At 68.4% G+C, this 56,881-nt stretch carries 47 protein-coding genes and 6 pseudogenes (1 of these 53 cut by a window edge); 26 read left to right on the plus strand and 27 right to left on the minus strand.

Going from position 1 to position 56,881, the window contains the following annotated elements:
* From DI526_RS07560 to DI526_RS07605, 10 genes and pseudogenes are all read right to left on the minus strand, one after another.
* Positions 1-753: CHASE3 domain-containing protein (locus DI526_RS07560; protein ID WP_304276182.1), on the minus strand; the 753-nt coding region annotated here is incomplete at its 3' end.
* A gap of 94 nt (positions 754-847) precedes the next feature.
* On the minus strand, positions 848-1,900 hold the full coding sequence (gene leuB / locus DI526_RS07565) for a 3-isopropylmalate dehydrogenase (RefSeq protein ID WP_304276184.1): 1,053 nt from the start codon (positions 1,898-1,900) through the stop codon (positions 848-850).
* An 11-nt stretch (positions 1,901-1,911) separates the two neighbouring features.
* Entirely contained in the window at positions 1,912-2,214 is a 303-nt protein-coding gene (locus DI526_RS07570; RefSeq protein ID WP_304276187.1) for a putative quinol monooxygenase, read from the minus strand.
* Positions 2,215-2,230: 16 nt separating this feature from the next.
* Positions 2,231-2,344, minus strand: a pseudogene (locus DI526_RS07575) (hypothetical protein); the annotation flags it as partial.
* Positions 2,345-2,351: 7 nt separating this feature from the next.
* On the minus strand, positions 2,352-2,960 hold the full coding sequence (gene leuD / locus DI526_RS07580) for a 3-isopropylmalate dehydratase small subunit (protein ID WP_304276189.1): 609 nt from the start codon (positions 2,958-2,960) through the stop codon (positions 2,352-2,354).
* Positions 2,957-4,396: a 3-isopropylmalate dehydratase large subunit gene (leuC, locus tag DI526_RS07585; RefSeq protein WP_304276191.1), complete on the minus strand. Its 1,440-nt coding sequence runs from the start codon at positions 4,394-4,396 to the stop codon at positions 2,957-2,959. Before leuC ends, leuD begins: the two co-directional genes overlap by 4 nt.
* Positions 4,397-4,696: 300 nt before the next feature.
* Complete coding sequence (locus DI526_RS07590) at positions 4,697-5,662, minus strand: LysR substrate-binding domain-containing protein (RefSeq protein ID WP_304276193.1); 966 nt, start codon at positions 5,660-5,662, stop codon at positions 4,697-4,699.
* A gap of 302 nt (positions 5,663-5,964) precedes the next feature.
* On the minus strand, positions 5,965-6,357 hold the full coding sequence (gene rplS, locus DI526_RS07595) for a 50S ribosomal protein L19 (protein ID WP_304276194.1): 393 nt from the start codon (positions 6,355-6,357) through the stop codon (positions 5,965-5,967).
* A gap of 5 nt (positions 6,358-6,362) precedes the next feature.
* Positions 6,363-7,097, minus strand: a complete 735-nt coding sequence (gene trmD, locus DI526_RS07600) for a tRNA (guanosine(37)-N1)-methyltransferase TrmD (RefSeq protein WP_304276196.1) — start codon at positions 7,095-7,097, stop codon at positions 6,363-6,365.
* A gap of 79 nt (positions 7,098-7,176) precedes the next feature.
* Positions 7,177-8,112, minus strand: coding sequence for an isopenicillin N synthase family oxygenase (locus DI526_RS07605; RefSeq protein ID WP_304276197.1), 936 nt, complete (start codon positions 8,110-8,112; stop codon positions 7,177-7,179).
* Between the two features lie 174 nt (positions 8,113-8,286).
* Between DI526_RS07605 and DI526_RS07610 the strand changes: the two genes are divergently transcribed.
* On the plus strand, positions 8,287-8,961 hold the full coding sequence (locus DI526_RS07610) for an OmpA family protein (protein ID WP_304276199.1): 675 nt from the start codon (positions 8,287-8,289) through the stop codon (positions 8,959-8,961).
* Positions 8,962-9,053: 92 nt separating this feature from the next.
* Complete coding sequence (locus DI526_RS07615) at positions 9,054-10,118, plus strand: fatty acid desaturase (protein ID WP_304276201.1); 1,065 nt, start codon at positions 9,054-9,056, stop codon at positions 10,116-10,118.
* Between the two features lie 12 nt (positions 10,119-10,130).
* On the opposite strand, the gene DI526_RS07620 is transcribed toward DI526_RS07615, so the two are convergent.
* Positions 10,131-12,035 carry a monovalent cation:proton antiporter-2 (CPA2) family protein gene (locus tag DI526_RS07620; protein ID WP_304276203.1) on the minus strand — a complete coding sequence of 635 codons (1,905 nt, stop codon included), beginning with the start codon at positions 12,033-12,035 and terminating at the stop codon, positions 10,131-10,133.
* The gene (locus DI526_RS07625) at positions 12,036-12,623 is read right to left on the minus strand and encodes an NAD(P)H-dependent oxidoreductase (RefSeq protein WP_304276205.1); all 588 of its coding nucleotides are present in this window, start codon (positions 12,621-12,623) and stop codon (positions 12,036-12,038) included.
* 108 nt (positions 12,624-12,731) lie between these two features.
* Here DI526_RS07625 and DI526_RS07630 point away from each other — a divergent pair, with 108 nt between their 5' ends.
* Together DI526_RS07630 and DI526_RS07635 are read left to right on the plus strand one after the other, a co-directional pair.
* The gene (locus DI526_RS07630) at positions 12,732-13,442 is read left to right on the plus strand and encodes a CoA transferase subunit A (protein ID WP_304276206.1); all 711 of its coding nucleotides are present in this window, start codon (positions 12,732-12,734) and stop codon (positions 13,440-13,442) included.
* Positions 13,442-14,083, plus strand: a complete 642-nt coding sequence (locus tag DI526_RS07635) for a 3-oxoacid CoA-transferase subunit B (protein ID WP_304276208.1) — start codon at positions 13,442-13,444, stop codon at positions 14,081-14,083. Before DI526_RS07630 ends, DI526_RS07635 begins: the two co-directional genes overlap by 1 nt.
* A gap of 16 nt (positions 14,084-14,099) precedes the next feature.
* Here the strand turns inward: DI526_RS07635 and DI526_RS07640 are convergent, their stop codons facing one another.
* A complete protein-coding gene (locus DI526_RS07640) occupies positions 14,100-15,668 on the minus strand; it encodes a glycosyltransferase family 39 protein (protein WP_304276209.1) in 1,569 nt (522 codons plus the stop codon).
* 181 nt (positions 15,669-15,849) lie between these two features.
* Here DI526_RS07640 and DI526_RS07645 point away from each other — a divergent pair, with 181 nt between their 5' ends.
* The 4 genes from DI526_RS07645 to DI526_RS07660 all read left to right on the plus strand — a co-directional run bounded on the left by DI526_RS07645 (position 15,850) and on the right by DI526_RS07660 (position 21,826).
* Entirely contained in the window at positions 15,850-19,254 is a 3,405-nt protein-coding gene (locus tag DI526_RS07645) for a TonB-dependent receptor (protein WP_304276211.1), read from the plus strand.
* 162 nt (positions 19,255-19,416) lie between these two features.
* The gene (locus DI526_RS07650) at positions 19,417-20,424 is read left to right on the plus strand and encodes an agmatine deiminase family protein (protein ID WP_304276213.1); all 1,008 of its coding nucleotides are present in this window, start codon (positions 19,417-19,419) and stop codon (positions 20,422-20,424) included.
* Complete coding sequence (gene aguB / locus DI526_RS07655) at positions 20,424-21,302, plus strand: N-carbamoylputrescine amidase (RefSeq protein ID WP_304276214.1); 879 nt, start codon at positions 20,424-20,426, stop codon at positions 21,300-21,302. The genes DI526_RS07650 and aguB overlap by 1 nt, the downstream gene beginning before the upstream one ends.
* Positions 21,299-21,826: a GNAT family N-acetyltransferase gene (locus DI526_RS07660; protein ID WP_304276216.1), complete on the plus strand. Its 528-nt coding sequence runs from the start codon at positions 21,299-21,301 to the stop codon at positions 21,824-21,826. The genes aguB and DI526_RS07660 overlap by 4 nt, the downstream gene beginning before the upstream one ends.
* On the opposite strand, the gene DI526_RS07665 is transcribed toward DI526_RS07660, so the two are convergent.
* Complete coding sequence (locus tag DI526_RS07665; protein WP_304276218.1) at positions 21,823-22,608, minus strand: phosphatase PAP2 family protein; 786 nt, start codon at positions 22,606-22,608, stop codon at positions 21,823-21,825. The two genes, DI526_RS07660 and DI526_RS07665, sit on opposite strands and share 4 nt — an antisense overlap.
* Positions 22,609-22,768: 160 nt before the next feature.
* On the opposite strand from DI526_RS07665, the gene DI526_RS07670 reads away from it, so the two are divergent.
* Positions 22,769-24,805 (plus strand): TonB-dependent receptor, encoded by a 2,037-nt coding sequence (locus DI526_RS07670; RefSeq protein WP_304276220.1) that lies wholly within the window; start codon positions 22,769-22,771, stop codon positions 24,803-24,805.
* Between the two features lie 204 nt (positions 24,806-25,009).
* Complete coding sequence (locus tag DI526_RS07675) at positions 25,010-25,798, plus strand: SapC family protein (protein ID WP_304276222.1); 789 nt, start codon at positions 25,010-25,012, stop codon at positions 25,796-25,798.
* A 58-nt stretch (positions 25,799-25,856) separates the two neighbouring features.
* Here DI526_RS07675 and DI526_RS07680 read toward each other — a convergent pair whose 3' ends face one another.
* Complete coding sequence (locus tag DI526_RS07680) at positions 25,857-26,249, minus strand: acyl dehydratase (protein ID WP_304276224.1); 393 nt, start codon at positions 26,247-26,249, stop codon at positions 25,857-25,859.
* 113 nt (positions 26,250-26,362) lie between these two features.
* Here DI526_RS07680 and DI526_RS07685 point away from each other — a divergent pair, with 113 nt between their 5' ends.
* Positions 26,363-28,519, plus strand: coding sequence for a protein-disulfide reductase DsbD (locus tag DI526_RS07685; protein ID WP_304276226.1), 2,157 nt, complete (start codon positions 26,363-26,365; stop codon positions 28,517-28,519).
* Between the two features lie 2 nt (positions 28,520-28,521).
* Here the strand turns inward: DI526_RS07685 and DI526_RS07690 are convergent, their stop codons facing one another.
* Positions 28,522-29,256 carry a DUF1353 domain-containing protein gene (locus tag DI526_RS07690; RefSeq protein ID WP_304276229.1) on the minus strand — a complete coding sequence of 245 codons (735 nt, stop codon included), beginning with the start codon at positions 29,254-29,256 and terminating at the stop codon, positions 28,522-28,524.
* Positions 29,257-29,429: 173 nt separating this feature from the next.
* Here DI526_RS07690 and DI526_RS07695 point away from each other — a divergent pair, with 173 nt between their 5' ends.
* From DI526_RS07695 to DI526_RS07705, 3 genes are all read left to right on the plus strand, one after another.
* Complete coding sequence (locus DI526_RS07695; RefSeq protein ID WP_304276231.1) at positions 29,430-30,035, plus strand: thioredoxin family protein; 606 nt, start codon at positions 29,430-29,432, stop codon at positions 30,033-30,035.
* A 127-nt stretch (positions 30,036-30,162) separates the two neighbouring features.
* On the plus strand, positions 30,163-31,782 hold the full coding sequence (pgi, locus tag DI526_RS07700; RefSeq protein ID WP_304276232.1) for a glucose-6-phosphate isomerase: 1,620 nt from the start codon (positions 30,163-30,165) through the stop codon (positions 31,780-31,782).
* Positions 31,783-32,562: an alpha/beta fold hydrolase gene (locus DI526_RS07705; RefSeq protein WP_304276234.1), complete on the plus strand. Its 780-nt coding sequence runs from the start codon at positions 31,783-31,785 to the stop codon at positions 32,560-32,562.
* Here DI526_RS07705 and DI526_RS07710 read toward each other — a convergent pair.
* Together DI526_RS07710 and DI526_RS07715 are read right to left on the minus strand one after the other, a co-directional pair.
* Positions 32,559-34,676: a TonB-dependent siderophore receptor gene (locus DI526_RS07710; RefSeq protein WP_304276236.1), complete on the minus strand. Its 2,118-nt coding sequence runs from the start codon at positions 34,674-34,676 to the stop codon at positions 32,559-32,561. The two genes, DI526_RS07705 and DI526_RS07710, sit on opposite strands and share 4 nt — an antisense overlap.
* A gap of 182 nt (positions 34,677-34,858) precedes the next feature.
* The gene (locus tag DI526_RS07715) at positions 34,859-35,074 is read right to left on the minus strand and encodes a hypothetical protein (protein WP_304276238.1); all 216 of its coding nucleotides are present in this window, start codon (positions 35,072-35,074) and stop codon (positions 34,859-34,861) included.
* 728 nt (positions 35,075-35,802) lie between these two features.
* Between DI526_RS07715 and DI526_RS07720 the strand changes: the two are divergent.
* The 4 pseudogenes from DI526_RS07720 to DI526_RS07735 all read left to right on the plus strand — a co-directional run.
* A pseudogene (locus DI526_RS07720) lies at positions 35,803-36,324 on the plus strand (DoxX family protein); the annotation flags it as partial.
* Positions 36,290-36,447 (plus strand): annotated as a pseudogene (locus DI526_RS07725) (hypothetical protein). The pseudogenes DI526_RS07720 and DI526_RS07725, both read left to right, overlap by 35 nt.
* Positions 36,440-36,817, plus strand: a pseudogene (locus DI526_RS07730) (DUF559 domain-containing protein); the annotation flags it as partial. The pseudogenes DI526_RS07725 and DI526_RS07730, both read left to right, overlap by 8 nt.
* Positions 36,801-36,967, plus strand: a pseudogene (locus DI526_RS07735) (hypothetical protein). The pseudogenes DI526_RS07730 and DI526_RS07735, both read left to right, overlap by 17 nt.
* Positions 36,968-37,082: 115 nt before the next feature.
* On the opposite strand, the gene DI526_RS07740 reads toward DI526_RS07735, so the two are convergent.
* A complete protein-coding gene (locus DI526_RS07740; RefSeq protein WP_304276280.1) occupies positions 37,083-37,175 on the minus strand; it encodes a hypothetical protein in 93 nt (30 codons plus the stop codon).
* An 86-nt stretch (positions 37,176-37,261) separates the two neighbouring features.
* On the opposite strand from DI526_RS07740, the gene DI526_RS07745 reads away from it, so the two are divergent.
* The 5 genes from DI526_RS07745 to hisG all read left to right on the plus strand — a co-directional run bounded on the left by DI526_RS07745 (position 37,262) and on the right by hisG (position 42,547).
* On the plus strand, positions 37,262-38,134 hold the full coding sequence (locus tag DI526_RS07745; RefSeq protein ID WP_304276240.1) for a hypothetical protein: 873 nt from the start codon (positions 37,262-37,264) through the stop codon (positions 38,132-38,134).
* Between the two features lie 38 nt (positions 38,135-38,172).
* Positions 38,173-38,736, plus strand: coding sequence for an alpha-ketoglutarate-dependent dioxygenase AlkB (locus DI526_RS23390; RefSeq protein ID WP_369691927.1), 564 nt, complete (start codon positions 38,173-38,175; stop codon positions 38,734-38,736).
* Between the two features lie 219 nt (positions 38,737-38,955).
* Positions 38,956-40,446, plus strand: a complete 1,491-nt coding sequence (gene hisS / locus DI526_RS07750; protein ID WP_304276242.1) for a histidine--tRNA ligase — start codon at positions 38,956-38,958, stop codon at positions 40,444-40,446.
* Between the two features lie 2 nt (positions 40,447-40,448).
* Positions 40,449-41,591, plus strand: a complete 1,143-nt coding sequence (locus DI526_RS07755) for an ATP phosphoribosyltransferase regulatory subunit (RefSeq protein ID WP_304276243.1) — start codon at positions 40,449-40,451, stop codon at positions 41,589-41,591.
* Positions 41,588-42,547 carry an ATP phosphoribosyltransferase gene (gene hisG / locus DI526_RS07760; RefSeq protein WP_304276244.1) on the plus strand — a complete coding sequence of 320 codons (960 nt, stop codon included), beginning with the start codon at positions 41,588-41,590 and terminating at the stop codon, positions 42,545-42,547. Before DI526_RS07755 ends, hisG begins: the two co-directional genes overlap by 4 nt.
* A 349-nt stretch (positions 42,548-42,896) precedes the next feature.
* Here hisG and DI526_RS07765 read toward each other — a convergent pair whose 3' ends face one another.
* Together DI526_RS07765 and DI526_RS07770 are read right to left on the minus strand one after the other, a co-directional pair.
* Positions 42,897-43,682, minus strand: a complete 786-nt coding sequence (locus DI526_RS07765; protein WP_304276246.1) for a hypothetical protein — start codon at positions 43,680-43,682, stop codon at positions 42,897-42,899.
* A gap of 88 nt (positions 43,683-43,770) precedes the next feature.
* Entirely contained in the window at positions 43,771-46,728 is a 2,958-nt protein-coding gene (locus DI526_RS07770) for a TonB-dependent siderophore receptor (RefSeq protein ID WP_304276248.1), read from the minus strand.
* A gap of 298 nt (positions 46,729-47,026) precedes the next feature.
* On the opposite strand from DI526_RS07770, the gene DI526_RS07775 reads away from it, so the two are divergent.
* The gene (locus DI526_RS07775; protein WP_304276249.1) at positions 47,027-47,182 is read left to right on the plus strand and encodes a hypothetical protein; all 156 of its coding nucleotides are present in this window, start codon (positions 47,027-47,029) and stop codon (positions 47,180-47,182) included.
* 3 nt (positions 47,183-47,185) lie between these two features.
* Here the strand turns inward: DI526_RS07775 and DI526_RS07780 are convergent, their stop codons facing one another.
* The 5 genes from DI526_RS07780 to DI526_RS07800 all read right to left on the minus strand — a co-directional run bounded on the left by DI526_RS07780 (position 47,186) and on the right by DI526_RS07800 (position 53,099).
* Positions 47,186-48,565: an efflux transporter outer membrane subunit gene (locus DI526_RS07780; protein ID WP_304276250.1), complete on the minus strand. Its 1,380-nt coding sequence runs from the start codon at positions 48,563-48,565 to the stop codon at positions 47,186-47,188.
* Positions 48,565-49,695: an HlyD family secretion protein gene (locus tag DI526_RS07785; RefSeq protein ID WP_304276252.1), complete on the minus strand. Its 1,131-nt coding sequence runs from the start codon at positions 49,693-49,695 to the stop codon at positions 48,565-48,567. Before DI526_RS07785 ends, DI526_RS07780 begins: the two co-directional genes overlap by 1 nt.
* Positions 49,692-51,377 carry an MFS transporter gene (locus tag DI526_RS07790; protein ID WP_304276254.1) on the minus strand — a complete coding sequence of 562 codons (1,686 nt, stop codon included), beginning with the start codon at positions 51,375-51,377 and terminating at the stop codon, positions 49,692-49,694. Before DI526_RS07790 ends, DI526_RS07785 begins: the two co-directional genes overlap by 4 nt.
* A gap of 154 nt (positions 51,378-51,531) precedes the next feature.
* Positions 51,532-52,740: a TonB family protein gene (locus DI526_RS07795; RefSeq protein WP_304276256.1), complete on the minus strand. Its 1,209-nt coding sequence runs from the start codon at positions 52,738-52,740 to the stop codon at positions 51,532-51,534.
* Positions 52,737-53,099, minus strand: a complete 363-nt coding sequence (locus tag DI526_RS07800) for a BlaI/MecI/CopY family transcriptional regulator (RefSeq protein ID WP_304276258.1) — start codon at positions 53,097-53,099, stop codon at positions 52,737-52,739. Before DI526_RS07800 ends, DI526_RS07795 begins: the two co-directional genes overlap by 4 nt.
* Positions 53,100-53,247: 148 nt before the next feature.
* Here DI526_RS07800 and DI526_RS07805 point away from each other — a divergent pair, with 148 nt between their 5' ends.
* Both DI526_RS07805 and DI526_RS07810 read left to right on the plus strand, forming a co-directional pair.
* A complete protein-coding gene (locus tag DI526_RS07805; RefSeq protein WP_304276261.1) occupies positions 53,248-54,075 on the plus strand; it encodes a helix-turn-helix domain-containing protein in 828 nt (275 codons plus the stop codon).
* A gap of 142 nt (positions 54,076-54,217) precedes the next feature.
* A pseudogene (locus DI526_RS07810) lies at positions 54,218-54,937 on the plus strand (hypothetical protein); the annotation flags it as partial.
* Positions 54,938-55,022: 85 nt separating this feature from the next.
* Here the strand turns inward: DI526_RS07810 and DI526_RS07815 are convergent.
* On the minus strand, positions 55,023-56,881 hold the 3' portion of the coding sequence (locus DI526_RS07815; RefSeq protein WP_304276263.1) for a M13 family metallopeptidase. Its footprint extends 262 nt past the window's final position; the window shows 1,859 of its 2,121 coding nt (coding positions 263-2,121); its start codon lies off the right edge, out of view; its stop codon occupies positions 55,023-55,025.

Here is a 56,881-nt window from a genome sequence, read left to right on the forward strand (position 1 = left end):
CTTGAAGTAGGCGACGGCGGCGGCCATTTCGCCGACCTCGTCCTTGCGGCCGAGGGCGGGAATCTCGACGCTGCTGTCACCCGCCGCCAGGCGTCGCATGACGTTGGTGATCACGGTGACGGGCGAGCCGATCGTGGCGGACAGCAACCAGCCCATCAGACCGGCGAAGGCGAGCGACACCAGGCCGCCGACAATCATCGACGTCTTGGCCAAGAGCAGGGAGCCGGCCTGTTCCTTGGTGCGGATCGCGACGCGGGCCACGGCGGCGGCGCGCATGTCTTCTTGCAGAGCGCGCAGCTTGGTCAGGGAAGGCTGGCCGATAATGCCAGCGGCCTGTTCTCGGCCCGCGGGGGCGCTCATGGCGGCGAGCGTGGGCTCGACGACGTCGCGGCGCCATTCGGCCATGGCCGCCCGGATCTTCTGGGCGCGCTTCTTCTGTGGGGCTTGGGTCGTCTTGGCTTCGAAAGCGTCGAGCGCCGCGTCAAAGTCCGAAGCCTGCTTCTTGTAAGTTTGCAGCGCGCCGGGATCGTTGCGAAGGACGTAGGCGCGCAACGAATTCTGCTGCTCTTCCGCCAAGGTGGCCATGGCCTCGGCCTTGGCGGCCAGCGTCAGGGCGCGCTGGCTGGAGGTGGAGGCGTCGTCGATCTTGTTAAGGCTAACCAAGACCACGATGGCCGACGCCACGAAAACAAGGATCAGCGTTCCGAACGCGAGCGTCAGCTTTGCGGATATCTTCAGGTTTTGGAACTTCATGGCCTAGCCCCACCGACAACACTGAGTGTCGTCGTTAGGGGCTAAGCCTTAACTTTACGTGGCGGTAAGGGCCTGTCGGGTCGTTCGCCGGCGCCTAGAGGTGCGACAGGATGACGCTGCCCATTTCGGCCGTCCCGAGGCTGCCGCCGAGGTCGCGCGTTCGGGCGCCCTGGTCGAGCGTCGCCTTGACGGCGGCCAGGAGGGCGTCGGCGGCCTCGACCTGTTTCAGCGACCAGCGCAACGCCATTTCGAAAGACAGGATGGCCGCCAGCGGATTGGCGACGCCCTTGCCGGCGATATCGGGCGCCGAGCCGTGGATCGGCTCGTAGAGGCCGGGCGTGTTCGGATCGCCGATCGCCGCCGACGGCAGCATGCCCAGCGAGCCCGTGAGCATCGCGGCCGCGTCCGACAGGATGTCGCCGAACAGATTGTCGGTGACGATGACGTCGAACTGCTTGGGCGCGCGCACCAGCTGCATGGCGCAGTTGTCGGCCAGGATGTGCTCGAGCTGGACGTCCGGATATTCGCGAGCGTGCAGCTCGGTGATCACCTGCTTCCACAGCAGGCCCGACTCCATGACATTCGACTTCTCGGCCGAGTGGACCTTGTTGGTCCGGCCGCGGGCCAGTTCGAAGGCCACGCGCCCGACGCGCTCGATCTCGCTGGTCGTGTAGACGGCCGTGTCGAAGCCCTTCTTCTGGCCGTCGGCCAGGGTCTCGATCCCGCGCGGCTGGCCGAAATAGACGCCGCCGACCAGTTCGCGGACGAACATGATGTCCAGGCCCGAGACCAGCTCCGGCTTCAGGCTGGACGCGCCGGCCAGGGCTTCGAAGCAGTAGGCCGGGCGCAGGTTCGCATAGACGTTCATGGCCTTGCGCAGGTTCAGGAGGCCGGCTTCGGGACGCAGGTGACGCGGCGCCTCGGCCCACTTGGGGCCGCCCACCGCGCCCATCAGCACCGCGTCGCTGGCGATGGCCTGGTCGCGCACCTCGTCCAGCAGCGGCGTGCCGTGGGCGTCATAGCTCATGCCGCCATAGGGCGCTTCCTCGACCTTGAGGTCCGGGGTGAGGGCGGCCGCCACGCGGCGCACCTCGGCGCAGACTTCCGGGCCGATGCCGTCGCCGGGCAGGAGCAGCAGGGTGGACATGAGCTTCTCTCTTAGATCTTGCGGTAGGCGGAAACGTCGAAGGACTGCAGGTCGCGGCCGTGCACGCCCAGCGCGGCGCAGGCGGCGCGCCACGCGGCCATGTGCGGCGTGGCGCGATGGAATTCCAAGGCGGCCTCGCTCTCGAAATGCTCGTAGACCCGGATCAGGCCGGGGTCGAGCGGGTCCTCGGTCAGGGCGTAGTCCAGACAGCCCGGTTCGGCGCGCGTACCCTCGACCTGGGCGCGGAGATGCGGGCGCAGATCGGCGAGGCGCTCGGGGGCGATACGGATCGTGCCGGCGAGGATCAGGGTCATGAACTGGATCAAAGCCCCAAAAATCCGTGTCATCCCGGACGCGCAGCGATCCGGGGCCCAGGGGCGGCGGCTGTGCGTTCGCCCCTGGGTCCCGGCTCTCCGCTGCGCTGCGGCCGGGATGACACGCTATTGTTAGATCAAGCCTCCAGCCAGGGCTGGCTGATGGCGCGCTTGCTCTCGAACACGTCGATGTCGGTCGCGTGCTGCATCGTCTCGCCGATCGCGTCGAGACCTTTCAGCATCTTCTCCTTGCGGACCGGATCGATCTGGAAGCTGAAGGTCTTGCCCGACGGCGAGACCACGGTCTGGGCTTCCAGATCGACGCTGACCATGTGGTTGCCGCCCTTGGCCTCGTCCATCAGGACCGCCAACTCTTCCGGCGTCACGACGACCGGAAGCAGGCCGTTATTGAAGCAGTTGTTGAAGAAGATGTCGGCGAAGCTGGTCGAGATCACGCACATGATCCCGTAGTCCATCAGGGCCCATGGCGCATGCTCGCGCGAGCTGCCGCAGCCGAAGTTGTCGCCGGCGATCAGGACGCTCGCGCCTTTGTACTCGGGCCTGTTCAGCACGAAGTCGGCGATCTCGTTGCCGTCGGCGTCAAAGCGGAAGTCGTAGAACAGGCCCTTGGCCAGGCCTTCGCGCTCCACGGTCTTGAGGAACTGCTTCGGGATGATCTGGTCGGTGTCGATATTGGCCAGCTCCAGCGGCGCGGCGCGGCCATCGAGGCGGGTGAAGGCCTTCATTGGGCGGTCTCCGAGAGCAGGGTGCGAACGTCGACAAGGTGGCCCGCGATCGCCGCCGCGGCGGCCATGGCCGGCGAGACCAGGTGCGTGCGGCCCCCGCGGCCCTGGCGGCCCTCGAAGTTGCGGTTGCTGGTGGCGGCGCAGCGCTCGCCGGGCTGCAGCTTGTCGGGGTTCATGGCCAGGCACATCGAGCAGCCCGGCTCGCGCCAGTCGAAGCCGGCGGCCTTGAAGATGGCGTCGAGGCCCTCGGCTTCCGCTTGCTCCTTCACCAGGCCCGAGCCCGGCACGACCATCGCCTTGACGTGGGGCGCGACGAGGCGGCCGTGCAGGAAGGCTTCCTGCACCACGGCGGCGGCGGCGCGCATGTCCTCGATGCGGCTGTTGGTGCACGAGCCGATGAAGACGCGGTCGATCTTCGCCTCGGTGATCGGCTGGCCGGCGGTCAGGCCCATATAGTCCAGGGCCCGGTGGGCGGCGGCGCGCTTGTCAGGCGTGGCGAAGCTTTCCGGATCCGGAACCGTGCCGGTGACCGGGATCACGTCCTCGGGGCTGGTGCCCCAGGTGACCATCGGGACCAGGGCCGAGCCGTCGATCACGACGGTGCGGTCGAAGACGGCGTCCTCGTCGGTGAAGAAGCTCTTCCAATGGCTCACGGCCATATCCCACGCCGCGCCCTTCGGCGCCGCCGGCTTGCCCTGGATGTAGGCGAAGGTCTTCTCGTCCGGCGCCACCAGGCCCGCCTTGGCGCCGCCCTCGATGGTCAGGTTGCAGAGGGTCATGCGGCCCTCCATCGACAGGCCGCGAATGGCCTCGCCGGCGAACTCGATGACGTAGCCGGTGCCGCCGGCGGTGCCGATCTCGCCGATCACGGCCAGGGCGACGTCCTTGCCGGTCACGCCCGGCGCCAGCTGGCCGTCGACGCGGACCAGCATGTTCTTGGCCTTCTTCTGGCGCAGGGTCTGGGTCGCCAGGACGTGCTCGACCTCAGATGTGCCGATGCCGTGGGCCAGGGCCCCGAAGGCGCCGTGGGTCGAGGTGTGGCTGTCGCCGCAGACGATGGTCATGCCCGGCTGGGTGCGGCCCTGCTCGGGGCCCACCACGTGGACGATGCCGTTGCGGATATCGCCCATCGGGAAGAACTCGATGCCGTTGTCGGCGACGTTCCGCGCAAGGGTCTTGAGCTGCAGGCGCGCTTCCTCGTCCTTCACGGCGTCCACGCCGAGCGCCTGGCCCTCGGTCGGGATGTTGTGGTCCGCCACGGCGAGCGTGCGGTCGGGACGGCGCACCTTGCGGCCGGCCGCGCGAAGGCCGGCGAAGGCCTGCGGCGTGGTCACCTCGTGGATCAGGTGCAGGTCGATATAGAGGATCGCCTCGCCGTCGGCTTCGCTGACGACGTGAGCGTCCCAGATCTTGTCGTAAAGGGTTTTACCGGACATGGCGGGGATATAGGGCGGATCGTGCGCCAAAATCCAGTGGCCCCGGCTCGACGCGACAAATTCTTGCGTTCGATCGTCGCTGGGCGGCCAGAAAGCCAAAGGGCGCGCCCGTCTTGCGACCTGCCGGCGCGCCCTAGCATCATTTTCAGCCTTCGGGGGCCGATGGGCTCCGCCCGAAGAGGGCCGTCCGCTAGAAAGAAGACGGTCTGGAAGCCCGGGCGACAGGCGCCGGGGGTAGTACGATCATCTCACGGAACGCGGGTTTGTCAATCTTTGTGCGAACGCACGCAAGCTTGACCTCTATTCGCTCGCGCGGGCCAGGGGAGACGCCCTCGGCGTTTCCAGCGGCGCCATGGCGGCGTATCGCGCGATCAGGGGATCGGCCGCCGCCTGCGCCAAGACCCAGTCGCGGAAGGCGGCGATCTTGTGTCCGCGCGCCCGCTCGGTCGGGTAGGCCAGCCAGTAGCCTCCGCTATACCGGGCGACCACGTCGAAAGGCATGAGGAGGCGTCCCTCCGCCAGTTCGCGCGCGAAGAAGATCGGCGAGCCCAAGGCCGCGCCCTGATCGGCCAGGGCGCTGGCGACTTCAAGCGTCTGGGCGTCGGAAGTGAGGCGTGGCGCCAGGCGGTCGTCGATCGCAGTGACGCCGGCGGCTTGGAACCATTCCTCCCATTCGCGCGCCACGCCAACACGCGGAACGTCCAGCAGGTCCTCCGGGCGTGACAAGCCGCCGATCCGCTCCAGGAAGCGGGGCGAGACCAGCGGCGTCTGCACCGCGGGAATGAGGAAATGCGCGGTCATGCCGGGCCATCGGCCCTGGCCGCCGCGGAGGGCGATGTCGAGGCCCTCGCGCGCGAGATCGACCACCCGGCTCGAGGCCTCGAGCCGCACGGCGATGCGGGGATGCGCGATCTGGAACGCGCCGAGCCTTGGCGCCAGCCATTGGCCGCCGAGGCTCTGGACGGTCGTGATCGACAGCACGCCCTCCTCGGTCTCGACGAGGTCGGAGATCGCCGAGCGCAGCAGGGACATCGCTTCCGTCGCCGCCCGCGACAGCCGCTCGCCGGCCGGCGTCAAGGCGACCTCGCGCGGCAGGCGGTTGAACAGGGGCTGGTCGAGCCGTTGCTCCAGCGCCTTCACCTGCCAGCTGACGGCGGCCTGGGTCATGCCCAATTCGCCGGCGGCGCGGGTGAAGCTCTTGAGGCGAGCGGCCGCCTCGAACACGCGAATGGCGCTGAGGGGCAGTCGGGCGAGGATGTCTGACATAAGCGCAGCCTATGGATAGCCAAGGAGGTCGCGTTTGTCATCTGTTCGCCGAACAGCGAATTTCCGATGCGGTTCAGGCAAAGGAAGTCGGCGATGATGGACACCGCTCTCCAGACCCATAAGGAAAGTTCTTTCGGTTGGCTCGCGGCGCTGCAGGCGTTCTGGCGCGCCCTCCGCACGCCTTGTCCGGCCCGCAAATATCCTCGCCTGATCGCGCCGCGATGAGGCGGCGGCTGCGCAGCCAAAGAAAAAGGCCCCGGCGTTTCCGCCAGGGCCTCGATCTTTCGCGATGACGACGAAGATTACTCTTCGGTCGCGGCGGCCTTCGGGCCACCGGCGCGTTCGGCGATACGGGCCGACTTACCGCGACGGTCGCGCAGGTAGTAGAGCTTGGCGCGACGGACGACGCCGCGACGCTTGACTTCGATGCTTTCGATGCTCGGCGACAGCAGCGGGAACAGACGCTCCACGCCTTCGCCGAACGAAATCTTGCGGACCGTGAAGCTCTCGTGGACGCCCGTGCCGGCGCGGGCGATGCAGACGCCTTCGTAGGCCTGGACGCGCTCGCGCTCGCCTTCCTTGATCTTCACGTTGACGCGCAGGGTGTCGCCGGGACGGAATTCCGGGATCGCGCGGGCGGCCAGCAGACGGGCCGATTCTTCTTGCTCGAGCTGAGCGATGATGTTCGCAGCCATGATCTTTACTCCTTGGGCTTACCCGTTTTCGGGTCGCCTTTTGCCTGTTGATTGGCGAGGTGGGCCTCCCAGAGATCCGGGCGCCGCTCGCGGGTCGTCTCTTCACGCATACGCTTGCGCCATTGGTCGATCCGCTTGTGATCGCCCGACAGCAGCACCTCGGGGATGTCGAGCCCTTCGAACGTCCGCGGCCTGGTGTACTGCGGATGCTCGAGGAGTCCGTCCTCGAAGCTTTCTTCCAGCGTGCTCTCGATATTCCCCAGAACCCCCGGGGCCAGTCGAACGCACGCCTCGATCACGACCATCGCCGCCGCTTCGCCACCGGCGAGCACGGCGTCTCCGACCGAGACCTCCTCGAACCCGCGGGCGTCGAGCACCCGCTGATCCACCCCCTCGAAGCGGCCGCACAGCACCACGATACCGGGCGCCTTGGACCACTCCCGCACGCGCGCCTGGGTCAGGGGCCTGCCCCGGGCGCTCATGTACAAAAGCGGCCGCCCATCGAGCTCCACACTGTCGAGCGCAGAGGCGATGACGTCCGCTTTGAGCACGGCTCCCGCGCCGCCACCCGCGGGGGTGTCGTCGAGGAAGCCGCGCTTATCCTTGGAAAAGGCTCGAATGTCCAGCGTTTCCAAGCGCCACAGGTCCTGTTCCTTCCAGGCGGTCCCGATCATCGAGACGCCGAGCGGGCCAGGGAAGGCCTCGGGGAACATGGTCAGGACGGTGGCGGTGAACGGCATGGGCGCTGTTTAGCCGCAGCGGGCCCGAGAGTCGAAGGGCCGTGGGCGCGACCGCTTCGACGACCTCGGTCGCTGTGTCTTAGGCCAGCTTGATCTCGCGCAGGCGCTGCTGGAGGAATTCGTCGGCGGTGATCGACTCCGGATAGCGATCCGGGTTCTCGGCCGTCACGCAGTTCGGCAGCGTCTTGATCTCGTAGTCCGAGGCGAAGTGCAGGAAGAACGGCGTCGAATAGCGCGCGAAGCCCCGACGCTCCGGCGGCGGGTTGACCACACGGTGGACGGTCGACGGCAGCACGTGGTTGGTCAGGCGCTCGAGCATGTCGCCGATATTGACGACCAGGCAGCCGGGCGGCGGGTTGATCGGCAGCCACTGGCCGTCGCGGTCTAGCACCTCCAGCCCGCCTTCCTCGGCGCCGAGCAGCAGGGTGATGGTGTTGATGTCGCCGTGGGCGCCGGCGCGCACGCCCGTGGCGTCCAGCGGGATCGGCGGATAGTGCAGCAGGCGCAACACGCTGTTGCCGTCCCTGACGGTCGGCGCGAAGAAGTTCCGGTCCAGCTTCAGATAGGTGGCGATGGCTTCCAGCACCTTGCCGCCCATGCCGTCGAGCGCGTTGTAGAGCCAGCTGACGTCGTGCTTGAAGGCCGGGATCTCGGCGGGCCAGACATTGTCGGCCATGTGGGCGCGGAACCGGTGGCCGGGCGGCAGGTCGCGGCCCATGTGCCAGAATTCCTTGAGGTCGTAGTGGTCGGCGCCCTTGGCGGTCTCGACCCCGAACGGGATGTAGCCGCGCGCGCCGCCCTTCACGCCGGCATATTGCTTCTTGGTCTCGACGGGCAGGGCGAAGAAGGCCTTGGCGGCGTCGACGGCGGCGTCGATGCGCGCTTGATCCAGGTCATAGTCCGAGAGAACCGCGAAGCCGTAGCGTTCGAAGGACGCCCCCAGCTCCTGGGAGAAGCGCGTGAAGTCCTTCGCATAGAGCGAGAAGGAAACCGGAGCGATGGCGGAGTTGGACACGTCGACGGGCCTTGGATCTGCGAGCTTCTGAATGAGTAAGTCCCTTCTTACTACACCGCGCAAAGACTGACGCGAAGGGCGTTCGTCTCACGGGCGGCCTGGGAGCGGAACTTGACCATAAGTCGGGCGTTTGCCCGTCTGACCTTGATCTACAACAAACGCACGAGGGTTGCGATGACGCGCAAGTTTGCTCTGGCCGCCGTCCTGGTGGGCGCGAGCGCCCTGGTCGCCTGCACGACCACCGATCCCTATACCGGCATGCCGGTCCGGAACAATACGGGCACGGGCGCCCTGGCCGGCGCGGCCGGCGGGGCCTTGCTCGGCTATCTGACCAACACCAACAAGGGCGAGCAGGGCCGCAAGAACGCGCTGATCGGCGCGGGCATCGGCGCCTTGGCCGGCGGCGCCGTCGGCAACTACATGGACCGCCAGCAGGCCGACTTCCGTCGCAGCCTGGAGGGCTCGGGCGTGATGATCCGGCGCAATGGCGACCAGATCGTCCTGGTCATGCCCAGCGACGTGACCTTCGCCGTCGACCGCTCGGACGTGCAGCCGCAGTTCACCCGGGTGTTGGACGACGTCGCCCGCACCCTCAACGCCTATTCCCAGACCACGATCGATGTGGTCGGCCACGCGGACTCCAGTGGACCCGACGAGTACAATCAGGTCCTGTCGGAGCGCCGGGCCAGCGCCGTCGCGGCCTATCTGACGAACCAGGGTCGGGTGCTGCCGGATCGGATCTTCGTCGCCGGCATGGGCGAGCGCCAGCCGATCGCCGATAATGCGACGCCCGCGGGCCGGGCTCAGAACCGCCGCGTCGAGATCGTCCTGCGTCCGCTGACCCGCTGAGTTCGGCCGCTTCGGGCCCTTACGAGCACGAAGCGGTTGCTTTTCGCCCTCGTCGTCGCCAAGTCGTCACGTTCGAACAGCGCGAGGACGACGTGGCCAAGACTGCAAGCGATAGCGTCAGCCTGACGCGGCAGGCCTACGCCCTGACCGACGATCTGATGACGCCCAAAGCGGCGATCTACTGGATCGACCTGCTGGTCTCGGCGGGCCTGATGTGGGGCGGCTTCCTTCTGGCCGCCAGCACCTCGAGCTTGGCGCTCGGCCTCGTCGCCGGTCTCGTCAGCGTGCTGGCGCTCTATCGCGCGCTGAGCTTTATCCATGAGCTGACCCATATCCGCGACGACGAGGCGCCGGGCTTCCGCCTGGGATGGAACGTCCTGGTCGGCGTGCCCCTGATGACGCCGTCGCTGATGTACGAGGGCGTGCACAACGTCCACCACGTGAAGGACCGCTTCGGCACGGCGCTGGATCCGGAGTACCTGCCGCTCTCGCGCTATACGCCGCTGTCTCTGGCGGGCTTCCTGTTCGTCGCGCTGCTGGCGCCGCTCGGCGTGCTGATCCGCTCGGCGATCCTGACGCCGCTCTCGTTCCTGATCCCGCCGCTGCGCCGCTTCGTTCAGCAACGCCTGTCGGCGCTGGTCATCAATCCCGACTTCGTCCGCGAGGACATGACGAAGCTCCGGCCCGCCTGGTTGATCCAGGATATCGCCTGCTGGCTGTGGTCCTGGACGATCATCGCCGCGACGCTGCTCGGCGTTCTGCCGGTGCGGTTCGTGCTGACGGGCCTGGCGATCTTCTCCATCGCCACCTTCGTCAACCAGGCGCGCACCCTGGTCGCCCACCACTGGGACAACGACGGCGGCAAGATGACCCTGGACGAGCAGTTCCTCGACTCGGTCAACGTCCCGCCGCCGAATCTGGCGTCGGAGCTCTGGGCGCCCGTGGGCTTGCGCTATCACGCCTTGCACCACCTGCTGCCGCGCCTGCCCTACCACAACCTTGGCAAGGCCCACGCACGGTTGGCGAAGGCCCTGGCCCCGGATTCTCTCTATCACCGCGCGTCGCAGAAAGGCCTCTTCGAGGCGCTCGCGGCGCTCTTCCAGCGGGTCGCGCGCAAGCCCGCGCTGGCGTCGCAAGGACCGCACGCGGCCGAATAGGCCGCGCCTCGGCTACTCGGCGCCCTCCTGCTGGGCGCGCTCGCGCAGTTCTTCGTCCAGGCTGGCCGTGTCCCACGCCCCGCCGGCGTCGCCAGGCCGCATGCGGTGCAGGTCCGCGTCGAGCAGTCGGTCCATGGTCTTGGCGGCGTCGCGCGAGGCCAGGATGTAGGCCTCCTCCTGTCCCCACATCGGGCGAAGCTCCTCGAACACCCGACGGTCGTGACGGCGGAAGAAGGCCGCGGCGCGGTGGGCGCGGTGGGCGCGGAAGCCCAGCTTCTGCAGCGCCGTGGCGCCGAGGGCGAGGGCGGACTCGAAGGTCTCGCGCTCCACCGCGTCCGCGCCGTTGGCCAGCAGGTCGTAGGCGTGGCGACGATCCCAGGCTCGCGCCAGGATGACGAGGTTGGGGAACGCCTTGCGCGCCGTCTCGACCAGCTCGACCGTCTTCTCGCGATCATCCAGGGCGACGATCAGCATCCGCGCGCGATCGGCGCCGGCCTGGCGCAGCAGGTCGAGCCGCGTGGCGTCGCCATAGTGAACGCGGCGGCCAAAGCGGCGCAGCAGCTCGATCTGTTCGATGTCGCTGTCCAGCACCGTCGACTTGAAGCCATTGGCCGACAGCAGGCGGCCGGTGATCTGCCCGAAGCGGCCGAAGCCGGCGATGATGATGTCCGGCTCGCCCTCGTCGAAGTCGCCGGTGTCGGGCGTCACGTCGGGGATCGCTGCGTCCATCAGGGCGGCCACGCGCTCGTAGAGGATCATGGCCACTGGCGTCAGGGCCATCGAGACGGCCACGGCGGCGGTCAGCAGCGCCGCCAGCGGCGCCCCGATCACCCCGGCCCCGACCGTGAAGCTGAGCAGTACAAAGGCGAACTCGCCGCCTTGGGCGAGGGCGGTGGCCACGGCCATGGCCCCGCGCTTGGGGGCGCCGAACAGGCGGGCGAGGCCATACATGACCAGGAACTTCAGGATCATCAGGCCGAGCACAAGCCCGGCCAGGATCAGGGGCTGCCGCGCCACGAGCGGCAGGTCGACGCCCGCGCCGACCGTGATGAAGAAGAGACCGAGCAGCAGGCCCCGGAACGGCTCGATGTCGGTCTCCAGCTCACGGCGGAACTCGCTTTCGGCCAGCACCACCCCCGCCAGGAAGGCCCCGAGGGCGGGCGACAGGCCCACGATCTGCATCAGGCTGGCCACCGCGACGACGATCAGCAGCGCCGAGGCGGTGAAGATCTCGCGCAGGCGCGCCTTGGCGATGAAGCGGAACACCGGGCGCACCAGATAGCGGCCTCCGCCGACCACGGCCGCGACCGCGGCGAACACCGACAGGCCTTGGGCCCAGACGGGCAGGTGAGCGACGAGGTTCCCGCCGCCGTGACCGCCGGCCTCGGTGTGAGAGGCCGGGGCCACCGTGGCCAGCAAGGGCAGGAGGGCGAACAGCGGAATGACCGCCAGGTCCTGCAGCAGCAGCACCCCGAACGCCGCCCGGCCGACGGGTCCCTGCCTCAGGCCCTTCTCGTCGAGGGTCTGCAGCACGATCGCGGTGGAGGACATCGCCAGCACGAGGCCGACGGCGAGCGCCGTCTGCCAGGGCAGGCCCAGGGCGAGCGAAGCGGCGGCGATGGCCAGCGCCGTTCCGACCACCTGCGCGCCGCCCAGGCCGAAGATGGCCTTGCGCATGTCCCACAGCATCGACGGCCTGACCTCGAGGCCGATCAGGAAAAGCAGGATGACCACGCCGAACTCGGCGAACTTCATGACGTCGGCCTGGGCGCCGACCAGCGACAGGGCGTAGGGGCCGATGACGACGCCGGCGATCAGGTAGCCGAGCACCGAGCCCAGCCCGAGCCGCTTGGCGATCGGCACCGAGACGACGGCCGCGCCCAGATAGACGAGCGTCTGGGTCAGGAAGTTTTCCATTTAGCCCTTGGCCTCCGCGCGGGTCGGCAGCAGCGAGGCCACGCGGGCCTTGTAGCGTTCAGCCTCGGCCTTCAGGGCGGCGTCGTCTTTCACCGATGCGCCGTGAACCACGAACGGCGTCTCCCAGTCCATGCCGCACAGGTGGGCGGTCTGTTCCAGGGGGCGCAGGAATTCGTCCATGCTGAAGCGATTGTAGCCGTGGGCGTGATAGGCCTTGGCGGTGCCGCCGGTGGTGCAGGCCACGAACAGCTTCTTGCCTTTCAGCGCCTCGGCGCCGTCGCCATAGGCGAAGCCGTGCAGCCACACGATGTCCAGCCATTCCTTCAGCAGCGACGGCGTCGAGTACCAGAACAGCGGGAACTGCAGGGCGACCACGTCATGCGCCACCAGGGCGGCCTGCTCGGTCTCGATGTCTACCACGAAGTCCGGATAGGTCTCATAGAGGTCCTTGAACGTGACGCCGGAAAGGCTCTTGGCCGCCTTGGCCAGCGTCCGATTGGCGCGCGAGCGTTCAAGCGCTGGATGCGCCAGCACCAGAAGCACCCCGGAGGTGGCGGGTGTCACCGAGCCGGTGTTAGCGTCGGACATCAGGCGGCCCTTCTGGAAAAACAATTCATCAAGGGTTGAATTTCTTCTTGGCTCGGGCGACACGCTTCGCCCAACACCCGACTAGCAGGTCGGGACAAGGGAGACACCATGGTCGACAAGGTGAAGACAGACGCCGTCGAGGCCCTGGCCGGGCTGCTGAAGGACGGCATGACCATCATGGCCGGGGGATTTGGCCTCTGCGGCATTCCGGAGAACCTGATCGCGGCGATCCGCGAGGCGGGAACGAAGGACCTCACGGTCGTCTCCAACAATTGCGGTGTCGACGGCTTCGGCCTGGGCATCCTGCTGGAAAACCGCCAGATCAAGAAGATGGTCTCGTCCTATGTGGGTGAGAACAAGCTGTTCGAACAGCTCTACCTGTCCGGCGAACTGGAGCTCGAGTTCAATCCGCAAGGCACCCTGGCCGAGCGCATTCGTGCGGGCGGCGCGGGCATCCCCGCCTTCTTCACGCGCACCGGCTACGGCACGTTGGTGGCCGAGGGCAAGGAAGTCCGCGAATTCGACGGCGAGATGTACGTGATGGAGCGGGGCCTCACCGCCGACCTCGCGATCGTCAAGGCCTGGAAGGGCGACGCCGAGGGCAACCTGATCTACCGGAAGACCGCGCGGAACTTCAATCCGATGATGGCCACGGCCGGCCGCGCCACGGTGGTCGAGGTCGAGGAGCTGGTCGAGATCGGCGCCCTCGACAAGGACGCCATCCACACCCCCGGCATCTATGTCGACCGCATCATCAAGGGCGCGAAGTTCGAGAAGCGCATCGAGCGGGTCACCACTCGCCAGAAGGAGACCGCGTAATGGCCTGGACCCGCGACGAGATGGCGGCCCGCGCCGCCAAGGAGCTGCAGGATGGCTTCTACGTGAACCTCGGCATCGGCATCCCGACCCTGGTCGCCAACTACATTCCCGAAGGCATGCACGTGACGCTGCAGAGCGAGAACGGCATGCTGGGCATGGGGCCGTTCCCCTATGAGGGCGAGGCTGATCCCGACCTTATAAACGCCGGCAAGCAGACGATCACCGAGCTGGACTCGAGCTCCTATTTCAGCTCGGCCGACAGTTTCGCCATGATCCGCGGCGGTCACATCGCGCTGTCGATCCTGGGCGGCATGCAGGTGGCGGAGAACGGGGATCTGGCCAACTGGATGGTGCCGGGCAAGATGGTCAAGGGCATGGGCGGCGCCATGGATCTCGTCGCGGGCGTCAAGCGCGTGGTGGTGGTCATGGACCACTGCGAGAAGTCGGGCGCGCCCAAGTTCCTGAAAGCCTGCACCCTGCCGCTGACCGGCGCCGGGGTTGTCGACCTCTTGATCACCGAGCTCGGCGTGTTCGAGATCAATCGCGGCAAGACGCCGGTCCGGCTGATCGAGTTGGCCCCCGGCGTTTCGGTCGAGGACATCACGGCCAAGACCGAGGCGGCGTTCGAGACGGCGCTCTAGCGTCGTCTCTTTCGGACTATCGCCGCTTCGGCTCCGGCGGCAGCCCGGTGACGGGATCGCGGGGCAGGGGGGCGAAGCCCTCGGCGACGAACAGGTCGATCCGGCGCGAGCGCTTCTTGTCGAGGCGCACGCGGGAGATCTGCAGGCCGGACGTCGCCTTGAAGTCCTGCTCGATCTCCGGGCGATAGCCGCCCTCGAGGCTGACGATCAGGGCGCGGCGGCCATAGGCGGCGTTCAGCGGCACCTCGGTCTCGGCCTGGTTTTGGGGCGAGGCCTCGTGCACCCACATCCGTAGCGGCGGCGCGCCGGGCCGCCCGAAGTAGTCGCGGCCGTAATAGGCGGCGGCGTTGTAGAGGAAGCGGTCGTCCATCGCGACGGCGGTGACCCCGCCGCGCAGCGCCTGCTCCTCGCGGGTTCGCTCGATGACGGCCTGGATGGTCTGGTCCCAGCCGCGCACGCGCTTGAAGCCGTTCGACAGGCCCACGGCGTCGGCGGCGCGCGGATTGACCATGCAGACGACGAAGAACGCGGCGAACACCGCTTGCAGCGCCAGGCCGCCGACCAGCCAGCGGCGGGCGTTCCAGCGCAGCAGCCATCCCGCGGCCAGCACCGAGCCGGCGACGAAGGACGCGCCGGCCCAGTTGGCGTTGGCGCGCGAGACGAAGGCCTCGCCCGCGACGATGACCAGCGGCGGGGCGCTGAAGCACAGCAGCAGAAGATCCGGCGATTGCACCTTGCGCTTGATCCCCAGCCAGATCGCGCCGCCCAGCAGAACGCCAAAGGGGATTGGTCCGAACACCCCGAACTGGGAGATCACGAACTCGCCCAGCTCGCGGACATTGAACAGGTGCGCGCCCCAATTGGCGTTCGAGGCGGTGTGCTTGACCGTCGAGAAGTGGTGGCTGGCGTTCCAGGCGAAGTTCGGCGCCAGGGTCAGGACGAAGGCCAGGGCGAACAGCACGATCGCCGCCGCGCACCAGCGATGGCGCGCTTCCTTCGAGATCAGGGCGTGCAGGACGATGCTGCCGAGCGCATAGATCGCCGCGTATTTAGAGAGGAAGGCCAGGCCCAGCGTCACGCCCATTCCCGCCGCTACGAAGTAGCGACGTGGCGCATAGGCCTCGGCCAGGTCGACATAGGCCCAGATCGTCAGGGATAGGAAGAACAGCAGAGGCGCGTCGGTGGCGATCAGGCCCGAGGACAGCACCACGCCCGGCATCAGGCTGTAGATGGCCGCTGCGACCAGTCCGGACCATCCGCCGTACAGGCGCCAGGCGATCCTGTGGACGACGAGGGCCGTCGCGCCATGCAGCAGCGGCGCCGACAGCCGCACCCACGCCTCGGCGTCGCCGCCGATCTTGGTCGTCAGCCAGATCAGCCAGGCGATCATCGGCGGCTTGGAGAAATAGCCGAACGCCAGCTCGCGCGACCACAGCCAGTACTGGGCCTCGTCCGGATAGAGCTCCAGCGGCGTCGCGAACAGCGCCGCAAGACGCACGAGCGTCAGCCCCGCCACCATCAGCAGGGTCAGCCGCCAGGCGCGGCCTTCGGCAGTTTGCGGGGCGGGAACGAGCGTGGGGGTCATGACGCCTGATTAAACAAGTAAGAAAAATCTGACCAATTGTTCCGCGTTTCCGGGGCATTGTGACAGTTTCTGGGCGGGCGTGGCCTTTCCGTCACCAAACCTTTGAATAAGCCGCGTAAAGACCGCCTAGATCGCGCCGCATTTCCGATCATGCGGCGTCCGGAATAACGAGGGGTTTAACATGAATTCGATCCAGCGGCTCGCCGGTGGCGCTGCTCTGGGCGTGCTTGCCCTGGCCGCCGCCAGCGCGGCCTATGCTCAAGAAACGACCTCGGCCGTTCGCGGCGTCGTCACGGCTGACGGCGCGCCTCTGGCCGGCGCCACGGTCACCATTCTGCACACGCCCTCGGGCACGCGCTCGACCACCGTCACGGACGCGAGCGGCGCCTACGACGCCCGCGGCCTGCGCGTCGGCGGCCCTTACGACATCACCGTGCAGTCGGGCAGCTACGAGCCCAAGAAGCTCACCGGCGTCTATCTGAGCCTGGCCGAAACGGCCCGCGTGGACGTCGAGCTGGCCAGCACCGCGGTCGAGGAAGTCCTCATCACCGCCAGCGGCACGCGCGACAACGAGTCGGGCCCCAAGACGGTCCTGAACCGCGACGCCATCGAAGGCGTCGTTTCGGTGGCTCGCGACGTTCGTGACCTGGCTCGCCGCGACCTGCTGGTCTCGCAAAACATCCGGAACGACGGCGGCATCTCGATCGCCGGTTCGAACCCCCGCACCAACCGCATCACGATCGACGGTGTCTCGGCCCAGGACCCCTACGGCCTCGAAACCGGTGGTCTGCCCACCGCGCGCGGCCCGATCTCGCTGGACGCGATCGAACAGTTCAGCGTGGCCGCCGTCCCGACCGATGTCGAGAACGGCTCGTTCACCGGCGGCGCCCTGAACATCGTCCTGCGTTCGGGCGGCAACAAGTTCCACGGCTCGGCCTTCTACAACTACCTGAACGAAGGCCTGGTTGGTAAGCACATCGGCACGACCCGCGTCGCGCAGATGATCAGCCAGAAGAACTTCGGCGGCTTCCTGTCGGGCCCGATCTGGCGCGACAAGCTGTTCTTCGCCGTGTCGTACGAAAAGTACCAGACGCAGGACACGACCAATACGGGTCCCGCCGGCGCTGGCTTCGCCAACAGCTTCACGAACAACGTGACGCAGGCGGCCATCGACCAGATCGTGGGCATCTATAACACCAACTACGCCAGCGATTACGAAGTCGGCACGATCCTTCGCACCACCCCGGTCGTCGACAAGAAGTACTCGGCGAAGATCGACTGGAACATCAACGACAACCACCGCGCCAGCCTGACCTACCGTCGCGCTGACTCGGTTTTCACGTCGCGGACGGACCTCGGCTCGACGACGGCGGCGCTGGATTCGCACTGGTATGACGCCAGCTACCGCGATGAAGGCACCACGCTGGAAATCAACTCCGACTGGACCAAGCGCCTGTCGACCACCCTGCGCGCGACCTACCGCGACTGGGTGAAGGGCCAGATGCCCAAGAGCGGTCAGAACTTCTCGGACATCACTGTCTGCGTCGCGCCGAACGCCGACACCAGCCCGACCAACTCGACGATCCAGAGCTGCGCGACCGGCTTCGGCACCGTTCGTTTCGGTCCGGACCTGAACCGTCACGCCAACCGCCTGGACATCCAGGAAGCGGTGTTCCAGGGCACGGCCACCTATTCGCTGAACGAGCACGTCTTCAAGCTGGGCTATCAAGGCTCGAAGAAGGAAGTGTTCAACGTGTTCGTGCCGAACTCGCGCGGCACCTACTACTTCGACTCGATCGCCGACTTCCAGGCCGGCCGCGCCAGCTCGCTGACCTACAGCAACTCGGTGACCGGTAACGCCGACGACGCGGCGGCCGACTTCAAGTACTGGCTGCACTCGGTCTACGCGCAGGATGCGATCGACGTCACCGACGACATCAAGGTCACGGCGGGCTTCCGCTATGACTGGATCAAGATGGACGATAAGCCCGGCGAAAACCCGAACTTCGTCTCGCGCACCAAATTCACCAACACCAAGACGCTCGACGGCCTGGGCATCCTGATGCCGCGGGTCTCGGCCAACTGGAAGGTGAACGACCGTATCAAGGTGAGCGCGGGCCTGGGCCTGTTCTCGGGCGGTCAGCCCGAAGTGCTGTTCGCGACGCCGTTCTACAACAACGGCTACCAGATCGCCGGCGCCACGATCCGCCGCTGCATCACCGCCGCCGCCAACTGCACGGGCGCCAATGGCTATCTGGAAGCGTCGACGTCGTCCGCGGTCACGCCGGGCTTCAACGCCTCCGTCGGCTCGGCCGCCTTGGACAACCTGAACAGCTTCGCGAAGTTCGGCTACGAGATCCCGACCCTGGTTCGTCAGTTCCAGGAAGGCAAGCTCGCGGGCACGCCGGGCATCAACCCGAACAACGAAGTCATCGCGCTTTCGCCGGCCTTCCGCCTCCCGGCCGAATGGAAGCTCTACTTCAACGGTTCGTGGGACGTGTGGAACGGTTGGCGTCTGGACGCCCAATATGTGGCGACCCAGGCTCAGAACGCCGTGACCTTCGTCGACTATCGCGCCCAGCCGCTGACCGTGAATGGCCAGCAGCAGTACACGCCGGACGGTCGTCCGCGTTACGACGGCCTGACGCTCACGGCGCAGCAGCGCGCCCAACAGGGTATCACCTCGACCAATCCAGGCGACAACCGCGACCTGATCGCGGTCAACACCGACAAGGGCGAGGCGTTCACCGCCGCCGTCGGCTTGTCGAAGTCGTTCCGCTCGGGCGTCGACTTCGCCGTGGGTTACGCGCGTCAGAACATCGACGAGTCGAACGCCGGCCTGCGCTTCGGCACCACCGCCGGCTCGCTGTACAATAGCGTCCCGGCCGGCATGGACCCGGCGCGTGACGCCTACGGTCGCGGCCTGGAAGAGATCAAGAACCGCTACAAGCTGGAACTCGGCTATCGCAAGAAGTTCTTCGGCGACAACGAGACCCGCATCAGCCTGTTCGGCGAGCGCACCACGGGCCGTCCGTTCGGCTTCACGATGCAGGACGCCGCTTCGGGCCGCAGCCAGGTGTTCGGCGTGAACCGCGCCGCGCAGCTGCTGTACGTTCCGGATCTGTCGGCCGCTTCGGCGACCAACCCGCTGCAGTACGGCAACGTGTTCTTCAGCGACGCCGCGAACCGCGACCGCTTCATCGCCTATGTGAACCAGTTCGGCCTGAAGCAGGGCGTGCTTGAGAAGTATTCGAACCGCAACAAGGACCTGAGCCGCCTCGACCTGCAGCTCAGCCAGGAACTGCCGACCTTGGTCGACGGCCACAAGCTGAAGGTCCAGGTCGATATCCGGAACCTGCTGAACCTGATCGACCGCGACTGGGGCAAGGTCGAGGAGTACTCGGACGGCACCACGCTGGCGCGCGTGTCGTGCGTGACCTCGACCGGCGCCGCCCTGACGCCTGGCGTCAATGGCGCCGCCTGCCCGGCCTACCAGTACTCGAACGTTCCGACCGCGATCACCAAGAGCCGGAACATCAGCCAATCGCTCTGGTACGCCCAGGTTTCGCTGCGTTACGAGTTCTAAGGACCCGCAACGCCGATACGGCATCAAGAGAAGGGCGGTCCCTCGGGGCCGCCCTTTTTCTTTGTCATCGGGGTTTGCTAACTAGGCTCCGCTTGACCCCAGGCTCCGGAGGGGCCATCTGCGCCCCCTTCGTTTCTCCGACCGCCTTCATTGGACCTTCGAATGACCGTGATCGTCCCCGCCGAGTGGGCTCCGCACCGCGCCATGTGGGTCGGTTTTCCCAGCCACGCCGAGCTGTGGCAGGAAGACCTGGAGCAGGCCCAGCAAGAGGTCGCCGACCTCGCCCGCGCCCTGGCCGGTCCCGGCGGCGAGCGCGTGCGCCTGATGGTGGTCGGCGACGAGGCCGAGGCCGCCGCCCGCGCCCTGCTGTCCGACACCACGGTCGAGATCGTCCGGGGCCAGTTCGGCGACATCTGGCTGCGCGACACCGGCCCGATCTTCTTCGACGACGCCGGCAAGGCGGTCGCCGCGGGCTTCCAGTTCAACGGCTGGGGCGGCAAGTACAGCCTGGAAGGCGACGACATCGTCGCCGAGCAGATCGCCGCCGCCTCGGGCGCCCCGCTGGTCCGCAACGGCTTCATCCTGGAAGGCGGCGCCCTCGACCACGACGGCCTGGGCACCATCCTGACCACGCGCCAGTGCCTGCTGAACGCCAACCGCAACGCCGGCTGGGACGAGGCTTCGGCCGCCGCCGCCCTGGCGGGGGCGCTGGGCGCCAAGAAGGTGCTGTGGCTGGGCGACGGCCTGCTGAACGACCACACCGACGGCCACGTCGACAACCTGGCCCGCTTCGTCGCGCCGGGCGTCGTCGCCTGCCCGATGGCCTACGGCGCCGATGATCCGAACGCGGAGGTCTATGCCGAGACCGCCCGCCTGCTGGCCGGCATGACCGACAGCCGGGGCTCGCCGCTGCAGGTGGCGCGCATCCCCTCGCCCGGCAAGATCCTGGACGAGGACGGCGAGCCGATCCCCGCCTCGCACATGAATTTCCTGATCGCCAACGAGGCGGTCATCGTGCCGATCTACGCCGAGGAGTCGGGCGCCTTCGCCGTCGAGGTGATCAAGGGCCTGTTCCCCGAGCGCCAGGTCATCGGCCTGCCGTCCACCGCCATCCTGACCGGCGGCGGTTCGTTCCACTGCATCTCGCAACAAGAGCCGGAGACCGCCTGATGGCCCGCACGCTCAGCGTCGCCGCGATCCAGACCTCGTACGGCATGGATCTGCAGGCCAACATCAAGAAGACCGAAGGCTTCATCCGCGAGGCCGCGGCCAAGGGCGCGCAGGTCATCCTGCCGTCCGAGCTGTTCCAGGGGCCGTATTTCTGCGTCGCCCAGGAGGAGCGCTGGTTCGCCGAGGCCCATCCGTGGCGCGAGCACCCGGTGGTCAAGGCGATCGCGCCGCTGGCCGGCGAGCTGGGCGTCGTGCTGCCGATCTCGATCTTCGAGCGCGAAGGCCCGCACTACTTCAACAGCCTGGTCATGGCCGACGCGGACGGCTCGCTGATGGGCGTCTATCGCAAGAGCCACATCCCCGACGGTCCCGGCTACATGGAGAAGTACTACTTCCGGCCCGGCGACACCGGCTTCAAGGTCTGGAACACCCGCTTCGGGCGTATTGGCGTCGGCATCTGCTGGGACCAGTGGTACCCCGAATGCGCGCGCGCCATGGCGCTGATGGGCGCCGAGGCCCTGTTCTATCCGACCGCGATCGGCAGCGAGCCGCATGACCCCAGCCTCGACACCGCCCTGCCTTGGCGGCGGGCGATGCAGGGGCACGCCGTCTCGAACGTCATCCCGGTGATCGGCGCCAACCGCATCGGCTTCGAGCCTTGGGACGGCTATCCGAACGGCGGCCAGACCTTCTATGGCTCGTCCTTCGTGGCCGACCATCGCGGCGACCTGGTCTCGGAACTGGGGCGTTCGGACGAAGGCCTGGTCAGCGCGACCTTCGATCTGGACTTCCTGACGACGCACCGCGCCGCCTGGGGCTTCTTCCGCGACCGCCGGCCGGAGTTCTATTCGGCCCTGTCGAGCGGCCGCCCGGCGTGATTGCCACCGACCGCCTGACCTTGCGTCCGGCGGTGGACGCCGACCGCGACGCCATCGCCGCGCTGAACGCCCATCCCCGGGTAGGCGCGTGGCTCGGCGGCGTGCGCGATCGCGCCGAGAGCGACGCCTTCGTCGATCGCGTCCAGGCCCACCAGGCCGAGCACGGCTTCGGCTTCTGGGTGGTCGAGCGCCGGGCGGACGCATCCGTCGTCGGCATGACGGGCATCTGGTGGACGCCGCCGGAGCTCGGGCTTGGCCGCATCGTCGAGATCGGCTGGCGCTTCCTGCCCGAGGCCTGGGGTCAGGGCTACGCGACCGAGGCGGCCAAGGCGGCGCTGGCCTATGGCTTCGAGACCCTCGGACTACCCGAGATCATCGCCTTCACCGCCCGCACGAACCTGGCGTCTCAGGGCGTCATGCGCCGCATCGGCATGAGCCATGAGCCCGCGCACGACTTCGATCATCCGGGCCTGGCGGAGCATCACCCGCTCCGCGCGCACGTCGTCTACGTCGCGAGACCCTAGACGCCGCATCCCGTCGGCGGGCCGCTCGCCTTCGAGGCGGCCACCTCGGCGCGCGCCTTGGCCAGATCGGCCATGAAGGCGGGGTCGTCATGCAGGCGCGTGACCAGCGCCGATCCGAGATAGCGGCCAGCCTCGACGTCGCTCTGGAAGTGAACCCCGCAGATGATCCGGCTGTCGCCGAACGCCTTGCCGCGCGCCAGCACGGGAGAAGCCTTCTCCGGGACCAGCTCGGCGATCACCGAGGCCCAGGCCCAGCCGATCAGGCCGTGGCCGGAGGGGTAGGAGCCGTCAGTGCCGATCCAGGATTCGCGGGGCACGCAGATCGGCGCCTGATTGCCGACGGGCGGACGAGGGCGCTGGTAGACGCGCTTGGCGGGTTGGTAGATGCGGGCCGCGTCGTCGGTGATCCGTAGCAGCATGTGGGCCAGGGTCGGCGTCGCCTCGGTGCTCAAGGTCACGCCCGCCGCGCAGGAGAAGCTCTTCAGGCCGTTCTTGCCGGACAGGTCCGCATCGGCGATCGCCTGCGTCCAGGCCGGGGTGTTGACGAGCTTGCGGGTCTCCTGGAACTGCCGGCGCTCGGCCGTCGCGCGCGGAGAGCCCGGCTCGGGCGGCGGCCCGATGATGGCGGTCGCGTCGATCCCGCCGTTTCCGACCAGATAGCCGGCCGGCGGCTTCGTCCATCCCGCCGACGGGGGCGTGGTGGCGACGGGGCCGGGCGAGGTGTCGAAGCGCGCGCACCCCGCCAGGAGCGCAACGGCGGCGATCAGCACGAAACGAGGCATGGCGTGTGTCCTGCATGTCATCCGCTCACAGAACGAGCGGTAAATAGCGCGTCAAGGGCGTCAATAGCGCGAAAGCGGATTGACGGAGGGATATGTTATTTCATAACAGCGAACTCGTGGCCGCTCCCCCCGGCCAAGTCGTACCTGTTTAGGACCTTCCATGCTTCGTCGCGCCGTCCTTTCCGCCGCGAGCCTCGTCGCGCTCGCCGCCGCTGCTTCCGCCCACGCCGAGACGCCTGCCGCGCCCGCGCCTGCTCCCGACGACACCGAGGTCTCCAAGGTGGTCATCACCGCCGCGCCCTACGCCGTGTCGCTGGATACGGTGACCAGCAGCGTCAATATCGTCACGCGCGACCAGCTGGACGTCGCGCCGCCGGCCGGCCTGGGCGACATGCTGAACGGCCAGCCGGGCCTGCGCTCGACCGCCTACGGCCCCGGCGCCAGCCGTCCGATCATCCGCGGCCTGTCGGGTCCCCGAGTGATGGTGCTGGAGAACGGCGTCGGGCAGGTCGACGCCTCCTCGCTGTCGCCCGACCACGCCGTCGCCTCGGACCTCGGCGAGGCCGCGCGCGTCGAGGTGCTGCGCGGACCTTCGACCCTCGCTTATGGCGGCTCGGGCATCGGCGGGGTGGTCAACATCATCGACGATCGGGTGCCTTCGAGCCCCGCTCACAACGGCTTCGAGGGCCGGCTCGCCGGTTCCCTGTCGTCGGTCGACGACGGCAAGTCGATCAATGGCTCGGCCAAGTTCGGCAAGGGCCCGCTGGTCTTCGCCATCGACGCCGATCACCGCAAGAGCAGCGACTACGACGTCCCGACCACGCCGGTTTCGCCGCGACTGGCCGCGCGCGATGGCCTGACGCCGGATCCGGACAAGACCGTCAAGAACACCGACGTCGAGATGGACGCCTATGGCGCGGGGGTCTCCTATGTTCATGACAGCGGCTACCTCGGAGTCTCGGTCAAGAAGACCGACACCACCTATGGCGTGCCCTATCTGCAGATCCTGGCGCCCATCGACCCGAACGCCGAAGGGCCGGTCTCCATCCACCTGCAGCAGACCCGCTACGACCTGCGCGGCGAGCAGGACGTCGATCTTGGTCCGTTCGACAAGGTCCGCCTGTCGGCCGGGCACGCCAAGTACGAGCACGCCGAGGTCTCGGTCGAGGATGGCGAGGTCGGCACCCGCTTCCTGTCCGACGGCACCGAGGGCCGGCTGGAGCTGGTTCAGAAGGAGCGCGACGGTTGGCAGGGCGCGGTGGGCTTCCAGGCCCTCGAGCGTCACTTCGAGGCGATCGGCGACGAGGCCTTCGTGCCGTCGACCGACATCAAGGAATACGGCGTCTTCACCCTGCAGCGCCTGGACAAGGGTGACTGGGGGATCGACGCGGGCCTGCGCTTCGATAGCCGAGAGCTGAAGACCGACTTCACCAAGCGCTCGTTCGACAACGTCTCGGCCTCGCTGGGCGTGTTCTACAAGCCCGCCGACCACCAGTTCGTGGCGCTGACCCTGTCGCGCAACGGCCGCGCCCCGACCGAGTTCGAGCTGTTCGCCAACGGCCCGCACCCGGGCACCGGCGGCTACGAGGTCGGCGACGCCACCCTCGACTCCGAGAAGGTGACCTCGCTGGAAGCCACCTATCGCTACACGGGCGACCGCCTGCGGGTGGAGGGCCACCTGTGGGGCGCCCAGTACGATGGCTTCATCGAGGAGAAGCCGACGGGCGCCGTCGAGGACGACCTGCCGGTGTTCCAGTACTTCCAGACCAACGCCAAGTTCCATGGCGCCGAGCTCGAGACCTCGTACGTCGCTTGGCGCGGCGGCGAGAACGCCCTGAAGCTTGAAGGCGTCTACGACTGGGTCCGCGGCTCGACCGACCTCGGCATTCCGGCGCGCGTGCCGCCGTGGGCCCTGACCGGCCGGGTCGTCTGGACCGCCCCGCGCCTGGAGGCCCATGCCGAGGTTCGGCGCGTCGCGAGCCAGAATCGCGTCTCGACCTTCGAGCTGCCCACCGACGGCTACACCCAGGTCAACGCGATGGTGACCTTCAAGCCGTTCCAGGATCCGGCCCTTCGCCTGTTCGTCGACGGCCGCAACCTGACCAACGAGACCATCCGCGAGCACGCCTCGTTCCTGAAGGACTTCGCGCCCGGGGCGGGCCGTTCCGTCCGCGCCGGTTTCGCCTGGCGCTTCTAGCGCCGGTCGAAGGCGGGCTCTCGAACAGCCCCTAGAGCGCCCGCCACGCGCCGGGGCCCGGCTCCTCCCACCGCCGGGCTCCGGACTCGCCTACGACGGCGGCTAGATTGCCGCGTCCCGATGGATCGGCTAGAACCGCGAGCCTTTGCGGTCGTCTTCGAAGTGTTCGAGCGCCCGTTTCCAATTTCTGTCGTAGAGCTCTTCATGACAACGACCCAGTCCGCCGGCGAAATCACCGGCAACGTCCTGTTCTACAATTCGCCCGAGCCGCTGAACCGCGAGCAGCACGCCAAGCTGGCGCTGGTGCACAAGGAAAAGCCGTATGCGTTCGCCGCCGGCGGCACCGCCATCCCGCTGACGGTCTCGGAGTTCGCCCCGGCCGCCCTGACCTTCCCCGTGATCTTCGCCGGCGAGGACAAGGTTCCCCTGGCCGTGATGGGCCTGAACCAGCAGGAAAACCTGTTCATCGCCGCCGACGGTTCGGTCGAGCCGAACGTCTACATCCCGGCCTATATCCGTCGCTATCCGTTCGTCCTGGCCAATGACGACAGCCAAGGCCGCCTGATCGTCTGCATCGACCGCGGTTCGGACCTGCTGGCCGAGAACGGCCAGACCCCGCTGTTCGACGACAAGGGCGAACCCACCGAATACACCCAGAACTGCATCAAGTTCTGCGACGACTTCGAGGGCGAGCGCCTGCGCACGGACTCGTTCGTCCAGCTGCTGAAGGACCTGGACCTGTTCGAGCTGAAGAAGGCCCAGTTCCAGCCGCAGGACGAAACCGGCGCCGCCGTCGGCGAACCCGTCACCGTCGCCGAGTACTTCGGCGTCTCGGAAGAGAAGCTGAACAACCTGTCGGCCGAGAAGCTGAAGGAGCTGCAGCAGAACGGCGCCCTCGCGCAGATCTACGCGCACCTGGTGTCGCTGCTGGGCTGGGATCGCCTGATCAACAAGACCATGCTGAAGCAGGCCGAAGCCGCGAACCTGAACTAAGGTTCGGCGTCAGCTTGAACGAGAGGGCGGCGGGGCTTCGGCTCCGCCGCCCTTTTGTTTAGCGCGCGAAGATGCTGCGGGTCAGGCACGAGAAGACGAGGCGGCCGGCCTCGTCCAGCAGGTCGTGCTGGGCGATGACGATGCCCTTGCCTTCGCCGACCGGGTCCTTGCCCATGATCGTCATCCGGCCGCGCAGCAGCTCACCCACCGGCGGATTGCGCATCCAGCGCAGGGCGTCGACGCCCAGGCGCTTGGTCTGCGGCCAGGCGGCGCTGGCCTCGGTGTCGAGGCGGGTCCAGATCGAGAAGACCATGCCGTCGGGCGCACCGTTCTCGACAGGCCAGCCGGGCGAGAACGCGGTGATGAACGCTTCGAGCGCCTTGGCGTCGACGGCGCGCGTTCCCAGCGAAACGACCTGGCCGATCTCGATGTCGTCGAATGCGGCGGGCATGGGCGGCTCCGGTTGATTCCTCGTCCGACTGTCGGGTGCGTCTTGACCATTGTCGAGAGCGCCAAGCCGGGCCATGTGTGCTGGGTTGTCGTTTTCACAAAGCCCGGTCGCCGATGTTCCTCAAGAGAGCCGTCCTCGCCCTGCAAGCCTTCATGGCGGCGATCCTGCTGTCGAGCGCCGCCCTGGCCGGGCCGGTCGTCAATTCGGGCCATATCGAGTCGGAGCTGATCGCGCAGGAGTCGGGCGTCGCGCCGGGCGGGACGGTCTATGTCGCCCTGCGCCAGAAGATCCAGAAGGACTGGCACACCTATTGGCGCAATCCCGGCGATGCGGGCGAACCGACCAAGATCGCCTGGACCCTGCCGGCCGGTTGGAGCGCCGGTGACATGGTCTGGCCAACCCCGATCAAGGCCAAGCTCGGCCCGCTGCTGGACTACGCCTATGAGGGCGAGGTCCTAATCCCCGTGCCTATCAGCGCGCCGACGAACGCCCAGGTCGGGACCACGGTCTCCCTGACCGCCAAGGTCTCCTATCTCGTCTGCGAGCAGGTCTGCGTGCCCGAGGACGCCGAGCTTTCGCTGCTGCTGCCGGTGGTGGCCGGGGCGGCGGGCGCGGATCCGAAGTGGGGCGGCAAGATCGCTGAGGTCCTGGCCAAGGCGCCCAAACCGGCGGGCCTGAAGGCGGTGTTCGAGCTGGACGGCCAAGCCTTGAAGCTGGCGGTCACCGGCGCGCCGCTGAAGGGCGCCGACATGGCCGGCGCCTACTTCTTCCCCTATTCGGCCAAGGCTATCGAGCACGCCGCCGAGCAGGCGGTCGAGCGGGGGCCCGAGGGCCTGACCTTGACCTTGAAGCCCGGCTACGACTTCGTCGGCGGCGGTGTGGCCCCGGCCGAGCTTGCGGGCGTGCTGGCGCTGGCGAACGGGTCGGCGTGGGAAATTTCCGCGGTCGCGGGCGAGCTCCCCGCCGCCGCGGCGGGCCTGGGCGCGCCGGCGGCCAAGAGCGACGTGACGCCCGCGGCGGCGCCGGGCGGACTGCTCGGCGCCCTGGCGCTGGCCTTCCTGGGCGGACTGATCCTGAACCTGATGCCGTGCGTCTTCCCGGTGCTTTCGATGAAGGCGGCCAGCCTGGCGGGCCATGCGCATCATGAGAGCAAGGCGCGGGCCCAGGGCCTCGCCTTCCTGGCCGGCGTGCTGGCGACCTTCCTGGCGCTGGCCGGCCTGCTGCTGGCCGTGCGCGCCGGCGGCGCGGCCGTCGGCTGGGGCTTCCAGCTGCAGTCGCCGCTGGTGATCGCGGGCCTGGCGCTGCTGATGCTGCTGGTCGCGCTGAACATGTCGGGGGTGTTCGAGATCGGGACCTCGATCCAGGGTGTCGGCGCCGGCGCTTCGAGCCGCGACGGCCTGCTGGGCGCCTTCTTCACCGGCGCCCTGGCGGTGGTGGTCGCCGCGCCCTGCACCGCGCCGTTCATGGCGGGCGCCCTGGGCTACGCCCTGACCCAACCGGCCATCGTGGCGCTGGGCGTGTTCGCGGCGCTGGGCCTGGGCTTCGCCGCGCCCTTCGTGGCGGTGGCTTTCATTCCCGCCGTCCTGCGGCGCCTGCCGCGTCCGGGCGCCTGGATGGAGACCCTGAAGAAGGGCCTGGCCTTCCCGATGTACGGCGCGGCTCTGTGGCTGACCTGGGTGTTCGCCCAGCAGGCCGGTCCGATCGCGCTTGGCCAGGTGCTGGGCGCGGGCGTGCTGGCCGCCTTCGGCGCCTGGATTTACGGCCTGTCGCAAGGCCGCCGGGCGGCGGGCAAGCCGTTCCTGGTCCAGACGCTGGTCGGCCTTCTCTGCGTGGTCGCCGCCCTGGCCCTGGCCGCCTCCGCCGCCCTGGCCGCCAAGCCGCCGACCGCCGCGAGCGCGGGGGAGGCGTCTTCAGGCCCCGGCCTCACCGCCGAGGCCTGGTCGCCGGAGCGCGTCGCGTCGCTGCGCGCGGAAGGGCGGCCCGTGCTGGTCGACTTCACCGCCGCCTGGTGCGTGACCTGCCAGGTGAACGAGAAGGTCGCCCTGTCCGGCGGCAAGGTGGCCGAGGCCTTCAAGGCCCAGAACGCGGTCTATCTGAAGGCCGACTGGACCAATCGCGATCCGCTGATCGCCAAGGCCCTGGCCGAGTTCGGCCGCGTCGGCGTGCCGCTGTACGTGGTCTACCCCAAGGGCGGCGGCGCGCCGGTGGTGCTGCCTCAGCTGCTGACCGAGGGCATGGTGATCGAGGCGATCGAGAAGGCGGGCGCCTAGCTCTATTTCTTCTTGTCGCCGCCGCCAAAGGGTAGCCTGGACTTGACCTGATCCAGCGGCGTCCGGGTGATGACGACCGGGGGCGGCGCCACGACCGGCGTGGCCGGCAGAGGATAGGCGCGCCAGCCGCTTTGGATCAGCGCCGTGAAGCCTTGGCACTTGGGGAAGTAGCGGACCATGCCTGTACGCGGCTTGGGGAAGGGCGGCGGCTGGCTGAAGTCCTGCCGCTTGGGATCGACGAACCGCCAGTCGGTCGGCAGGCCATAGCCCTTCTCGCCGCCCAGCCGCACGGCCTTGTAGGCGATGTTGGCCTGGAAGGGCGGGACGCCGTACTTCAGCATGGCGCGCAGGAAGATGTCGTCGGCCTCCTGGCGCTTGCCGGGCTCGCCGATGGTGTAGAGCCAGTCGTGGACGATCGCCGCCCGCGCCGTCGGTCCCTGCGGATCGATGAAGGCCTGGCCGTACCAGGGCACGCTGGCGAAGTCGGTCACGTACCAGCGCGGCACGACGATCACCTTGCCCGTCTCGACGTCGCAATAGGGGAACTCGGCGTCCAGGGTGAACAGCTTGCGGCCGTCCTTGGTCTGGTTGAACAGCATGATCGGCTGCGGCGTCAGCGAGCTGGGCGGCGTCGGCGCGACGACCGGCACGAAGACGGTGGTGTTCGTCTGCGTCGCGCAGGCGGCGAGGATCAGGCTGGCGCCCGCGAGCGCGGCGAGGGTCTTCAATCGGGACATCAAACGGAGACGGGTGTGGGAGAGACAGGTCGCGTTCTTCTGGGCGCGGGAGGCCATACGAGCAAGGAAGAATGGCGAAGTTTCGGCGCTTGTCGCGATTTTGCGACTGTTTCGCATAACCGCGATCTGTGGCGGCTTCGAGGTGGGGAGGAAATCCTAGCTGGAGACCCGAAATGTCGATCACCCGCCGTCTCGTCGCCGCCGGCCTGCCGCTGGCCGCCCTCGTTCCCGCCGTCGCTCACGCCAGGCCGGCGCCGGACTTCACCGCCGTCGACGCTGACGGCAAGACCCGCTCGTTGTCCGAGTTCCGCGGCAAAACCGTGGTCCTGGAATGGACGAACGAGGGCTGTCCCTATGTCCGCAAGCACTATTCCGGCAACATGCAGGGGCTGCAGCAGGCCGCTCGCGCCGACGGCGTGGTCTGGCTGACCATCGCCTCGTCGGCGCCGGGGAAGCAGGGTCATTTCGCGGACGGCGCGGCCGCCAAGGCCTGGCTCAACGCCAAGGGGGCCAAGCCCACGGCGCTGCTCCTCGATCCCGAAGGCAAGGTCGCGGCGGCTTACAAGGCCAAGACCACGCCGCACATGTTCGTCATCGATAGGGCCGGGCAGGTCGTCTACGAGGGCGCGATCGACGACCGGCCGACCAACAAGGTCGAGGATATCACGGGGGCCAAGAATCTGGTCGCCGCCGCCCTGGCCGACGTCAAGGCGGGGCGCAAGGTGGCGACGCCGTTCGCGACGCCCTACGGCTGCTCGGTGAAGTACAAGGACGCCTAAGCGCTCGGCGATCGGCCCGCCGTCGGCCAAGGTCCAAAAAAACGTCATTGGTCCGCCATGACGCGGCGGCGGCCGTTTGCTAAGCCCGGAGCGAAAGCTCCGACCTCTTACGCAAGGACGCCGCCGCATGGCCGATCTCGACGCCGCCTGGACCCGTCTCGAAACCGCCGCCAAGGCCGCCGGGGAGAAGCGCATCGTCGACTTCTTCGACAGCGAGCCGGGGCGCCTGGAGACGCTGACCCTGGACGTCGCCGGCCTTCACCTGGACCTCTCCAAGCAGGCCTGGGACGAGGCGGGTCTCGAGGCCGCCCTGGACCTTGCCCACGCGGCCGACATCGAGGGCGCCCGCGCCCGGATGTTCGGCGGCGAGGCGATCAATTCGTCCGAAGGCCGCGCGGTGCTGCACACCGCTCTGCGCGCGCCGGCCGACGCCGACGTCAAGGCGCTGGGCCAGCCGGTCATGGCCGAGGTCGAGGCCGTCCGCCAGCGGATGAAGGCCTTCGCCGAGGCCGTCCGTTCGGGCGCGTTCAAGGGCGCGACCGGCAAGCCGTTCAAGGCCATCCTGCACATCGGCATCGGCGGCAGCGACCTGGGTCCGCGTCTCCTGTGGGACGCCCTGCGCCCCGTGCGCCCCGAGATCGACCTGCGCTTCGTGGCGAATGTCGACGGCGCCGAGTTCGCCCTGACCACGGCCGACATGGATCCGGAAGAGACCCTGGTCATGGTGGTCTCCAAGACCTTCACGACCCAGGAGACCATGGCCAACGCTGGGGCGGCGCGGGCCTGGCTGGTGGCGGCGCTCGGCGAGCAGGGGGCGAACCAGCATCTGGCCGCCATCTCGACCGCGCTGGACAAGACCGCGGCCTTCGGCGTGCCGGACGAGCGGGTGTTCGGCTTCTGGGACTGGGTCGGCGGCCGCTATTCGCTGTGGTCGTCGGTCAGCCTGTCGGTCGCCGTCGCCGCCGGCGGGGACGCCTTCGAGGGCTTCCTGCGCGGCGGGGCGGCGATGGACCAGCACTTCCGCACGGCGCCGCTCGAGAAAAACGCGCCGGTCCTGGTGGCCCTGGCCCAGATCTTCAACCGCAACGGCCTGGACCGCCGGGCCCGCTCGGTCGTGCCGTACTCGCACCGCCTGCGCCGCCTCGCCGCGTTCCTGCAGCAGCTGGAGATGGAGAGCAACGGCAAGTCGGTCGGTCCCGACGGCAAGCCCGCCCAGCGCGGCACGGCCACCGTGGTGTTCGGCGACGAGGGCACCAATGTCCAGCACGCCTACTTCCAGTGCATGCACCAGGGGACCGACATCACCCCGATGGAGCTGATCGGCATCGCCAAGTCGGACGAGGGCCCGGCCGGCATGCACGAGAAGCTGCTGTCGAACCTGCTGGCCCAGGCCGAGGCCTTCATGGTCGGCCGGACCACCGAGGACGTCGTCGCCGAGCTGAAGGCCAAGGGCGTCTCGGACGCCGAGATCGCCACCCTGGCCCCGCAGCGCACCTTTGCCGGCAACCGGCCCTCGACCCTGGTGGTCCTGGATCGCCTGACGCCGGAGACCTTCGGCGCCCTGATCGCGCTCTACGAGCACAAGACCTTCGTCGAGGGCGTGATCTGGGGGATCAATTCCTTCGACCAGTGGGGCGTCGAGCTGGGCAAGGTGATGGCGGGCCGCATCCTGCCCGAGCTGGAGAGCGGCGCGGCGGGCCAGCACGATCCGTCGACCACGGCCCTGATCCAGCGCCTGAAGCGCTAGATGCGCGTCGCCGCCATCGCCGCATGCCTGCTGGTGACGGCGGGGGCGGCGCACGCGGAGTCGGTCACGGTCGACGGCCGCAAGGTCGCCTATCGCCAGTGGGGGCAGGGCGAGCGCGTGCTCGTTCTGCTCAGCGGCCTGGGCGACGGCGGCGAGACCTTCGCCAAGGTCGGGCCCAAGCTGGCCGCCCCGGGCTGGCGGGTGATCGCCTATGACCGGGCCGGCTATGGCGGGAGCGCCGACGTCGCGGGCCGCCATGACGCCGTGCGGGCCGAGGCCGAGCTGCGGGGCCTGCTCGCGGCCTTGGACATCCGCCAGCCCGTCGTCCTGCTGGGCCACTCGCTGGGCGGGGTCTATGCCTCGTACTTCGCGGCCCGTCATCCGGGCGAGGTCGCCGGCCTGGTGCTGGAGGAGACCCGGCCCACCGGCTTCACCGCCGCCTGCAAGGTCAAGCTTAAGCTGGGCTGCGAGATCCCGCCGCTGCTCAAATACGCCCTGCCCGCCGCCGGCCGCCAGGAGGTCGAGGTCATCGCCCTGACCGAGCAGCAGGAAGAGGCGGCCGGCGGTGGCCCGGTCCCGACCCTGATCCTGACCCGCCGCAACACCGGCCAGGGCGGCTTCGACGGGCTCTGGCTGGCCCAGCAGGCCAAGCTCGTCCAGCGCTGGCCGAACGCCCGGCTGGAGGCCGCGCCGCGGGGCGGCCACTACGTCCACAAGGACGCCCAGGACTGGTTCGTCGGCCAGGTGGCGGGTTTCCTGGCCGCGCCGCCGCCGCGCTAGAACGTCTTGCGCACCCGCAGATTGACCATGGTGCGCGGGTCGATCGTGCGGTCCTCGACGAAGGCGATCGCGCGGTCGCGGCCGCGATTGGCGAAGACCGTGCGGCGGATCGTGAAGTCGTCCCAGATCGTCACCTGGGCCCGGATCGCCAGGGTCGGCGTCGGCTTGTACTCGGCGAAGGCCTCGTAGTAGCGCGAGCCGCGCCAGACATTGGTCTGGTCGACGTCATAGACGCCCTGGCCCAGCAGCGGCAGCCAGGTGATCCCCCACTGGGTCTTCCACGAGACGATGTCCTGCTGGAAGCCGATATTGGCCTGGGTCGGCCGGACCTTGCTGATCCGCCGGCCAAGGCCCGTCGTCGGGTCGGTGACGTGGGTCTTGTTCCAGTCGTTCTTGAAGGTGAAGCGGCCGCCCTTGACGCCCAGCTTGTCGGTCGGGACCACGATGTTCAGGCTGAGGCGATCCAGCGTGCCGTCGCCGATATTGCCCACCGCCGACAGGCCGTCCGGCAGCGGCAGGCGGTCGATCACCCCGATGATCTCGTCGTGGCGATAGCCGATCGACACCACGCCCTGGCCCCAGAAGCGCCGCTCGTAGGTCACTTCCGAGATCCAGCGCTGCTCGGGCTTCAGCTCGACATTGCCGCCATAGACGGTCTCGTCGTCCAGGTCGGACGAGGCGGCGAAGTCGTTGAAGTTCAGCTGACCCAGCTCGCGCTCGAAGCGAACGCGCACCTGATTGTCGGCCATCGGCGTCCAGGTCGCCAGGAAGCGGGGCTTGGCGTAGAAGAAGCTCTTCTTGTTGTCGGCGTCGCCGCTCTGCTTGATCGTCGAGGTCTCCAGCCGCAGGCCGCCCTCGAGCGTCAGCTTCGGATTGACCCGCCAGGTCGCTTTGGAGAAGGCCTCGCCGCGCAGTTCCTCGACCTTGACCGAGGCGCTGGGCAGGGGCACGCCGACCCCGCCCACGCTGTAGGCCTGGGTCACGTCCAGCATGTTGTAGGCGCCCTCGCCGCCGGCTTCCAGGGTCAGGGCCGACGAGACGTCGTGGCGCAGCAGGGCGCGGAAGATCGACTCGGAGCTGTCGCCGTCGGCCACGAACCGCTGCTGGTCCGAGGTCGTCCCGTTCAGCGTCTGGTCGCTGGTCTCGGCGTTGTCGAAGTTCTCGAACGAGTGGATCAGCCGCGTCTCCAGCGCCCATTTCGGCGCCAGCGGGCGGGTGTAGGTCAGGCCCAGCTCCCCAGAGTGGCTCTCCTCGGCGTAGGCGCTGCGGCGCAAGCTGGTCGGCGAGGTCAGCTCGCTCCATTCGTGCCAGTCGTTGCGGCCGAAGCGCCCCGTGGCCTCCAGCTTGCCGCCCGCCAGCGGCCCGGACCAGTTGCCCCGGATCGAGCGCCCGCCGCCCCAGCCGTCATTGCTGAACGCCTCGTCGCGGATCAGCTTGCCGGTCCCGTCGTGGCGCACGTTGCGGCCAGGCCCGTTGGAGTCGCTGGTGCCGATGCCGTCGCTGAGCGTCACGCCCCAGCTGCGATCGCCGTTGGTGGCCGTGAACTGGTAGCTGCCGCCATAGACGTCGTGGCCGCCGTGGTCGAACAGCGCGGCGTTCCAGGTGGCGATCTGCTGGTGGCTGACGCCCTTCTTCAGCACCACGTTGACGACCACCGAATAGCCCTGCATGTCGACGCCGGGCGCCCCGCCGCGGATCAGCTCGATCCGCTCGACCCGGTTGGCCGGCGTGCGGTTCAGCACGTTCGAGCCGGTGTCGTTCTTCGAGGCCGGCCGATTGCCGTTGATCAGCACGTTGCCGACCGCGCCCTCGAAGCCGCGCGTACCCGACCCGTCCTGGATCGTGAAGCCCGGCACGCGGTTGACCATGTCCTGCGCCGTGTTCGGACGATTGGCGGCGAAGAAGTCCGGGGTGAAGACCAGGACGCCCTTCTGGGTCGCGTCGTCCATCGGCGCCTGGGAGGTGGGGCCCGTCGGGACCGGCGCCACGGCGGCGGCCTGGTCGCCCGGCTTGCCCGTTTCGCTTGTCAGGGGCGTTTCGGCCGCCTGGACCGAACCGCCGATGGCGAGCAATACGGTGGCGGCGGTCGCCAGAAGCGCGGTCTTCGTCATCAACTTTCCCCTCAGCGAGGAGATCTGTGACCGCCGGGTCCGTTCATCTCAAGTTACAAGCCGGAAAGGTGGATTACTTCTCTGAAAGATTACAGGATCGTCATGTTTATACACGGCGGCTCTGTGGATAAGTCTCGTCGCGCCGGCCGAAACTCTTAAGACTTCGTGTATAGGCGCCGCCGGGGTCAGCCCTCGTTGGCGGGCGGGGCGTGAGGCTCGGGGATCGGCGGTGTCTCGTCCAGCCGCGCCCTCAGCATCCGCAGATACTCGTACTCCTTTCGGCGCTGCAGCTCCTGGGCGACCCGCATCCGCTCGGCGCGGATGGCGTCGACCGAGCTGTCGGCGTTGACAACGCCGATCTGGGGCGAGGTCGGCGAGGCCGGGGGTCTGTGCTTGGACATCGAAGGTTCCTGTCTCCATCGGTTTTGGACATGCGGCGACGGTCTTCCGCCGGAAAGGCCGGCGGGCTGGGGAGGCGGCGGAGCTCCGGGGCGCGCCCGGATGGATGTTGGAGTTACCGTTTCGACGAGACCCGGATGCTCCGCGCGATCGTTTGGACGAAAGCCCTCGGCGCGCGGGGTTTTAACCCGCTACCGAAAGAGGCCTCCGGCGGGCGGGAGGGAAAGCGACCCTCCCGGACCGCGCGGGCGATTTCAGCCCGCGCCTGGCGCGGTCCCCAGGGCCCTTCCGATCTGAGTAATCAGATCGGATAAAAGGGCTCTGCCCAAAAGACTCCGCGTCGCGAGCATGGCCCCCGGCCCGACCGCCGGACGGCGCCGCCCCGTCTGGAGCTGTCGCCCTTCCGCCGGCCCGCCGGGCCCCGCGACGCCGAGCCGGACCGCATCCCGCTCGACCACCCCCGCCGCCCGTTCGGTCGCCAGCTGGACGGCCTCCCCCGCGACGGGGCGAGGACCAGTATGGGCATGGGTCTGGAGGGGGAGGAAAGATTGAGCTGTAAAAATGAGAAGTCATTGATTGGGTTGGATTCGATTCCGGATACGCGGCTGCGTAGAGGGTGTTTTGAGCGCCTTCTCCCCTTGCGGGAGAAGGTGTCGGCGAAGCCGACGGATGAGGGGTCGATAAACGGCGCCGCTCGCGAAACCCCTCACCCGACCCGCTGCGCGGCCACCCTCTCCCGCAAGGGGAGAGGGATTTTCTCCCGCCCCCCTGTCGGCCCGCGCCCGCCTCATCCGTCCTCGCTCCAACAGAGGGGACCACGCACATGCGCGAGAAGATCACGACCTGGGCCGGGTGGATGCTGTCGGGGGCGTTTTCCCTGTTCATCGCCGGCGCCTCGGTCGCGCCGAAGCTGCTGCATCTGCCGGCGGCCACCCAGACCCTGGAAAAGCTGGGCTGGAACCCGCGCCACACCCTGATGATCGGGATCATCGAGGCCACGTGCCTGGTGCTCTACCTGATCCCGCGCACCCGCCTCCTGGGCGCGGTGCTGTTCACGGGCCTCCTGGGCGGGGCCATGGCCACCCAGATCCGCGCCGGGAGCCCGCTGTTCAGCCACGTACTGTTCAGCCTCTATCTGGGCCTCTTCCTGTGGGGCGGCCTCTGGCTGCGCGACCCGACGCTGCGGGCGGTATTTCCGTTTAGCCCCCCTTCTCCCCTTGCGGGAGAAGGTGTCCGCGAAGCGGACGGATGAGGGGTCGATAAACGGCGCCGCCCGCGCAACCCCTCACCCGGCCCTGACGGGCCACCCTCTCCCGCAAGGGGAGAGGGGGTTGCTTTGTTCTACATGTTCCCGTTATGTTCTATTCATGGTTGATCGCCCGCGCCAACTCGCCTTCGCTCGTCGGCTGCGCCGCGAGCCGCCGGCGACCGAGCGTCTGCTTTGGCGGCTGCTGCGTGACCGCCGGCTCGAGGGTCTGAAGTTTCGACGGCAGGTCCCGATCGGCCGCTATGTCGTGGACTTCGTCTGCCTGCGTCATCGCCTGGTCATCGAGGCGGACGGCCCCCACCACCAGGACTCGCCGACCGACCCGATCCGCGACGCCTGGCTGAGCGGGCAGGGCTTTCGTGTGCTGAGGTTCGCCAACGGCCAGATCCAGGGCTATCCGGACCGCGTGTTGGGCCTGATCCTGGAGGCTGTCGCCGCGCCGCTGACGCCTCCTTCTCCCCTTGCGGGAGAAGGTGTCGCCCCGGACCTGATCCGGGGCGACGGATGAGGGGTCGATAAACCCATCCGCCGCCGCCCGACCTGTCCGCCATCGCGGCGCCGCCCGTGCGACCCCTCGCCCGACCCACTGCGTGGGCCACCCTCTCCCGCAAGGGGAGAGGGGAACTGACGGATGAGGGGTCGATAGCCCCATCCGCAACCGCCCCTGCCACCCCCGACCGCCCCAGGTCGGGCCAAGCCTTACATCTCTTGGAGGCTGCAGCGTGCTGGGCGGGCCGGGTTGGTCAAGGACCGGCCTCCGGCCGGCCGCGCAGCGGCGGCGCTCTGCGCCGTCCTTGAGCAACCCGGCCCGCCCAGCGATCGTCTCGCCGTGAGATGTAAAGGGGGGGGGGAGCTTTCGTGAGGCCGAAAACGCGATAGAGTTCGAGTTGAAATGCTCGGGAAGGTGGTTTTCGGAGGGGTTATGACTATCTTTGAGCTCGTGAAGTTGACTCTTGATGAACTCTACCAAGATGCTGTCACGGAGCACGGGACTGAGGTCGATCAGGTAATCACTGAGTGTCTTGGCTATTTAAGTGACTCTTATAAGGACTTGACGAGTGACGAGCGCGAGCCGGTCAACTACGGCGATCCTGCTGTCCGATTTGCATATGTTTTTAGGTACGTTGCGGCGCATGGCGACTATATCGTTCAGCTTCTGAAGGCTTTCAGAGCTGAAATGGGAGGCGCTATATTCTCGGAGCCCACTGTTCGTGTGACGTGCATAGGTGGTGGTCCAGGAAGTGATGTAATTGCTGTTCTGAAATATCTCAGTGATATGGGAAAGCATGAGAAAGCCCAGAAGTTGATTTGCTATCTCTTGGATGGCGAGCAGGGGTGGGCTGACGCTTGGACTGAGTTTGATGAAAAAATTCAAACTGATGTGAAGGTAAGTCCCGTTTTCCAGAAGTTAGACGTCTCGGATTCTGGATCTTGGAAGTCACAGAAGAAATTTCTGCAATCTGATATTTTCACAATGAGTTATTTTGTCTCCGAGGTGATGTCGCAGGACGCTGAAGGTGATGTAAGTGATTTTTGGATGAAGCTATTCGAAGGTGCCAAGCCTGGCGCGCTATTCTTCTATATCGACAATGGTGCCAAGCCATTCAATGAATATATTGATGGGCTTGCGGGCGCGGCGGGGCTGGAAACTGTGTTCTCGATAGATAATAAGCGCTTTACGCCAAGTTATTCTGAGCAGGCTTCGGAATTGGCAGAGTACCGGAAGAAATTCGACGGGTTGAATCCGAAAATACAAGCTTATCTAAGTTGTAGGGTTTTCCGGAAGCCGTCATGAGCGACCTTTTTGGATCGAATGTTTTTAACTCGGTCGCTATGGATGGCGCTGACGTAAAATATGCGGCTCACGTTGATTTGGGATTGGATCCACAAAGGTTATTCTTAGAGTTGAGGGACGAAATTCCCTGGAGGCAGGAGGAGGTTTCTGTCTGGGGGAAGCGCCATTTACAGCCTCGGTTGATCTTTTGGATGGGAGATTCTGGGAAGGGCTACGCATATTCCGGTATTGCCCTCCGTCCCGAACCCTGGAGTCCGAGGATTGCGGCCATCAAGAAAACAATAGAACGCCTTCTGGGCCGAAGCTTCAACTCAGTGCTTTTGAATTATTACAGAGATAATAGAGATAGTATGGGCATGCACAGTGACGATGAGCCGGAGCTAGGGCCAGAGCCGGTCATCGCCTCTCTAAGCATTGGTGCGGTGAGGACGCTCACTTTCAAATCTAAATTGAATTCTGACTCGAGAAAACTTCGCCTCGAATCTGGGAGTCTTCTGGTTATGGCGGGGCAGACCCAAAAGAACTGGAAGCACGGAATCGGAAAGGAGACGGCACCGTGCGGTGGCCGGATCAATTTGACGTTCCGAACTATCTATAGTTAGGCGGGCATCCCCCTTCCCCCGCCGCCCCACATCCGCTACACCGCCCCCGCAATGACCCGCACGCCGCACCATCACGGCCACCACCACCATCCGACCTCGCCTCGCGGGATCGGCCGGGTCCGCTCGCTCTAAAAGCAAGCCCCCAGCCTGAGCCCCGCCTAGCGGATGGGGCTTGGCTCAAGCGCCATCCGTCGAAGCCTTGAAGTTTAAGGACCGACGATGACCATCGCCTCCGACGACACGACCGCCACCGACTTCCGCCCCGAGGCGCGCAGCCCGCGCGGCTTCGCCGACAAGCGCGCGCGCGACCTGCGGGCCGAGCGGGCGATCCTGGAGGCGGTGTCGGCGGTCTATGAGCGCTACGGCTTCGAGGCGCTGGACACCGGGGCGTTCGAATACGCCGACGCCCTGGGCAAGTTCCTGCCCGACAGCGACCGGCCCAACGAGGGCGTCTTCGCCCTGCAGGACGACGACGACCAGTGGATGGCGCTGCGCTATGACCTGACCGCGCCGCTGGCCCGCTTCGCCGCCCAGAACTGGGAGACCCTGCCCAAGCCGTTCCGCCGCTACGCCTTCGGGCCGGTGTGGCGCAACGAGAAGCCGGGGCCGGGGCGCTTCCGCCAGTTCATCCAGTGCGACGCCGACACGGTGGGCTCGGCCCGTCCGGAGGCCGACGCCGAGATCATCGCCATGGCCGTCGAGGGGCTGGAGGCGGCGGGCCTGCCGCGCGGGGCGGCGGTGCTGAAGATCAACAATCGCAAGCTCCTGAACGGCCTCTTGACCGCCGCCGGGGCCGACAGCGCCGGCCAGAAGCTGGCCGTGCTGCGCGCGGTCGACAAGCTGGACCGCCTGGGCGTCGACGGCGTGCGGCTCTTGCTGGGCGAGGGGCGGCTGGACGAGAGCGGCGACTTCACCAAGGGCGCGGGGCTGAAGGGCAAGGCCGTCGACCAGGTGCTGGACTTCGTCCAGGCCGGCTCGACCGGTGGCCGTTCGGCGACGCTGGACAACATCGCCCGCGTGGTGGCCGGCTCGGCCGAGGGCGACGAGGGCCTGCTGGAGCTGTCGCGGATCGACGCGGCCCTGACCAGCCTCGGCATCGCCGACGACCAGGCCTTCATCGACCCGTCGATCGTCCGGGGACTGGAATACTACACCGGCGCGGTGTTCGAGGCCGAGCTGCTGCTCAGCACCACCGACGAGAAGGGCGCCAAGGTCACCTTCGGCTCGATCGGCGGCGGCGGGCGCTATGACGACCTGGTGGCGCGGTTCACCGGCAATGTGACGCCGGCGACGGGCTTCTCGTTCGGGGTGTCGCGCCTGGCGGCGGCGCTGCGGGCGGCCGGGCGTGAGCCGGGCGGACAGGCGCGGGGGCCGGTGGTGGTCATCGCCTTCGACGACGCCCACATGCCGGAATACTTCAAGGTGGTGGGCGAGCTGCGCGCGGCGGGCATTCCGGCCGAGGTCTATCTCGGCACGTCCGGCATGCGGCCGCAGATGAAGTACGCCGACCGGCGCCTGTCGCCCGCGGCCATCATGCTGGGCGGCGACGAGATCGCGGCCGGCACGGTGACGATCAAGGACCTGGATCTCGGCCGCGAGCTGGCCTCGGGCGTCGCCGACAACGCCGCCTGGAAGGCCGAGCGTCCCGGCCAGCAGACCATTCCGCGCGGCGAGCTCGTCTCCGCCGTCCGCAAGATCATCGGGGGCTAAGGGTGAGGCTCGAGCGTTCCATTCCGGCGGAGGCGCTCGACGCCATCCGCGCTCCGCTTCTGGCCGCCGGCGCCGCGCCGACCGACGCGCCGGTGCTGCAGCCGCTGGGCCTGCTGCTGGATCTCGCCGGCGAGGCCATGCGCTCGCGGCTGTTCGTCGTTTCCGGCGACGGCGGCGAGGAGGCGGCCCTGCGTCCCGACTTCACCGTCGCGGTGGCGCGGCAGCACTTCTCTGGGGAGGCGGCGAGCGGCCGCTACCGCTACGAGGGGAAGGCCTTCCGCGTGGCCCCGCGCGGCAGCGACCGCGCCGAAGAGTTCCTGCAGATCGGGATCGAGGCCTTCGAGGCCGGCGATCCGGTCGCCGCCGACGCCGAGATGGCGGCTCTGGCTTGGGCGGCCTCGGCGGCCGGCGGGCGCCTGGACCTCTCGCTGGTGCTCGGCGACGTGTCGCTGTTCGCGGCCTTCGTCGACAGCCTGGACCTCGCCGCGCCCCTGGCCGCCCGCCTGAAGCGCGCCTTCGCCAAGCCCCGCCAGCTGAAGGCGGAGCTGGACGGTTCGTCTGAGCGCGGACTGGCTGAGGACGAGGAGAAAAGCCGCATCGCCGCCCTGTTGGCCGGCCTGCCCGAGGCCGAGGCCTCCGCCGTGCTGCAGGAGCTGTGGTCCTTGGCTGGCATCGAGCCCGTCGGCGGCCGCCGCCCGGCCGAGATCGCCCGCCGCCTCGTGGAAAAGGCCGAGGCCGCCAGGGCCGGCCGTCTCGACGCCGATCAAGCCGCCAAGGTCCGCGCCTTCCTGGCGGTGTCGGATCGTCCGGAGGCCGCCCTCGCCGCCATCACCGCCCTCGCGGGCCCGAACGACGCCGCGCTGAAAGCCGCCGTCGCCGGCTGGCGCGCGCGCCTTTCCGGCATGGCCGCCCGGGGTGTCCCGCTGGAGCGCGCGACCCTGGCCGCCGCCTTCGGCCGGGCGTTCGGCTATTACGACGGCTATCTGTTCGAGGTCCGCTCGGCGGGCCTGGGCGATGAGCGGCCCATCGCCGCCGGTGGCCGCTACGACGGCCTGCCGGGCAAGCTCGGCGTCTCCACCACCAACACCGGCGCGGTCGGCTTCATGGTCCGTCCCGCGCGCGCCTATGCGGGAGGCGGCGAATGACGCCTGCACCGATGATCTTCGCCATCCCCTCCAAGGGCCGCCTGAAGGACCAGGTCGAGGCTTGGCTCGCCGAATGCGGCTTCAAGCTGGAGATGACCGGCGGGGCGCGCGGCTATTCGGCCGAGCTGTCGGGTCTGCCCGGCGTCTCGGTGCGCCTGCTCTCGGCCGGCGACATCGCCGCGGGCCTCGACAGCGGCGACCTGCACCTGGGCGTCACCGGCGAGGACCTGCTGCGCGAGCGCGGCGACGACATGGACAGCCGGGTCATGCTGCTGCGGGCCCTGGGCTTTGGCCGCGCCGACCTGGTCGTGACCGCGCCCAAGAGCTGGCTCGACGTTGACACCATGGCCGACGTCGACGAGGTCGGGCACGCGCATCTGGCCAAGACCGGCCGCCGCCTGCGGGTGGCGACCAAGTATGTGACCCAGACCCGCGCCTTCTTCGCCCGCCACGGCGTCGCCGACTACCGCATCGTCGAGAGCAGCGGCGCGACCGAGGGGGCCCCCGCCGCCGGCGCGGCCGAGCTGGTCGTCGACATCACCACCACCGGCGCGACCCTGGCCGCCAATGGCCTGAAGATCCTGTCCGACGGCGTGATCCTGAAGAGCCAGGCCCAGCTGACAGCCTCGCTGTTGGCCGGCTGGAACGGCGAGCAGCTGGACGCCCTGCGCCGCCTGCTGTCAGTGGTCGAGGCCAAGGGCCGGGCGGGCAAGCTCGCGACCCTGGTCTGGCCGGCCGAGCAGGACCGCGCCGCCCAGGACGCCGTCGCCGGCTTCGTCGCCAAGGGCGGGTCGCGCCGCGCCAACGGCGCCTTGCTGGCGACCGCCGACCTGTTCGACGCCGCCGCCGCCCTGGCCGAGGCGGGGGTCGAGCCGGTGACTGTGTCGCGTCCGGACTATGTCTTCGAGTCGCGGTCGGCGGTTCTGGACCGTTTCGTCGAGGCCCTCGGACGGTAAGTTTTGACTAAAATGTCAAAAATATCGCTGGAATCCGAGGGTAAAACCGACTTTTCAGTCCAAACTACGCCAATGGCGTCAAAAATTCGTCGAATCCTTTGCAGAAAACGGCTTTGACGCGTTGACAGCGTCACGGATTTGACGTTTCTACACACTGCAAGGACGAAACGAGCCCACCAGAGAGCTCCCGTTCTTCGGCGTTTCGGGGAGGAAACGCCCGCCTAGATCGAATGATCGAGAAAATAGCCAGCCCGTCGCGATTATCCCCCGCGACGGGTTTGGTGTTTCTGGGCCCCGGCTCTAATCTTTGACGAAAATGTCAAAAGTCCTTGCCGGCCATTCGCATCGCTCAGCGATAGCCTAGCAAGTCCCTCAGGCCCGGCGCGTGGAAGTCGACCACCCGCCGGTGGGTCTCCGACAGCACCTTGGGCACCTCGGCCGTCACACTGAGGTTCTCGCGCGCGGTGCGGCTCTCGCGCGGATCGGCCCCGGCCTCGACGCGCGCCCGCCAGTCCTGCGGCAGCGCCAAGCCGCAGTCGGCGAGCAGCTGGCCGAAGAAGGCCTCGGCCCGCCTGGAGCCCAGGTCCTTGAGGTTCTCGACGATGTCCTCGTAGCGGACGATGACGGCCTTGGAGCCCATCCAGGCCACGGCGTTCATCGTGAAGATGTCCCGAAGGTCGGGGATGCGGCCGTGGGCGCCCAGGATCATCATCATGATCACGTCGTCGATCGCCGCGCCGCCCTCCTTGATGTGGTTCAGGCTGCCCTGGAACTCGTCGGACATGTAGAAGCGCGCCCGGGCCAGCACCCAGTCGTAGGGGTCGCGGACGAGCACGATATGGCGCACGTCGCGCAGGGCCACGGCCGCCTCGTCGGAGAACAGCATGTGACCCCAGCTGATCATCGGCTGGTCGGGCAGGAAGGCGTCGCGGCTGCGCGCCAGCAGGGCGTGCTGGATGTACTCGCGCCGCCAGTGCTGCTCGGGTGCGACGAACATCCGCATGATGTTGCGGATCAGGTGGGTGCCGGCCTTCGGCACGCTGTTCAGGAAGACCGGCTGGCCCAGCCGCGCGCGCTCGAACCGCTCGCCGATCGCATCCAGGTTGTCGGGCTTGCCGCGAATGATGGCGTTCACGCTGGGAGGGCCTCGGGACTGAAGGAACCGGACAGAAAAACGGCGGCGGATTGCTCCGCCGCCGTGATCTTAGTGGATTGGGTCGCGCTTAGAAGTGCGCCTTGATGTTCACGAACAGGCGACGGCCCAGATAGTCGTACTGGGAGGACTGAACCGAGGTCCCGACCATGTCGTACTTGCCCTGGCCGATGGTCAGCGCCGGTGGGTGCTCGTCGAACAGGTTCGAGACGCCGCCCGTGATGGACCAGTCGTCGAACTCACGCCGCAGCGACACGTTGTGATAGGCCGTGAACTCGGTGTGGATCTTGTAGAACGTGGTGCCCGCGGTGTTGCGGTCGAGCTCGGTCTCGGCGTCGGAGGCCTTGCCGATCATGTCGACGCCCCAGAAGCCGGTCCAAGGACCCTTCTGGAAGCTGATGTTCAGCTGGCCGGTCCAGTCCGGATCGCCGACGAAGCCGTTCTGATCGATGACGGTGTCAGCGAACTTGGCCTCGGTGTCCTTCAGCTGCCAGGTCGATTGCAGCTCGGTCGTCATGCGGATGTCCCAGGGCAGTTGCTGGCCGTAGCGAACGGTCAGGTCGATGCCGCGGTTAATCTGCTGGGCGATGTTGATGTAGTTGTTGGTGATGTTGGTGATCAGGTGCGAACCCGGATTCCGCGTGAACAGGCTGCACAGCTTGTCGTTCGGGAAGTTCAGGGACTTCAGGCACTGGCTGACGATGGTCGCCGCGCCCAGCTGGCTCACTTCGTTCTTCACGTTGATGTCGAAGTAGTCGACCGCCATCTGCAGGTCGGCGAACTTCGGCGTCCAGATCACGCCGTAGGTCTTGGCCAGCGAGGTCTCGGCGACCAGGTTGCCCTTGCCGCCCGACGACACGATCGTGACGCTGGCGCCGGCGCCCGAATAGGTCTCCGGCACGCCCGACGCGCGGCAGTTGTCGGCGACCCGCTGGGTGATGTTGCCCTGGGCGAGGTTCTGGCCCCAGCGGATGCAGGGATCGACCGAGCGCTGGCTCGCGAAAGCCGTCTGGGCGTTCTTGTACAGCTCGAACAGCGCCGGGGCGCGGAACGAGGTGCCGCGCGTGGCGCGCAGGCGCAGCGACGGGACGATCTGCCAGTTCAGGCCGATCTTATAGGTGTCGTCCTCGCCGTAGGAATTGACCTTGGTGTGGCGGCCCGACAGCGACAGCTCGACGTTCTTGGCCAGGAACATGTCCCGGAAGATCGGGATGCTGAGTTCGCCGTAGACTTCCCGCGCCAGGTCGTCGCCCTTGGTGATCCCCGCGGCCGACGAGTTCCAGATGTTGCCGGCCAGGGTGATCGGACCGGGCGTGTCGTTGATCGAGTCCTTGCGGTAGTGGAAGCCCAGGGCGACGCCCACGTCACCGGCGGGCAGCTTGAACAGATTGCCCGAAACCGAGCCTTCGAAGACCAGCTGCTTGTAGATCGTCTTGCCGGTCTCGGTGTCGAACAGGAACGCTTCTTCCTCGGGCGTATACTTGCCGGCCAGGAAGTCGGGCGAGACCCAGGCGACGTCGACGCACTGCTTCTTGCTGACCGGCGTCACTTGGCCGGCGCACGAACCGGTGCGGAAGGCGTTGCTGTCGACGGCGTCTTTCAGGATGACGTCCTGCGAGTACAGGCCCTTGCTGTGGCTGTACTGGGCGAAGACGTCCCAGTCCCAGCCCTTCAGGAAGTCGATGCCGCCGAAGTCGCCGCGCAGGCCGCCGACATAGCGTTGGTAATCGACGCGCTGGCCGTCGCGGGCGTGGTTGGTGACCGGCGTCGGCGACAGGATGTAGTCGCCGCTGAAGCCCACGCTGAACGGGTCGGCGCCGGTGTTGGGGCCGCCGGTCTCGGTGTAGAAGTAGCTCCAGAACTGGCGATAGCCGTTGGTCTTGGTGGCGCGGCGGTTCAGCAGCGCTTCGCCATAGGCCTCGACGCTGTCGTTGATCTTGAAGGCCCCCTGGGCGAACACCGTGTTGCGCTCGGTGCGCGGGCTCAGCGACGTCGCCAGGTTGAACGGGCTGTTGTAGTCGAGAACGCCGCGGTCGGGCGCGGACGGATCGTCGCTATAGCCGACCACGTAGAAGCCCGCGGGCGCGCCCGGATAGCCGCCGCCGGCGGGAGCCCGCGGGATCAGGCCGGCGATCTTGCCGGTGTAGTCATACTGAAGCTTGCCATCGAGGCCCGAGAAGTTGGCGTCATAGAGCCAAATCTGATCGTACAGCAGATCCTGGCACTGGATCTTGCCGGTGCGCGGATCGATCGTGTCCTTGCGCTTGCCGGAGGCGTCGGTGATGTACTGACGGCCGCAGTTGGTGTAGCTGCGCTGCCCGCGCGTCTGCTCGGCCTTCTTGTAGTACTCGTAGGACAGGCTGAAGAAGCCGCGATCGAAGGTCTTGGCGAAGCTGGCGCTGGCCGAATACTGCTCGCCGCCGTGCTTTTGCGGCTGGCTGTAGAACATTTCGGCGTCGATGCCGTCGGTGTTGCGCTTGGTGATGATGTTCACCACGCCCGCCACGGCGTCCGAGCCGTAGATCGACGAGGCGCCGTCCTTCAGGATGTCGACGTGGTCGATCACCGACAGCGGCAGCACGTTGAGGTCGAAGGCGGACACGCCGCCGCGGGTCCCCGCGGGTCCGGCCCGGCGGCCGTTCAGCAGGACCAGGGTGCGGTTGGGACCCAGGCCGCGCAGCGAAACGGTCTCGGAGCCGGGGCCGCCGTCGGTGACGAAGGCGCTCGAGATGTCGGCGGTCACCTGCGGCGAGCCCGACGCGATCGTCGAGGACTGCAGCAGGCCCGTCGCCGAGGCGATGCCGCGCAGCTGGCCCTGTTCGGCCGAAATGACCTGGATGGGATCGGGGCTGTTGAAGGCCGAGCGCTTGATGCGCGAGCCAGTGACCACGACCGCTTCGACCTCGGCGTTATCCGGCGCCGAAGCGCCCGCCGCCGGCGCCGTCTGGGCCAGGGCGGGCAGGGCGGCGCTCGTCGCCAGGCCGGCGATGATCGTGGAGGCTAGAAGTCGTCCTCGTTGGTGCAGCATGAAAAAAATGGCCCCTCAATGGTAAAGCTCGCGATGGAGCGCGCGGGCAATTCAGCTCTCGCGCGAAGTCCATGCCTCCGTACGGAAGCGCTTTCCAGCGGCGACCGCAATGTTTCCGCCGCCGAACCGTCACATTTACTGAGGCTGTGACATCTTGCGCGCAGTCTTGTCCCCGGGGGGCGGAGGCGCCTGCTGAGTGGGCTTTTTCGCTGTGGCCCTGCGTCTTCCGGACGCAGCGCGCGGTCGGGAATCTCGGGCCATCCTGCCCTCGTGCTTGGGAAGGCTCCGGGAGATGGCCATGGACGAGTTCATTCGCCGCAAGAATATCGAGCTGTTCCGCGCCAAGCTGCGGCGCGAGCCCGACCCCGAGATGCGCGAGACGCTCGAGCAGCTGCTCAAAGAATACGAAGCCCTGCCGCTGGGCGGCGGCGACAAGCCGCCGATCGCCGCTTAGCCCTCACGGACGCCCGGTCTCCGTCCACCCGCCGCCCAGCGCCTGGTACAGCGCCACGGCGTTCTGCAGCCGAGCCTCGCGCACCTGGGTCAGCGCCAGGTCCGTGGCCAGCAGGCCGCGCTGGGCGTCCAGCTCCTCCAGATAGGCGACATAGCCGGCCTGATAGCGCTTGCGGGCGTGGTCCAGGGCCGAGGCGGCGGCGGCGCGCTGGCGGACGGCGGCGGCCTCCTGCTCGGCGAGGCGGCCGGTCCCCTCGAGCGCGCTCTCGACCTCGCTGAAGGCGGTCAGCACGGCCTTGCGATAGGCGAAGGCGGCCTGGTCGCGGCGGGCGGCGGCGGCGTCGGACTGGGCGCGCAGGCGACCGCCGTCGAACAGCGGCGCGAGGACGCTGGCGCCGACGCTCCAGACGGTCAGGGTGTCGACGTGCAGCACCGACAGCTCGCCGCCGGCGGCCGACAGGCGCACCTGCGGCAAGAAGGCCGCGCGCGCCGAGGTCAGGCTGGCGTCGGCGGCGACCAGGCTGGCCTCGGCCTGGGCGATGTCGGGGCGGCGGTTCAGCAGCGAAGAGGGCAGGGGTGCGCCGGGCTGCGGGATGACCAGTCCAGCCAGGCTCCCGCGCGGAATGGCCTGGGCGGTCTGGCCGACCAGCAGGGCCAGGGCGCCTTCCTGGCGGCGGATCGCCAGCTCCAAGGCCGGGACGCGCTGGGCGGCGGCTTCAAGCTCGGCCTCGGCCTGGCGCAATTCCAGGTCGGAGGTCACGCCCTCCCTGGCCCGGCGACGGGCGCGGGCGGCCGATTCCTGGCGCGAGGCGAGGGTGGCGCGGGCGGTGGTCAGCTGGGCGTCCAGCGACAGCAGCGCCACATACGACCGCGCCACGGCTGCCGAGACCGACAGGCGGGCGGCGTCGCGGGCGTCGCGGCTGGCCTGCAGGCTGGCGCGGGCGGCGGTGTCGGCGGCGCGCACGCGGCCCCACAGATCGACCTCGTAGGCGACTTGCAGCTGGGGCTGGAAGGCCTGCAGGGTTTCCGGCTTGCCGAAGGCGCTGAGCTCGCGCTGCTTCTGGATGCCGGCCGAGGCCGTCAGCGACGGCAGCAGGGCGGCGCTGGCCTGGCGGGCCTGGGCCTCGGCCTCGCGCACCCGCGCCTCGGCCGCGCCGAGGTCGGCGTTGTAGGCCAGGGCGGCGGCGACCAGATCCGACAGATGCGGATCGCCGAACGCCTTCCACCACTCGGCGGCGGCGGCGTCTTCCGACGGGGTGGCCGCGGCGCGCCAGCCGGCCGGCGGCGTCACGGAGGCGGTCGCCGGCGGCGCGGTCCTGGGGCCCGGCGTGGTGCAGGCGGTCAGGGCGCTCAAGGCCGTCAGGCCGATAAGGGCGCGGCGCATCAGCGGCGGCCCTTGCCGGCGGTGTCGACCTGCGCCTCCACCGACATGCCCGGACGTAGGCGGGCCAGATCCGGCTGGCCGGCGTCGAGCACGATCCGCACCGGCAGGCGCTGGGCGATCTTGGTGAAGTTGCCCGTGGCGTTCTGCGGCGGCAGGATGCTGAACTCCGAGCCGGTGGCGGGCGAGACCTGCTCGACGCGGCCCGTGAAGCGCTGGTCGCCCAGGGCGTCGACCGTGACGCTGGCGCTCTGGCCCGGGCTCATCCGACCCGCCTGGCGCTCCTTGAAGTTGGCGATCACCCAGCGCTGCGGCGGCACCAGCGAGACCAGCTGCGTGCCGGCGGTGGCCCATTGCCCCTGACGCACCCCGAGCTGGCCCAGCTGGCCGTCGGCCGGGGCGGCGACGATGGTGTTGGCCAGGTCGATCTCGGCCAGGCGAAGGGCGGCCTTGGCGGCCGCGACGGCCGCTTTCAATCCCTCGCGCGACACGCCGACCGAGCGGATGTCCTGGCGGGCGATCTCGCCGCCGGCCCTGGCCGAGGCGAGCGCCGCCTCGGCGGCGCGGAGTGAGGCGCGGGCCTGGTCGCGTTCGCGCAGGGACACCGAGCCGTCGGTGGCCAGCTCGGCGACCCGGGCCATGTCGGCGCGGGCCCGCTCGACCTGGGCCTGGGCCGAGCCGATGTCGGCCTCGCGGCTCTTCAGGGCGGCCTCGCGCGCGGCCTGGGCCTGGGCCGAGTTGGCGAGGTCGGCCTCGCGCGCCGCCAGGGTGGCGCGGGCCTGGTCCACGCGCTGGGCGTAGATGCGCTGGTCGATCTCGAACAGCGGCTGGCCCTTGCGGACGGTCTGGAAGTCCTGGGCCATGACCTTGACGACATAGCCGCTGAGCTGGGGCGCCACGACGGTGACCTGGCCGCGGACATAGGCGTTGTCGGTGCGCTGCACGGAGCCACCGAACGGGGGCAGCTTCCACAGGAACAGGATCAGCACGATCACGCCCAGGGTGATCATGGCGGTGAGGAAGATCGCGTAGCCGCTGGGCGGCTTGGGCCGGGCCGGCGGCGGGGCGGCGGAGGCGGCGCGGTCTTCCGGCTGCGGCGCCGATTGGGGCGCGGACGGGGTCGCGTCGGTCATGCGGTCTCTCGGGCTGGAATGGTGGAGGGCGGCGTCGCGGGCGTCGTCCCGCCCTGGGCCTTCATGCGCAGGGCCAGGCGGACGAACAGGAAGCCGGCGTAGAAGAACTGGACGAGGGCGACGACGCCGACCACCAGGAAGACGTCGTTGAAGGCCAGGACGGTGGCCTGCTGCGTCACCTGCTGGGTCAGCAGCACGCTGGCGTCGGCGGCGCGCAGGGCGGGATCGGCCTGGGTCGAGGCGTAGACGCCGCCATAGGTCTGCAGCGTCGCCGCGACGGTCGGATCGGCGCCGGTCAGGCGCTCGGCCAGGCCCACGGCGTGCTGCTGGGTCCGCACGGTCTGCAAGGTCCCCAGCATGGCCGCGCCGAACAGGCCGCCCAGGTTCTGGGCGACGCCGAACATCACCGAGAAGGTGATGATCGAGCCCAGGCCCCGGGTCAGCAACTGGCCGATGCCGAACATGAACGACGGCCCCAGGAACATGGTGGCGGCGAAGGCCAGCAGGGCCTGGCTGAAATAGAGCTCGGCCGGGCCGGTCTGCGGCGTGGAGCGGGCGTCGAGGAAGGCGGCGACGGCGATCAGCAGGACCGAGCCGAGGAACTGGGCGGGAATCGTCTTCTGGGTCAGGGTCACGGCGCTGACCACCAGGCCGGCGGCCGTCGCGGCCAGGACGATGGCGTATAGCAGGCGCTGCTGCTCCTGGGCGAAGCCCAGGGCCTGCATCAGGCCCGCCGCGCCGACCGTCTGCTCCGACAGGATGACCCGCACCAGGGCCACGTTCAGGCAGAAGCGCAGGAAGGTCCCGGTGGCCACCCAGCGGGTGTCGATCAGCGGGTGGGTCCGGCGATGCTCGACCACGCCGCCCGCCGCCAGCAGGATGACCGCGGCGATCAGGCACCAGCCGATCCACGGCGCCTCGAACCACCAGACGATGCGCCCCAGACCCAGCACGGCGACGATCAGACCAAGACCCCCGCCCAGCAGGGCGAAGGTCAGGGCGTCGACGCCCTCGAACACGTGGATGCGCATGCCCTGCGGCAGGCGGAACAGCCAGACCATCGCCAGGCACAGGGCCGCGAGGCTGGCCTCCAGCGCGTAGAGGCCGTGCCAGTAGGCGGCGTCCAGCAGGCTGGTCGAGATCACCCGCGCCAGGGGCGAGCCCAGCTGCGAGACCCCGACCCCCAGCACCAGCGCCCCGATCCGGAACGAGGCGGGGAAGGCCTGCAGCATGTAGAACATGGCCAGCGCGGTCAGGGCCGCCGCGCCGACGCCGCTGATCGCTCGCAGGACCAGGGCCATGGCGAAGTTGTCCAGTACGAGGTGGGCGAAGGCCGCCACCGTGTAGAGCACCAGGAACACCAGGGCGAACCGGCGGATGCCGAACTGCTGGCGGTACTTCACCAGCAGCAGGTTCATCGAGATGTTGGTCATCACGTAGATGGTGGTCAGCCAGGCGCCTTCCGTCGGCGTCAGGCCCAGCGACCCCTGGATGGCCGGCAGGTTGACCTGGATCAGGGCCTGGCCCAGCGAGCCGGTGATCCCGATCAGCAGGCTGATCAGGCCGTGGATGATCCGGAACTGGATCGGAAAGTAAGGCGTCGACGGCGAGCCGGGCAGGAACGGCCGTTCGTGCGGAAGCCAGTCCGGCGTCGGTCCGATCTGTTGGCCGTGTTGCGGCATGGAGCCTCGCTGTGAGCGCGTCTTTTACCGCGCGAGGCCTGCACGGCAAGGTTTAGAATGCCGCGTTCCGTCGACATGCCGACACTGCTAACGCGTGACGCACAAAAAAGGGCCGCCGGTCTCCCGGCGGCCTTCGCTTTGCTGCCTGACGATCTCAGGCCTTGGGCCCGACCGCGAAGACGAGCGGGATCGTGACCTGGCCGCCGGCCACGGGCTTTCCGTCCAGGGTCTGGGGGCGCATCTGGAAGATTTCGGCCAGTTGCAGGGCCGCCGCGCCGAAGCCGTGGTCGCCGGGGCTTTCGCTCCTGACCTTGCAGCGGGTCAGGCGGCCGGTGGTCAGCACCCGGCAATCGATGACCGCTCGGCCCTCTAGGTTCGCCGCCGCGGCCGTCGCCGGGTAGAAGCGCGCCATGTCCTCGGCCGTGGGTTTGATCGCCCAGTCGGGCTTGGTGATCGCGGGGGCGGGGCGCGCCTCGGCGGCCCAGACCGCGCCGGCGCCGGCGAGGCCGACGAGCGCGGCCAGGGCGAGGCCCGCGGCCTTTCGCGCCGGGCTCTTGGCGGGGATGTTCAGCATGACCAGTCGCTCCTTCAGGGTGTGGGCGCCGCCGGCCGGCCAAGGGCAGCCGAACGGGACGACGCGGGGGGTGATCACGGCGCCGAGCAGGGTCTCGGCATAGAGCCGCCGGGCCTGCGGGCGGCGGGACAGCACGGCCTCGTCGCAGGCCATCTCCTGGTCCAGCCGCAGGCGGCGAGCGCCCAGGTGCGCCAGCGGGTTGAACCAGGCCAGGCAGTGGACGGCGACGACCAGCGCGTTGATCAGGGCGTCGCCGCGCGCCAGATGGACCCGCTCGTGCGCCAGAACGAGATCCCGGGCCTCGCCCTGGAAGCACGTTTCGAAATCGGCCGGCAGCACGATGCGTGGCCAGGGGCGGGCGAGCACCATCGGCCCGGTCCCGACATGGCGGCCGCGCAGCAGGGTCGGATCGCGCGGGTCCGGGGTCAGCTTTCCCAGCGACCGCGTGAACCGCATCTGGCGAACGACGAAGACCGCCGCGTTGGCCACCGCGCCGACAAGCCATATCAGGATCAGCGCCCTCGCCACGGCCTCGGTGGCCAGGACCGCCGGAACCACCTGGCCCGCCGCGCGGCTGGCGCTCGCCACGATGGGGGCCACGGACGTCGCGGCGACGGGAGCGGGGAGCAGGGCGGCCAAGGCGCACAGGGGCGGGGTCAGCCAAAGCAGATAGGCGGCCAGGGCGCCGAACCGCCGCCGGACGGGCGCGCGCAGGCTCATGACGAGCGCGACGCCGGCCGCCAGGGCCAGGTTGCCGCCGACGATCTCGGAAAGGACGGCCGCGCTCACTTGCCGATCCTCTCGACCAGGGCCTTCAGCTCGGCGATGTCCTCGTCGCTGAGCTTCTCGGTCTCCGAGAAGTGCATGACCAGTGGGGCCAGGCGGCCGTCGAACAGCCGGTCCAGCAGGCCCTGGCTCTCGCCCTGCACATAGTCGCGCCGGCTCAGCAGCGGGGAATAGAGATAGCGGCGCCCATCGGCCCTCGCGGCCACGGCCTTCTTCTTCACCAGCCGGCTGATCAGCACCTTGACCGTGCCCTCGGTCCAGGCCTGGGGCGCGCACACCTGCGCCATGATCGCCTCGGAGGTCAGGGGGCTCTCCCGCCACAACGCCTCCATGACCACGCTCTCAGCCGCGCTGATCTTCATGTCCGCCTCCGATGACAAGTGTCAACGAGCCGACGTTGACACTTGTCATCGAACTCGTCAACCGCCGTTCGGGGACTTGTCCGATCCTTACCACCGTGTCGGAATGGCCTTGGGCTAGGCTTAGCCGAGGCCGTGGAGGAGCTTGCCGATGACGCCGCTGTTCCTGACCTTGCCGCCGAGTCCGGCCCTGGCTGGCTGGGTCGCGCGGCACCAGGTCATTCGGCTGCGCTTTCCGGCCGGACAGCGCGCGCCGATCAAGCCCTACTGGCCGCGGCCCGCTTGCGCCCTGGCCTTCTACCCCCGCGACCGCGAGGCGTTGGTCGATGGGCGGGGACGCGAAACGATCAAGCCGCGCGCCGCCCTGATCGGACAGCCGACCGAACTGACGCGGCGGGCGGGCGGCGCCGACTTCTGCGTCTACCAGATCGAGTTCGAACCCGGAGCCCTGCGGCGGCTGAGCGGGTTGTCGATGGCTGAACTCACCGACCAGACTCTCGACGCCGAGGCGGTGTTTCCTGATCTGCGCGCGGTCGCGGATCGGATCGCCGAGGCGTCCACCGCTCAGGCCATGGTCGCGACGGCGGAGGCCTGGCTGGCGCCGCGCGTGGCCGCCTGCCGCCGCGACCCCGACGGCGTGGATTGGGCGGCGGCGCGACTGATCGCGGGCGAGGCCGGATCGCTGGACCGGCTGGCGCGCCGGATCGATCGGGCCCCGCGCGCCTTCCACCGCGCTTTTCGCCATCGCCTGGGCGTCAGTCCCAAGCTCTTCGCCCGCATCGCGCGGCTGGACCGGCTGATCCGCGCGCGCAACGCCGATCCGGCGGCGGACTGGCTGAGCCTGGCGATCGGCGCGGGCTACTACGACCACCAGCATATGGCGCGGGATTTCCGGGACCTGTGCGGGGTTGGCCCCTCGCGCTTTCTCGCCGCCGAGGCCGCGGCGCCCGAGCGGCGGTTCGGCATAGCCGAGCGCTAGGACTCGCGATTGTCGTCAAGTCGTGGTCAAAGGATGTGGGATAACGGGGGTATTTGATATGTCGGACGCGGTTCTGGATATCGGCGGGCGAGGGGCGGGCGCGAGCCCGACGGCGGGATCGGCCGCGCGCGGCGACCTGGTCTTCTTTCGGACCCTGATCACGGCCATGGCCGTCGTCGAGGTCGCCGGCTTCGTGCTGCAGCTGGCCATGGGGCGCTCGAGCTTCGGGGCGCCGCTGATCGTGCACTTCCACGCGGTGGTGTTCATGGGCTGGGTGGCGATCGTCGTGACCCAGGCCTGGCTCGTGAGCGGCGGCGCGTTGCGGGTCCACCGGACGCTGGGCACCGTGGCGCTGGCCTGGATGCTGGCGATGGTGGTCCTGGGGCCGCTGGTCACGCTGGCGGGGATGCGCGCCGGACGCACGCCCTTCTTCTTCCAGCCGCAGCACTTCATCCTGGCCAATCCAGCGACCCTGCTCGGCGCGGTGGGCCTGTTCGCGGCCGCCGTCGTGCTGCGCAAGACGCGCGACTGGCACATGCGCCTGCAGGTCGGATCGTTCACGATGCTGATGGGGCCGGGGCTTGGCCGCATCCTGCCGCTGCCGTTCCTCAAGCCCTATGCGTTCGAGGTCGCCGCCGGGGCGGCGGTGATCTTCCCACTGATCGGGCTCGTGCGAGATTGGCGGGTCCGCGGAAGGCCGCATCCGGCGTGGTTGTGGACGATCGGCGTGCTGGCCGCGTCGCTGATCGGGGCGCGGGTCCTGGCGCTGTCGCCGGCCGGGGACGCGATCTACGCCGCCGTGGCCAAGGGCGCGCCCGCCGCGCCGGCGGACGGCCGAGCCTTCCCCAAGCCGCCGTTCTGAGCGGGGCGCGAACGCAAAAGGGGCCGGTGATCGCTCACCGGCCCCCATGCGGCCCGTCACCGACGGGCGCGGGATCGTCTGGAAACTACCAGATCTTCACGCGGTCTTCCGGCGCGACGTACAGCTTGTCGCCCGGCTTGACGTCGAAGGCCGAGTACCAGCCGGGCTGGTTCCGGATCGTGCCGTTGACGCGGTAGTAGCCCGGCGAGTGCGGATCGCTGGCGATCTGCTGCTTCAGGGCGTCGTCGCGCGACTTGCCGCGCCACACCTGGGCCCAGCCCAGATAGATGCGCTGGTCGCCGGTGAAGCCGTCCAGCACCGGGGCCGGCTGGCCGTGCAGCGAGACGTGATAGGCCTCGCGGGCCAGGGTCAGGCCGGCCATGTCGCCGATGTTCTCGCCCATGGTCAGCTTGCCGTTGACGTGCACGCCGGGGAAGGGCTCGAACGCCGAGTACTGGGCGCCCAGCTTGTCGGCCTGGGCGTTGAACTTGGCGGCGTCTTCCGCCGTCCACCAGTCGCGCAGCACGCCGTCGCCGTCGGACTTGCGGCCCTGGTCGTCGAAGCCGTGGCCGATCTCGTGACCGATAACGCCGCCGATGCCGCCATAGTTGATGGCCGGGTCCGCGTCCGGGTGGAAGAACGGCGCTTGCAGGATCGCGGCCGGGAACACGATCTCGTTGTTGACCGAGTTGTAGTAGGCGTTGACCGTCTGCGGGGTCATGCCCCACTCGGTCTTGTCGACCGGCTGGTTCAGGCGGGCGACGTTGCGGCGATACTCGACCGCGCCGGCGCGCTGGGCGTTGCCGTAGGCGTCGTTGTCCTTGACCTCCAGCTTCGAATAGTCGCGCCACTTGTCGGGATAGCCGATCTTGACGGTGAACTTGCTGAGCTTGTCCTGGGCCTTGACCTTGGTCTCCGGACCCATCCAGTCGAGGTTGTCGATGCGGGTCTTCAGGGCCGTGCGGATGTCGCCGACGAGGGCGACCATCTTGGCCTTCGACTCCGGCGGGAAGTAGGCGGCGACATATTCCTTGCCGACGGCCTCGCCCAACATGCCGTTGACCTGGGCGACGGCGCGCTTCCAGCGCGGACGCTGCTCGGGCTGGCCCGACAGGGTCTTGTTGCGGAACTCGAAGTTGGCGTCGGCGAAGCGCTTGGACAGCATGCTCGCGCCGCCGTCGATCACCTTGAACGCCTGCCAGGCCTTCAGGGTCTCCAGCGGGGTGTCGGCGTAGATCTTGGCGTACTTCGGGAAGCTGGTGTTGGTCGTGACGATGAAGCGGTCGACCTTCGGCAGCTCCGTGCCGATCAGGTACTTGTTCCAGTCATAGCCGGGCGTCAGGGCCTGCAGCTCGGCCAGGGTGGCGGGGTTGTAGGTCTTGTCGCGATCGCGGCGCTCGACGCGGGTCCACGAGGCCTCGGCCAGCTTGGTCTCGAAGTCGACGATGGCCTTGGCGTTCGCGGCGGGCTTTTCCCAGCCGGCCAGGGTCAGCATCTTCTCGACATAGGCCAGGTAGGCGGTCTTCTTGTCGGCGAACTTGGCGTCCAGATAGTAGTCGCGGTCGGGCAGGCTGAGGCCGCCGGTCGAGGCGTAGACGGCGTAGCGCTGCGGGTTCTTGGCGTCGCTGGAAACGCCGACGCCGATCAGGGTGGCGTAGGGCGTGGTCGCGCTCTTGCCCATCAGGGCGGTGAACTCTTCCTTGGTCTTGACCTTCTTGACGCCGTCCAGCCAGGGCTGGATCGGCTTGGAGTCCAGCTTCTCGATCGTCGCCTCGTCCATGAAGGCGCGATAGGCGGCGCCGATCTTGGCCTTCTCGCCGGTCGCGGCCTTGTCGGCGGCGGCGGCTTCGATGATGGCGCGGGTGCGGGCTTCGGAGAGTTCGGCCAGCTTGTCGAAATTGCCGTAACGGACGCGGTCCGAGGGGATCACCGTCTTGGCGTCCC

Source organism: Caulobacter segnis (assembly GCF_003243465.1).
Classification (GTDB): Bacteria; Pseudomonadota; Alphaproteobacteria; order Caulobacterales; family Caulobacteraceae; genus Caulobacter; species Caulobacter segnis_A.

Coding starts and splice junctions, on each gene's coding strand:
- DI526_RS07675 (WP_304276222.1), top strand. CDS start 25,010: ATGACAACGACCCAGTCCGCCGGCGAAATCACCGGCAACGTCCTGTTC.
- DI526_RS23390 (WP_369691927.1), top strand. CDS start 38,173: ATGGATGGCGCTGACGTAAAATATGCGGCTCACGTTGATTTGGGATTG.
- DI526_RS07770 (WP_304276248.1), bottom strand. CDS start 46,728: ATGCTGCACCAACGAGGACGACTTCTAGCCTCCACGATCATCGCCGGC.
- hisG (WP_304276244.1), top strand. CDS start 41,588: ATGACGCCTGCACCGATGATCTTCGCCATCCCCTCCAAGGGCCGCCTG.
- DI526_RS07785 (WP_304276252.1), bottom strand. CDS start 49,695: ATGACCGACGCGACCCCGTCCGCGCCCCAATCGGCGCCGCAGCCGGAA.
- trmD (WP_304276196.1), bottom strand. CDS start 7,097: ATGCCGTTCACCGCCACCGTCCTGACCATGTTCCCCGAGGCCTTCCCT.
- leuC (WP_304276191.1), bottom strand. CDS start 4,396: ATGTCCGGTAAAACCCTTTACGACAAGATCTGGGACGCTCACGTCGTC.
- DI526_RS07590 (WP_304276193.1), bottom strand. CDS start 5,662: ATGTCAGACATCCTCGCCCGACTGCCCCTCAGCGCCATTCGCGTGTTC.
- DI526_RS07645 (WP_304276211.1), top strand. CDS start 15,850: ATGAATTCGATCCAGCGGCTCGCCGGTGGCGCTGCTCTGGGCGTGCTT.
- DI526_RS07665 (WP_304276218.1), bottom strand. CDS start 22,608: ATGCCTCGTTTCGTGCTGATCGCCGCCGTTGCGCTCCTGGCGGGGTGC.
- DI526_RS07635 (WP_304276208.1), top strand. CDS start 13,442: ATGGCCTGGACCCGCGACGAGATGGCGGCCCGCGCCGCCAAGGAGCTG.
- DI526_RS07680 (WP_304276224.1), bottom strand. CDS start 26,249: ATGCCCGCCGCATTCGACGACATCGAGATCGGCCAGGTCGTTTCGCTG.
- DI526_RS07805 (WP_304276261.1), top strand. CDS start 53,248: ATGACGCCGCTGTTCCTGACCTTGCCGCCGAGTCCGGCCCTGGCTGGC.
- DI526_RS07695 (WP_304276231.1), top strand. CDS start 29,430: ATGTCGATCACCCGCCGTCTCGTCGCCGCCGGCCTGCCGCTGGCCGCC.
- hisS (WP_304276242.1), top strand. CDS start 38,956: ATGACCATCGCCTCCGACGACACGACCGCCACCGACTTCCGCCCCGAG.
- DI526_RS07630 (WP_304276206.1), top strand. CDS start 12,732: ATGGTCGACAAGGTGAAGACAGACGCCGTCGAGGCCCTGGCCGGGCTG.
- DI526_RS07690 (WP_304276229.1), bottom strand. CDS start 29,256: ATGTCCCGATTGAAGACCCTCGCCGCGCTCGCGGGCGCCAGCCTGATC.
- DI526_RS07775 (WP_304276249.1), top strand. CDS start 47,027: ATGGACGAGTTCATTCGCCGCAAGAATATCGAGCTGTTCCGCGCCAAG.
- DI526_RS07745 (WP_304276240.1), top strand. CDS start 37,262: ATGACTATCTTTGAGCTCGTGAAGTTGACTCTTGATGAACTCTACCAA.
- pgi (WP_304276232.1), top strand. CDS start 30,163: ATGGCCGATCTCGACGCCGCCTGGACCCGTCTCGAAACCGCCGCCAAG.
- DI526_RS07670 (WP_304276220.1), top strand. CDS start 22,769: ATGCTTCGTCGCGCCGTCCTTTCCGCCGCGAGCCTCGTCGCGCTCGCC.
- DI526_RS07780 (WP_304276250.1), bottom strand. CDS start 48,565: ATGCGCCGCGCCCTTATCGGCCTGACGGCCTTGAGCGCCCTGACCGCC.
- aguB (WP_304276214.1), top strand. CDS start 20,424: ATGGCCCGCACGCTCAGCGTCGCCGCGATCCAGACCTCGTACGGCATG.
- DI526_RS07570 (WP_304276187.1), bottom strand. CDS start 2,214: ATGACCCTGATCCTCGCCGGCACGATCCGTATCGCCCCCGAGCGCCTC.
- DI526_RS07640 (WP_304276209.1), bottom strand. CDS start 15,668: ATGACCCCCACGCTCGTTCCCGCCCCGCAAACTGCCGAAGGCCGCGCC.
- DI526_RS07800 (WP_304276258.1), bottom strand. CDS start 53,099: ATGAAGATCAGCGCGGCTGAGAGCGTGGTCATGGAGGCGTTGTGGCGG.
- leuD (WP_304276189.1), bottom strand. CDS start 2,960: ATGAAGGCCTTCACCCGCCTCGATGGCCGCGCCGCGCCGCTGGAGCTG.
- rplS (WP_304276194.1), bottom strand. CDS start 6,357: ATGGCTGCGAACATCATCGCTCAGCTCGAGCAAGAAGAATCGGCCCGT.
- DI526_RS07650 (WP_304276213.1), top strand. CDS start 19,417: ATGACCGTGATCGTCCCCGCCGAGTGGGCTCCGCACCGCGCCATGTGG.
- DI526_RS07705 (WP_304276234.1), top strand. CDS start 31,783: ATGCGCGTCGCCGCCATCGCCGCATGCCTGCTGGTGACGGCGGGGGCG.
- DI526_RS07625 (WP_304276205.1), bottom strand. CDS start 12,623: ATGTCCGACGCTAACACCGGCTCGGTGACACCCGCCACCTCCGGGGTG.
- DI526_RS07610 (WP_304276199.1), top strand. CDS start 8,287: ATGACGCGCAAGTTTGCTCTGGCCGCCGTCCTGGTGGGCGCGAGCGCC.
- DI526_RS07790 (WP_304276254.1), bottom strand. CDS start 51,377: ATGCCGCAACACGGCCAACAGATCGGACCGACGCCGGACTGGCTTCCG.
- leuB (WP_304276184.1), bottom strand. CDS start 1,900: ATGTCCACCCTGCTGCTCCTGCCCGGCGACGGCATCGGCCCGGAAGTC.
- DI526_RS07685 (WP_304276226.1), top strand. CDS start 26,363: ATGTTCCTCAAGAGAGCCGTCCTCGCCCTGCAAGCCTTCATGGCGGCG.
- DI526_RS07715 (WP_304276238.1), bottom strand. CDS start 35,074: ATGTCCAAGCACAGACCCCCGGCCTCGCCGACCTCGCCCCAGATCGGC.
- DI526_RS07620 (WP_304276203.1), bottom strand. CDS start 12,035: ATGGAAAACTTCCTGACCCAGACGCTCGTCTATCTGGGCGCGGCCGTC.